General features: G+C 74.3%; 51 protein-coding genes, 1 pseudogene and 1 riboswitch (1 of these 53 cut by a window edge). Of the genes and pseudogenes, 27 read left to right on the top strand and 25 right to left on the bottom strand.

The window, feature by feature from the left end; all coding sequences use genetic code 11:
* On the top strand, positions 1-398 hold the 3' portion of the coding sequence (locus AB0O19_RS11095; RefSeq protein ID WP_363619123.1) for a VOC family protein. 34 nt of this gene lie to the left of the window's left edge; the window shows 398 of its 432 coding nt (coding positions 35-432); its start codon lies beyond the left edge, outside the window; it ends in the stop codon at positions 396-398.
* Between the two features lie 309 nt (positions 399-707).
* Positions 708-1,523 (top strand): MHYT domain-containing protein, encoded by an 816-nt coding sequence (locus AB0O19_RS11090; protein ID WP_363619122.1) that lies wholly within the window; start codon positions 708-710, stop codon positions 1,521-1,523.
* A 143-nt stretch (positions 1,524-1,666) separates the two neighbouring features.
* On the opposite strand, the gene AB0O19_RS11085 is transcribed toward AB0O19_RS11090, so the two are convergent.
* From AB0O19_RS11085 to AB0O19_RS11075, 3 genes are all read right to left on the bottom strand, one after another.
* Positions 1,667-3,379, bottom strand: a complete 1,713-nt coding sequence (locus AB0O19_RS11085; protein WP_363619121.1) for a hydrogenase maturation protein — start codon at positions 3,377-3,379, stop codon at positions 1,667-1,669.
* Positions 3,380-3,640: 261 nt separating this feature from the next.
* Complete coding sequence (locus AB0O19_RS11080) at positions 3,641-4,564, bottom strand: DUF4231 domain-containing protein (protein WP_350877520.1); 924 nt, start codon at positions 4,562-4,564, stop codon at positions 3,641-3,643.
* Between the two features lie 204 nt (positions 4,565-4,768).
* Positions 4,769-6,229, bottom strand: coding sequence for an NCS2 family permease (locus AB0O19_RS11075; RefSeq protein WP_363584950.1), 1,461 nt, complete (start codon positions 6,227-6,229; stop codon positions 4,769-4,771).
* Positions 6,230-6,391: 162 nt separating this feature from the next.
* Here AB0O19_RS11075 and AB0O19_RS11070 point away from each other — a divergent pair, with 162 nt between their 5' ends.
* The 3 genes from AB0O19_RS11070 to AB0O19_RS11060 are packed head-to-tail and all read left to right on the top strand — an operon-like array spanning position 6,392 to position 9,536.
* Positions 6,392-6,694 (top strand): DUF2530 domain-containing protein, encoded by a 303-nt coding sequence (locus AB0O19_RS11070; RefSeq protein ID WP_363619119.1) that lies wholly within the window; start codon positions 6,392-6,394, stop codon positions 6,692-6,694.
* A 52-nt stretch (positions 6,695-6,746) separates the two neighbouring features.
* The gene (locus AB0O19_RS11065) at positions 6,747-9,221 is read left to right on the top strand and encodes an HAD-IC family P-type ATPase (RefSeq protein ID WP_363619118.1); all 2,475 of its coding nucleotides are present in this window, start codon (positions 6,747-6,749) and stop codon (positions 9,219-9,221) included.
* A 57-nt stretch (positions 9,222-9,278) separates the two neighbouring features.
* The gene (locus tag AB0O19_RS11060; RefSeq protein ID WP_363619117.1) at positions 9,279-9,536 is read left to right on the top strand and encodes a hypothetical protein; all 258 of its coding nucleotides are present in this window, start codon (positions 9,279-9,281) and stop codon (positions 9,534-9,536) included.
* Positions 9,537-9,540: 4 nt separating this feature from the next.
* Here AB0O19_RS11060 and AB0O19_RS11055 read toward each other — a convergent pair whose 3' ends face one another.
* Both AB0O19_RS11055 and AB0O19_RS11050 read right to left on the bottom strand, forming a co-directional pair.
* Complete coding sequence (locus AB0O19_RS11055) at positions 9,541-12,837, bottom strand: molecular chaperone Hsp90 (protein WP_363619115.1); 3,297 nt, start codon at positions 12,835-12,837, stop codon at positions 9,541-9,543.
* Positions 12,838-13,006: 169 nt separating this feature from the next.
* Complete coding sequence (locus AB0O19_RS11050) at positions 13,007-13,888, bottom strand: DUF3027 domain-containing protein (RefSeq protein ID WP_363585068.1); 882 nt, start codon at positions 13,886-13,888, stop codon at positions 13,007-13,009.
* Positions 13,889-14,518: 630 nt separating this feature from the next.
* On the opposite strand from AB0O19_RS11050, the gene AB0O19_RS11045 reads away from it, so the two are divergent.
* From AB0O19_RS11045 to AB0O19_RS11030, 4 genes are all read left to right on the top strand, one after another.
* The gene (locus tag AB0O19_RS11045) at positions 14,519-15,832 is read left to right on the top strand and encodes an MFS transporter (RefSeq protein WP_363619240.1); all 1,314 of its coding nucleotides are present in this window, start codon (positions 14,519-14,521) and stop codon (positions 15,830-15,832) included.
* A gap of 72 nt (positions 15,833-15,904) precedes the next feature.
* The gene (locus AB0O19_RS11040; RefSeq protein ID WP_363584940.1) at positions 15,905-16,435 is read left to right on the top strand and encodes a hypothetical protein; all 531 of its coding nucleotides are present in this window, start codon (positions 15,905-15,907) and stop codon (positions 16,433-16,435) included.
* A 10-nt stretch (positions 16,436-16,445) separates the two neighbouring features.
* Complete coding sequence (locus tag AB0O19_RS11035) at positions 16,446-17,210, top strand: futalosine hydrolase (protein WP_363619114.1); 765 nt, start codon at positions 16,446-16,448, stop codon at positions 17,208-17,210.
* Entirely contained in the window at positions 17,203-18,054 is an 852-nt protein-coding gene (locus tag AB0O19_RS11030; RefSeq protein WP_363619113.1) for a 1,4-dihydroxy-6-naphthoate synthase, read from the top strand. Before AB0O19_RS11035 ends, AB0O19_RS11030 begins: the two co-directional genes overlap by 8 nt.
* 8 nt (positions 18,055-18,062) lie before the next feature.
* Here the strand turns inward: AB0O19_RS11030 and AB0O19_RS11025 are convergent, their stop codons facing one another.
* Positions 18,063-18,446, bottom strand: coding sequence for a cold-shock protein (locus tag AB0O19_RS11025; protein ID WP_063348207.1), 384 nt, complete (start codon positions 18,444-18,446; stop codon positions 18,063-18,065).
* A gap of 473 nt (positions 18,447-18,919) precedes the next feature.
* On the opposite strand from AB0O19_RS11025, the gene AB0O19_RS11020 reads away from it, so the two are divergent.
* Complete coding sequence (locus AB0O19_RS11020; RefSeq protein ID WP_350877480.1) at positions 18,920-19,162, top strand: hypothetical protein; 243 nt, start codon at positions 18,920-18,922, stop codon at positions 19,160-19,162.
* Between the two features lie 46 nt (positions 19,163-19,208).
* On the opposite strand, the gene AB0O19_RS11015 is transcribed toward AB0O19_RS11020, so the two are convergent.
* Positions 19,209-19,835, bottom strand: coding sequence for an HAD family hydrolase (locus tag AB0O19_RS11015; protein WP_363619111.1), 627 nt, complete (start codon positions 19,833-19,835; stop codon positions 19,209-19,211).
* A gap of 100 nt (positions 19,836-19,935) precedes the next feature.
* Here AB0O19_RS11015 and AB0O19_RS11010 point away from each other — a divergent pair, with 100 nt between their 5' ends.
* From AB0O19_RS11010 to AB0O19_RS10995, 4 genes are all read left to right on the top strand, one after another.
* The gene (locus AB0O19_RS11010) at positions 19,936-20,967 is read left to right on the top strand and encodes an iron ABC transporter permease (RefSeq protein ID WP_363377332.1); all 1,032 of its coding nucleotides are present in this window, start codon (positions 19,936-19,938) and stop codon (positions 20,965-20,967) included.
* Positions 20,964-22,040 carry an iron ABC transporter permease gene (locus AB0O19_RS11005; protein ID WP_363619110.1) on the top strand — a complete coding sequence of 359 codons (1,077 nt, stop codon included), beginning with the start codon at positions 20,964-20,966 and terminating at the stop codon, positions 22,038-22,040. Before AB0O19_RS11010 ends, AB0O19_RS11005 begins: the two co-directional genes overlap by 4 nt.
* Positions 22,040-22,846 carry an ABC transporter ATP-binding protein gene (locus AB0O19_RS11000; RefSeq protein ID WP_063348212.1) on the top strand — a complete coding sequence of 269 codons (807 nt, stop codon included), beginning with the start codon at positions 22,040-22,042 and terminating at the stop codon, positions 22,844-22,846. The genes AB0O19_RS11005 and AB0O19_RS11000 overlap by 1 nt, the downstream gene beginning before the upstream one ends.
* 67 nt (positions 22,847-22,913) lie before the next feature.
* Positions 22,914-23,885 carry an iron-siderophore ABC transporter substrate-binding protein gene (locus AB0O19_RS10995; RefSeq protein WP_363619109.1) on the top strand — a complete coding sequence of 324 codons (972 nt, stop codon included), beginning with the start codon at positions 22,914-22,916 and terminating at the stop codon, positions 23,883-23,885.
* On the opposite strand, the gene AB0O19_RS10990 is transcribed toward AB0O19_RS10995, so the two are convergent.
* Entirely contained in the window at positions 23,848-24,681 is an 834-nt protein-coding gene (locus AB0O19_RS10990) for a helix-turn-helix domain-containing protein (RefSeq protein ID WP_363619108.1), read from the bottom strand. The genes AB0O19_RS10995 and AB0O19_RS10990 overlap by 38 nt on opposite strands.
* 100 nt (positions 24,682-24,781) lie before the next feature.
* Between AB0O19_RS10990 and AB0O19_RS10985 the strand changes: the two genes are divergently transcribed.
* Complete coding sequence (locus AB0O19_RS10985; RefSeq protein WP_363584920.1) at positions 24,782-25,225, top strand: MarR family transcriptional regulator; 444 nt, start codon at positions 24,782-24,784, stop codon at positions 25,223-25,225.
* Positions 25,226-25,255: 30 nt separating this feature from the next.
* Here the strand turns inward: AB0O19_RS10985 and AB0O19_RS10980 are convergent, their stop codons facing one another.
* Positions 25,256-25,855 carry a short chain dehydrogenase gene (locus AB0O19_RS10980; protein WP_363584918.1) on the bottom strand — a complete coding sequence of 200 codons (600 nt, stop codon included), beginning with the start codon at positions 25,853-25,855 and terminating at the stop codon, positions 25,256-25,258.
* A 122-nt stretch (positions 25,856-25,977) separates the two neighbouring features.
* Between AB0O19_RS10980 and AB0O19_RS10975 the strand changes: the two genes are divergently transcribed.
* Positions 25,978-26,844, top strand: a complete 867-nt coding sequence (locus AB0O19_RS10975; protein WP_363619107.1) for a LysR family transcriptional regulator — start codon at positions 25,978-25,980, stop codon at positions 26,842-26,844.
* A 33-nt stretch (positions 26,845-26,877) separates the two neighbouring features.
* On the opposite strand, the gene AB0O19_RS10970 is transcribed toward AB0O19_RS10975, so the two are convergent.
* Positions 26,878-29,019: an MFS transporter gene (locus AB0O19_RS10970; RefSeq protein ID WP_363619106.1), complete on the bottom strand. Its 2,142-nt coding sequence runs from the start codon at positions 29,017-29,019 to the stop codon at positions 26,878-26,880.
* 235 nt (positions 29,020-29,254) lie between these two features.
* Here AB0O19_RS10970 and AB0O19_RS10965 point away from each other — a divergent pair, with 235 nt between their 5' ends.
* Complete coding sequence (locus AB0O19_RS10965) at positions 29,255-29,860, top strand: TIGR03086 family metal-binding protein (protein ID WP_363619105.1); 606 nt, start codon at positions 29,255-29,257, stop codon at positions 29,858-29,860.
* A 142-nt stretch (positions 29,861-30,002) separates the two neighbouring features.
* A complete protein-coding gene (locus AB0O19_RS10960; RefSeq protein ID WP_363619104.1) occupies positions 30,003-30,458 on the top strand; it encodes a nuclear transport factor 2 family protein in 456 nt (151 codons plus the stop codon).
* Between the two features lie 76 nt (positions 30,459-30,534).
* Here AB0O19_RS10960 and AB0O19_RS10955 read toward each other — a convergent pair whose 3' ends face one another.
* Both AB0O19_RS10955 and AB0O19_RS10950 read right to left on the bottom strand, forming a co-directional pair.
* On the bottom strand, positions 30,535-31,011 hold the full coding sequence (locus AB0O19_RS10955) for a hypothetical protein (RefSeq protein ID WP_363584906.1): 477 nt from the start codon (positions 31,009-31,011) through the stop codon (positions 30,535-30,537).
* 136 nt (positions 31,012-31,147) lie between these two features.
* On the bottom strand, positions 31,148-31,798 hold the full coding sequence (locus tag AB0O19_RS10950) for a hypothetical protein (protein WP_363619103.1): 651 nt from the start codon (positions 31,796-31,798) through the stop codon (positions 31,148-31,150).
* Between the two features lie 102 nt (positions 31,799-31,900).
* Here AB0O19_RS10950 and AB0O19_RS10945 point away from each other — a divergent pair, with 102 nt between their 5' ends.
* Positions 31,901-32,635 (top strand): TetR/AcrR family transcriptional regulator, encoded by a 735-nt coding sequence (locus AB0O19_RS10945; protein ID WP_363619102.1) that lies wholly within the window; start codon positions 31,901-31,903, stop codon positions 32,633-32,635.
* On the opposite strand, the gene AB0O19_RS10940 is transcribed toward AB0O19_RS10945, so the two are convergent.
* Positions 32,532-33,371, bottom strand: a complete 840-nt coding sequence (locus AB0O19_RS10940; RefSeq protein ID WP_363619101.1) for a hypothetical protein — start codon at positions 33,369-33,371, stop codon at positions 32,532-32,534. The genes AB0O19_RS10945 and AB0O19_RS10940 overlap by 104 nt on opposite strands.
* Positions 33,372-33,714: 343 nt before the next feature.
* Between AB0O19_RS10940 and AB0O19_RS10935 the strand changes: the two genes are divergently transcribed.
* On the top strand, positions 33,715-36,216 hold the full coding sequence (locus AB0O19_RS10935; protein ID WP_363619100.1) for a helicase C-terminal domain-containing protein: 2,502 nt from the start codon (positions 33,715-33,717) through the stop codon (positions 36,214-36,216).
* Between the two features lie 20 nt (positions 36,217-36,236).
* On the opposite strand, the gene AB0O19_RS10930 is transcribed toward AB0O19_RS10935, so the two are convergent.
* Positions 36,237-36,488 carry a hypothetical protein gene (locus AB0O19_RS10930; protein WP_280678786.1) on the bottom strand — a complete coding sequence of 84 codons (252 nt, stop codon included), beginning with the start codon at positions 36,486-36,488 and terminating at the stop codon, positions 36,237-36,239.
* 189 nt (positions 36,489-36,677) lie between these two features.
* Between AB0O19_RS10930 and AB0O19_RS10925 the strand changes: the two genes are divergently transcribed.
* Together AB0O19_RS10925 and AB0O19_RS10920 are read left to right on the top strand one after the other, a co-directional pair.
* On the top strand, positions 36,678-38,315 hold the full coding sequence (locus AB0O19_RS10925; RefSeq protein WP_063348223.1) for a DNA repair helicase XPB: 1,638 nt from the start codon (positions 36,678-36,680) through the stop codon (positions 38,313-38,315).
* A gap of 340 nt (positions 38,316-38,655) precedes the next feature.
* Positions 38,656-40,707 carry an AAA family ATPase gene (locus AB0O19_RS10920; RefSeq protein ID WP_363619099.1) on the top strand — a complete coding sequence of 684 codons (2,052 nt, stop codon included), beginning with the start codon at positions 38,656-38,658 and terminating at the stop codon, positions 40,705-40,707.
* A gap of 57 nt (positions 40,708-40,764) precedes the next feature.
* Here the strand turns inward: AB0O19_RS10920 and AB0O19_RS10915 are convergent, their stop codons facing one another.
* The 8 genes from AB0O19_RS10915 to thrC form a co-directional block, all read right to left on the bottom strand.
* The gene (locus AB0O19_RS10915; RefSeq protein ID WP_363619098.1) at positions 40,765-41,451 is read right to left on the bottom strand and encodes a copper homeostasis protein CutC; all 687 of its coding nucleotides are present in this window, start codon (positions 41,449-41,451) and stop codon (positions 40,765-40,767) included.
* A 58-nt stretch (positions 41,452-41,509) separates the two neighbouring features.
* The gene (locus AB0O19_RS10910; RefSeq protein WP_363619097.1) at positions 41,510-42,508 is read right to left on the bottom strand and encodes a hypothetical protein; all 999 of its coding nucleotides are present in this window, start codon (positions 42,506-42,508) and stop codon (positions 41,510-41,512) included.
* On the bottom strand, positions 42,505-42,888 hold the full coding sequence (locus tag AB0O19_RS10905) for a PadR family transcriptional regulator (RefSeq protein WP_363619096.1): 384 nt from the start codon (positions 42,886-42,888) through the stop codon (positions 42,505-42,507). The genes AB0O19_RS10910 and AB0O19_RS10905 overlap by 4 nt, the downstream gene beginning before the upstream one ends.
* 134 nt (positions 42,889-43,022) lie before the next feature.
* The gene (locus AB0O19_RS10900) at positions 43,023-43,379 is read right to left on the bottom strand and encodes a hypothetical protein (RefSeq protein ID WP_363619095.1); all 357 of its coding nucleotides are present in this window, start codon (positions 43,377-43,379) and stop codon (positions 43,023-43,025) included.
* A 95-nt stretch (positions 43,380-43,474) separates the two neighbouring features.
* Positions 43,475-45,097, bottom strand: coding sequence for a chaperonin GroEL (gene groL / locus AB0O19_RS10895; protein WP_063348228.1), 1,623 nt, complete (start codon positions 45,095-45,097; stop codon positions 43,475-43,477).
* Between the two features lie 346 nt (positions 45,098-45,443).
* Positions 45,444-45,647, bottom strand: a complete 204-nt coding sequence (locus AB0O19_RS10890) for a cold-shock protein (RefSeq protein WP_030289665.1) — start codon at positions 45,645-45,647, stop codon at positions 45,444-45,446.
* Positions 45,648-46,236: 589 nt separating this feature from the next.
* Positions 46,237-46,515 carry a MoaD/ThiS family protein gene (locus AB0O19_RS10885; protein ID WP_363584886.1) on the bottom strand — a complete coding sequence of 93 codons (279 nt, stop codon included), beginning with the start codon at positions 46,513-46,515 and terminating at the stop codon, positions 46,237-46,239.
* A gap of 40 nt (positions 46,516-46,555) precedes the next feature.
* On the bottom strand, positions 46,556-47,836 hold the full coding sequence (gene thrC, locus AB0O19_RS10880) for a threonine synthase (RefSeq protein WP_363619094.1): 1,281 nt from the start codon (positions 47,834-47,836) through the stop codon (positions 46,556-46,558).
* 17 nt (positions 47,837-47,853) lie between these two features.
* Positions 47,854-47,990: riboswitch (SAM riboswitch) on the bottom strand.
* 147 nt (positions 47,991-48,137) lie between these two features.
* Between thrC and AB0O19_RS10875 the strand changes: the two genes are divergently transcribed.
* Together AB0O19_RS10875 and AB0O19_RS10870 are read left to right on the top strand one after the other, a co-directional pair.
* The gene (locus AB0O19_RS10875) at positions 48,138-49,139 is read left to right on the top strand and encodes a glucosyl-3-phosphoglycerate synthase (protein ID WP_363619093.1); all 1,002 of its coding nucleotides are present in this window, start codon (positions 48,138-48,140) and stop codon (positions 49,137-49,139) included.
* A 50-nt stretch (positions 49,140-49,189) separates the two neighbouring features.
* On the top strand, positions 49,190-50,656 hold the full coding sequence (locus tag AB0O19_RS10870; RefSeq protein ID WP_363619092.1) for a trehalose-6-phosphate synthase: 1,467 nt from the start codon (positions 49,190-49,192) through the stop codon (positions 50,654-50,656).
* Positions 50,657-50,702: 46 nt separating this feature from the next.
* Here the strand turns inward: AB0O19_RS10870 and otsB are convergent, their stop codons facing one another.
* Both otsB and AB0O19_RS10860 read right to left on the bottom strand, forming a co-directional pair.
* Positions 50,703-51,542: a trehalose-phosphatase gene (gene otsB / locus AB0O19_RS10865; RefSeq protein ID WP_363619091.1), complete on the bottom strand. Its 840-nt coding sequence runs from the start codon at positions 51,540-51,542 to the stop codon at positions 50,703-50,705.
* A 30-nt stretch (positions 51,543-51,572) separates the two neighbouring features.
* A complete protein-coding gene (locus AB0O19_RS10860) occupies positions 51,573-51,833 on the bottom strand; it encodes a DUF3263 domain-containing protein (protein WP_363584876.1) in 261 nt (86 codons plus the stop codon).
* 67 nt (positions 51,834-51,900) lie between these two features.
* Here AB0O19_RS10860 and AB0O19_RS10855 point away from each other — a divergent pair, with 67 nt between their 5' ends.
* Positions 51,901-52,251, top strand: coding sequence for a cupin domain-containing protein (locus AB0O19_RS10855; RefSeq protein WP_363584874.1), 351 nt, complete (start codon positions 51,901-51,903; stop codon positions 52,249-52,251).
* A gap of 49 nt (positions 52,252-52,300) precedes the next feature.
* Here AB0O19_RS10855 and AB0O19_RS10850 read toward each other — a convergent pair whose 3' ends face one another.
* A complete protein-coding gene (locus tag AB0O19_RS10850; RefSeq protein ID WP_363619090.1) occupies positions 52,301-53,581 on the bottom strand; it encodes an extracellular solute-binding protein in 1,281 nt (426 codons plus the stop codon).
* Between the two features lie 293 nt (positions 53,582-53,874).
* On the opposite strand from AB0O19_RS10850, the gene AB0O19_RS10845 reads away from it, so the two are divergent.
* Entirely contained in the window at positions 53,875-54,822 is a 948-nt protein-coding gene (locus tag AB0O19_RS10845) for an ROK family protein (RefSeq protein ID WP_363619089.1), read from the top strand.
* Positions 54,819-54,943, top strand: a pseudogene (locus AB0O19_RS10840) (N-acetylglucosamine-6-phosphate deacetylase); the annotation flags it as partial. The gene AB0O19_RS10845 and the pseudogene AB0O19_RS10840, both read left to right, overlap by 4 nt.

The following is a 54,943-nucleotide window of genomic DNA, read 5'->3' as shown; positions in this document are numbered from 1 at the left end:
TCACCTCCGGCCTCGCCGCCGGGCCGGGCGACACCGGCTTCGCCCGCCTCGCCATGGTCACCATCGACTGCGCCGACCCGATCGCGCTGGCCGGGTTCTACGGCGAGCTGCTGGGCTGGGAGAGCCGCCACCTGGACGAGCAGTTCGCGATCCTGGACAACCCGGAGGGCGGCAGCCCGCTGGGCTTCGGCCGGGTCTCGGGCTACCGGCCGGAGCCGTGGACGGAGCCGGACGGCGGCAAGCACTTCCACCTGGACTTCTACGTGGACGACCTGGACGAGGCGATCGCGAAGGCGCTCGCGCTCGGCGCGACCGAGCCGACGTACCAGCACGGCCGGACGCTCAAGGTGCTGATCGACCCGGCCGGCCACCCGTTCGGGCTAGCCCCGCTGGAGTGACCAACCCGGAGTAACGAACCCGGAGTAACGGACGAACCGCCCGGCGGCCGTGCGCAGGCGGTGTCAGGAGTTGGTGCCAAGATCATGCAGACCGCGTAAAGGTCCATCCTGACCAGGGACTTCACGAAAAGCGCGAACCTTGTGCGACCGTCCGGTAGTGGTTACTGTCCCCCGTTGTCAGGGGCACCACACGCCAGGTCTCCCTTCGGCGGCGCCGTTCCCGCGCCCGTTGCCGCGTCCCCTCCCGACCACCCGTGTCCGCCCGAGGCCTGGCGCCCTTCCTCCCCCGCATCCGTCCTGGGAGCTCTCTTGGGTGAGATCCATCATGCCGACCACGGCTGGGTGACACCGGCGGTCTCGTACTTCGTCGCCTGCCTCGGCGCCTTCGTCGCCCTGCGCAGCGCCCGCTGGGCACTCGTCTCGCAGGGCCGCACCCGGGTGCTCTGGCTGCTCTTCGCCTCGACCTCGCTCGGCGCCGGGATCTGGTCCATGCACTTCATCGCGATGCTCGGCTTCTCCGTCACCGGGGTCGACATCAGCTACCGGCCCGGACTGACCGTGCTCAGCCTGCTGGTCGCCATCGCCGTCGTCGGCATCGGCCTGTTCACCGTCGGGTACAGCCGCCGGCCCGTCCTGTCCCTGCTGGCCGGCGGGCTGACCACCGGCCTCGGGGTCGCGGCGATGCACTACCTCGGAATGGCCGCGATGGTCCTGCCCGGCCACCTCGGCTACGACCGGCTCACGGTCGGACTGTCCGTCGCCATCGCCGTGTTCGCGGCCACGGCCGCGCTGTGGGCCACCCTGAACATCCGCGGCACGCTCGCCGTCCTGGCGGCCGCGCCGGTCATGGGCGTGGCGGTGTGCGCGATGCACTACACCGGCATGGCGGCGCTCTCGGTGCGGCTCGACTTCTCGCACTCCACCCAGGGCGGAGTGATGGCGCTGCAGTTCATCTTCCCGCTCGGGGTCGGGCTCGGCTGCTACGTCTTCTTCGGCTCGCTGGCCTTCGCGGTCTCGCCGAGCCGCGGCACCACGCAGCCGCTCCTGCTCGGCCCGGCGGCCCCACTGGTCCCGCTGGTCCCGCGCCGGCCGCGACGGCGGGACGAGGCCGGCGCCAGGCGCTGAGCCGGGCGGGCCCCACCCCCCAAGCCCCGAGGGCGTCCGACCGGGTCCCCCACCCCGGCCGGGCGCCCTCGGCTCACTTTCGGCGACCGCCCCCGACTCGATCCGGCGGGCGTCGCCGCCTCACTCCGGCCGAAACCGCCCGCTCACTCCGGCCGCCCCAGCAGCCCGGTCAGGTGCGCGGGCGTGGCCACCGGGCAGACCTTGTGCACGAAGTCCCGCCGCAGCGCGTGGTAGGGCTCGCCCGCCCGGTAGAAGTTGGCGTGCATCCGCCGCAGTTCCTCCGCCCGGTACTCGGCCAGCGGCTTCGCCTCCTCGTCGGCGGACCGGCGGCGCTTCTTGTCGACCAGCCGCCCGGTGAGTTCGGGCGAGGCTCCGAGCGCGGCGGCCTCCCGGACCACCCAGCGCCGGAAGGCGGCCGCGTCCCCGCCGCAGGTGCGGTCCACCAGGCCGATCCGGCGGGCGTGTTCGGCGCCGACCGGCAGCGCCTCGGTGGTCAGCCGCGCGGCCTGCTCGTCGCCGACCCGGCGCGGCAGGGTGTACGTCCAGTACTCGGAGCCGTAGAGGCCCATCAGCCGGTAGTGCGGGTTGAGCACCGCCGACTCCCGGCACCACACCTCGTCGGCGGCGAGGGCCGCCATCAGGCCGCCGGCCGCCGCGTTCCCGGCCAGGGCGGCGACGGTGAGCTTGTCGGTCGTGGTGAGGACCGCGTGGACCAGGTCGTCCATCGCGTTGATGTTCTCCCAGGACTCCAGCGCCGGGAACGCCGCACCCTCGATGACGTTGAGGTGGATCCCGTTGGAGTAGAAGTCCCGGGGCGCCCCGAGCACCAGCACCGAGGTGGGCCGGTCGGCGGCCTCGCGGTAGGCGGCGAGCAGCCGGCGGCACTGCCCGGTGCTCATCGCCCCGCCCGCGTAGGCGAATTCGAGGTAGCCGACGTCACCCTCCTCGCGGTAGCGCAGCTCCGACCAGGTGTCGCGGCGGGCCGCCGAGGTCGGCGTCACCGGGACTTCGCGGACCCGGTGCAGCCGGCCGGCGAGCACCGTCGCGGCCGTCTGCTTGAAGGTGGCGGGCCCGCCCGGGGTGCGGCGCGGGCGCAGCTGGGGGATCCAGACCGCGCCGTCCACGGTGGCACGGCAGATCGCGCCGTCGCGGGTGGCGAGCACGGCGCCGGGCACCGGGCCGCGCAGCTCGTCCTCGGGGTGGCCGCCGTGCAGGAAGTACTCGCGTCCGAACAGCTCGTCGAGCACGCCGGGTTGGGAGTCGGCGGCGCGGAGCTTGCGCAGCACGGTGGCGGTGTCGTCGGCGGCCCAGTCGATCCGGCGCGCGTCCTGCCGCAGCAGGGGCCGCAGCCTGCCGTGGACGTCCGGCCGGTCGTAGTCGAGCGGTTCGGGGGTGAACAGCCCGCCCTCGAAGCGCTGGACGGCGAGCAGGACGGCCTCGACGGCGGCGTCGGCGACCTCGCCCCGGTACAGCTCGCTCTTGCCGCAGCCGGTGACGGGGAACTCGACGGACGCCCAGATGTCACCGGCGTCCATCTCCTCGACGGCCTGGAGGACGGTCACGCCCCAGCGGTCCGCCCCCTCGGTGATCGCCCAGTCGAGCGAGGAGGGGCCGCGGTCGCCCTGGGGCCCGGGGTGCACGATCAGGACGGTCCGGGTGGACCAGATGTCCTGCGGGACGGCCTTGGTGAGCATCGGACAGATGATCAGCTCGGGGTCGGTGCGGTCCACCGCCGCCCTCATCGCCTCGTCGCCGAGGGCGAGTTGGACGGCGACCTGGTGGCCGCGCCCGCGCAGCTCGGTGTGGACGCGCTGGGTCAGGCTGTTGAACGCGCTGGCGATCAGGAGAATGCGCAAGAGGGCCTCCGGACAGGGACTGGGGTCGCGCGCAGGCGATGAAACCAGGGCATGGACACGTAATGATTACGTTCTACGCCTTCCCGCCCGACCCTCACGCACTCCGCACACCTGTGCCCTCGGCGTGGCGCCCGCTTCGCCGGATCTCCCCAGCCCGTCCCCGGAGTTGACGGCAGCGGCCGCTCGCCGGCATCGACCGCAGCGGCCGCCCCCCGGCGTTGACGGCCCCGATCGCTCCCCGGCGTTGACGGCCCCCGGCCGCTACCTCGGAAACGCCCGGCGGGCCCGCCAGGTGGTGTGCTCGCGGGACACCGCGTCCTCCGCCTCGGCGGCCATCCGGGCCCAGCGCGCCTCGGCGTCCGGCGTCTTGAGGTCGAGGTCGGAGAGCTGGTTGCCGACGTTCTCCAGTTCGCGCGCGGCCAGCTGGTAGGCGGCGGCCAGCGGGCGCAGCTGCTTGAGCTGGGTCCAGGCGATGACGGCGGCGGCCGCGGCCGAGCTGGCGCCGAAGACGTGCACCTGGAGGGCGCCGGTGGCCTGGGCGACGGCCGCCGCCGCGCCGATGATGATCAGCGCCGCGATGCCGAGCCCCCAGGACACCGCCTGCGTCTCGCACGCCTCGGCCCGGGCGCGGTACCAGGTGCGCTGGCCCTCGACCCGGGTGCGCAGGTAGAGCATGCGGCGGGCGGTCAGGCTGCCGGCCCGCATCCGCCGCATCTCCGGGGTGATCTCGGGGACGGTGCCGGGCGGCACGATCTCCGGGTCCTCGAAGGCCCGCAGCACGTCCTCGACCTGGAGCAGGTAGCCGCGGTCCACGTCCGCGGACTCCGCCTCGCCGTCGAACGGCCGGGCCCGGACGGTGTACTTCCAGGCCAGCGTCTTGACCGACTCGGCCGCCGCCCGGGCCTCGTACCAGCGCCCCTGCGGGTTGCTGCGGCGCAGCCGGGACCAGAAGTAGCCGGCGATCAGGAAGGCGCCCACCGAGTACAGGGGCACGCTGTCGAAGGAGCCGCGGTCCTTCGGCCCGGGGAACGAGCCGATCACGGCGGCGATCACCAGCATGGCGATCAGTCCGCGGTACCAGCGCAGCGTCTCGCGCTGGCCGTCCAGCGAGGCCTTGTCCGCCGTCCAGAACAGCTCCGGCAGCAGCTTCGCCTCGTCTCCCCCGGGCGGATCCTGTTGCACCATCGGTCGAGCCCCCTCCCCGTGTCCGTCCAGGCAGTATTCCCTCCGTCAACTTCGCTACACAGGACCATTCTTGACATTTTCCCGCGCGACGCCAGACCGGCCCCGAGGACAACGGGCTCCGCCTCCACCGGTCCCCCGGGACGGCAGCGGCCCCGCCCTTCCCCCAGGGGGAGAGGACGGGGCCGCCGGTGGAGCGGTACGGCGTCAGAGCAGGCCGAGGGCCGGCATCAGGTAGTAGAAGGCGAACACCGCCGCCACCGCGTACAGCGGGACGGGCACGCTGCGCCCGCGCCCGGCGGCCAGGCGCAGGACGCAGAAGGCGATGAAGCCGAAGCCGATGCCGTTGGTGATGCTGTAGGTGAACGGCATCATCACGATCGTCAGGAAGGCCGGGATCGCGATGGTGTGGTCCGACCAGTCGATCTCCTTGATCGAGCCCGCCAGGATCAGGAAGCCGACGGTGACCAGGGCCGGGGTCGCGGCCTGGGCCGGGACCATGGTGGCGAGCGGCGTGAGGAAGAGCGCGACCACGAAGAGCAGGCCGGTGACGATCGACGCGAAGCCGGTCCGGGCGCCCTCGCCGACACCGGCGGTGGACTCCACGAAGCAGGTGTTCGCGGAGGCGGAGGTGGCGCCGCCGGCCGCGGTGGCGATGCCGTCGACCATCAGGATCTTGTTGATGCCCGGCAGGTCGCCGTTCTCGTCGAGCAGGTGGGCCTCGTCTGCGACGCCGAGGATGGTGCCCATCGCGTCGAAGAAGCAGGACATCAGCACGGTGAAGACGAACAGCACGCCGGTCAGCACGCCGACCTTCTCGAAGCCGCCGAACAGGCTGACCTTGCCGACCAGGCCGAAGTCGGGGGCGGCGACCGGGTTGCCCGGCCAGGCCGGGACGGTCAGGCCCCACTTGAGCGCCGGGACGTCGACGAGCTTGTCGATCACCACGGCGAGCGCGGTGCTGACCACGATGCTGATCAGGATGGCGCCGGGCACCTTGCGGATCAGCAGGACGAGGGTGAGCAGCAGGCCGAACACGAAGATCAGCACCGGCCAGCCGAGCAGGTGCCCGCTGCCGCCGAGCTGCAGCGGGACGGTGGTGTGCGCGGCGTCCGGCATGCGGCTGACGAAGCCGGAGTCGACCAGGCCGACGAGGCTGATGAACAGGCCGATACCGATCGCGATGGCCTTGCGCAGCCCGAGCGGCACGGCGTTCATGACCCGCTCGCGCAGGCCGGTGGCGACCAGCAGCATGATCGCGAAGCCGGCCAGCACGACCATGCCCATGGCGTCCGGCCAGGTCATCTTGGGGGCGAGCTGGAGCGCCACGATGGTGTTGACGCCGAGGCCGGCGGCCAGGCCGATCGGGACGTTGCCGATCACGCCCATCAGCAGGGTGGTGAGACCCGCGGTGAGGGCGGTGGCGGTGACCAGTTGGGCGCTGTCCAGGTGGGCCCCGGTCATGTCCGTGGCGCTGGCCAGGATGATCGGGTTGAGCACCAGGATGTACGCCATGGTGAAGAAGGTGGCGACGCCGCCGCGGATCTCGCGCGGCAGGGTGGAGCCGCGCTCGCTGATCCGGAAGTAGCGGTCCAGGGCGCCGGCGGGGGGCTTGGGGGCGCTGGAGGCGGGTTCGGGCGACTCGGTGGTCGGCTGGACCACAGGCATGCGTGCGTCCTCTGTGGGGGAGCTGAGGAGGGGGGACGCCCGGGGCGACGGTGGCCGGGCGGGGAACTTTCAGTATGGTTTCCCGATCGCACACGCGCTATCTTCGCGCGTAGAAGCCCGAGGGCCCCTGAGGGCCTGCCGCCGCACACTACGCTAGGCCCCATGCCCAAGAAGCCGCTGCATCCCTCGCCCCCTCCGCTGGAGGCCAACGACGTCGCCATCGTCGGCGGCGGCACGGTGCTGTGGTTCGTCGCCTTCCTGGCGCTGCTCCCCTTCCAGGGCACCCTCTCCGACCACGGCCACGGCACCTGGCCGTGGATCTGCCTCTCCGGCGGCCTGCTCGGCCTGATCGGCCTCTGGTACTGCCGCGCCCGACGGGACGCCATCGCCCGCGACCGCGCCGCCGAGGCCGCGAACCGGGCGGCCGGAACCGACGGCCAGGACCCGGCCACCCGGTCGGACTGAATAGTCCTTTAGTAGCACGCACCGGACATAAGGCACCCGTAGAGTCGGTGCCATGACGCAGCCTGCCCACCCCGCGGAAGAGCAGCCCGGCGACGCCGACCGCCCCGACGGTGCGCACCCCCTCGGGCTGCTGCCCGGCCGGCGCGGCGGACTGACCTCCGCCGAGGTGGCCGAACGCGTCGCGCGCGGACAGGTCAACGACGTCCCCGTACGGTCCAGCCGCTCCGCCAAGGAGATCGTCCGGGCCAACGTCTTCACCCGCTTCAACGCGATCATCGGCGTGATGTTCGGGATCATCCTGATCGTCGGTCCGATCCAGGACGGCCTGTTCGGCCTGGTCATCGTCGCCAACACGGCGATCGGCATCATCCAGGAGCTGCGCGCCAAGAAGACCCTGGACAGCCTGGCCCTGATCGGCGAGGCCCGCCCCGAGGTCCGCCGAGACGGCACTGTCGAACAGATCGCCGTCGCCGAGATCGTGCTCGACGACACGGTGCTGCTCGGCATCGGCGACAAGGTGATCGTGGACGGCGAGGTCACCGAGGCGGACGGCCTGGAGATCGACGAGTCGCTGCTCACCGGCGAGCCCGACCCCGTCCTCAAGCAGCCCGGCGACCAGGTCATGTCCGGCAGCTTCGTGGTGGCCGGCGCGGGCGCGTTCACCGCCACCAGGGTCGGCCGCGAGGCGTACGCGGCGCAGCTCGCCGAGGAGGCCAGCCGGTTCACCCTGGTGAAGTCGGAGCTGCGCAGCGGCATCAACAGCATCCTGCGCTTCATCACCTACCTGCTGATCCCCACGGCCATCGGCCTGATCATCAGCCAGCTGGCCGTCGAGGGCCGCGACTGGCGCGAGGCCGTGCGCCGGATGGTGGCCGGGATCGTACCGATGGTCCCCGAGGGGCTGGTCCTGCTGACCTCGGTCGCCTTCGCGATCGGTGTGATCCGGCTGGGCCGCAAGCAGTGCCTGGTCCAGGAGCTCCCGGCGATCGAGGGCCTGGCCCGGGTCGACACCGTCTGCCTGGACAAGACCGGCACCCTCACCGAGGGCGGCATGGACGTCGTCGACCTGCGGGTCCTCTCCGACGGCGAGCCCGGCGCCCTCGACCCGGACACCATCAAGCACGCGCTCGGCGTGATGGCCGGCGCCGACGCCCGCCCCAACCCCTCCATGCAGGCGGTCATCGACGCCTACGGGCGCGGCGACGGCGGCGCCCCGGGGGCCGGCGGCGCCCGGGGCGCCGACGGCTGGCGGGTGATCGAGGCGATGCCGTTCTCCTCCGCCCGCAAGTGGAGCGGCGTGCAGCTGCTGGAGCCGCAGGGCGGCGAGGCCAGCTGGCTGCTCGGCGCCCCCGACGTGCTGCTGCCCGCCGGGCACCCGGCGCTCACCGAGGTCGACGAGCTGGGCGCCAAGGGCCTGCGGGTGCTGCTGCTCGGCCGCACCCCCACCCCGCTGGACTCCCCCGACCCGGCCGCCGGGCTCGCCCCGCTCGCCCTGGTGGTGCTCCAGCAGCGGCTGCGCCACGACGCCGCCGAGACCCTGCGCTACTTCGAGGGCCAGCAGGTGCAGGCCAAGGTCATCTCCGGCGACGCCGCGGTCTCGGTCGGCGCGGTCGCCGGCCACCTCGGCCTGCCCGGCGCCGACCACCCGCTGGACGCCCGGACGCTGCCCGCCGAACCGGACGCCCTCGCCGACACGGCCGAACGGACCACGGTCTTCGGCCGGGTCACCCCGCAGCAGAAGCGCCAGCTGGTCGCCGCGCTGCAGTCCCGCGGACACACCGTGGCGATGACCGGCGACGGCGTCAACGACGTGCTCGCACTCAAGGACGCCGACATCGGCGTGGCGATGGGCACCGGCAGCGACGCCACCAAGGCGGTCGCCCAGATCGTGCTGCTCAACGACTCGTTCGCCACCCTGCCCTCGGTGGTCGCCGAGGGCCGCCGGGTGATCGGCAACATCGAGCGGGTCGCGGGCCTGTTCCTGGTGAAGACGGTCTACTCGGTCCTGCTGGCCCTGCTGGTGATCTTCACCCACTCGCCGTACCCGTTCCTGCCCCGGCACTCCACCGTGCTCTCCACCCTCACCATCGGCGTGCCGGCCTTCTTCCTCGCCCTCGCCCCCAACAACGAGCGGGCCCGCACCGGCTTCGTGAAGCGCGTCCTGCGGCTCGCCGTGCCGGGCGGCGTCATCGCCGGCACCGGCACCTTCGTCGCCTACGCGCTGGCCCGCGCCGACCACGCGACCGACCTCAAGGCCGACACCAGCGTGGCCACCCTGACGCTCTTCCTGATCGCCATCTGGGTGCTCGCCATCGTCGCCCGCCCCTACAGCTGGTGGCGCCTGCTGCTGATCGGCACCATGGGCGGCGCCTTCGCCCTGGTCCTGCTGGTGCCCTGGCTGGCGGAGTTCTTCCAGCTCTCGCTGGTCGGCACCCGCGACCCCCTGGTCGGCGTCGGCATCGCGGTGGTCTGCGGCCTGGCCCTGGAGATCGCCTGGCGCTTCATGAAGCGCCGCGGGATGGAGTGAGGCCCTGGCACCCCCAGCCCGCAGCCTGGATGATGGATCGCGGAAGGGGGTGCCGACATGGCCCGCACAGGTGGGGAAACCGAGCGCGAGACCGGGCAGGTGGAGGCGTTCGCCGCCTTCCTGGCCGGCCTGCTGGCCGCCGGACTGACGGTCCTGGCCCTGATGGGCGGCCGCTGGCTGACGAACGCCGGCGAGGTGACCGCCCCGGCGCTGCCGGGGGTGCCGACGGCCGTGAAGGCCCTGGTGGCGGCCGTCTGGCTGGCCACCACCACCGCCGTCTACCTGCGGTTCAAGCGCCGCGGGCGGGCCCGCTGAACTCTCAGCCCTCGAAGTCCCGCGCCGCGGACAGCTCGTACGCCCGGTCCGGATCGGTGAGCGCGGCCAGCACCTCGAACCGCCGGTGCCACTGCCCGACCGACCAGGCGAGCCCGGCCGCCAGGCCCTCCGGGGTGGCCGCGTGCAGCAGCCCGGGCACCGGCGGGAGCTCGAACTCGTCGTCCTCGTCGGCGGCCTCGGCCGCGTCCGGGTCGTAGGGCGCCTCCGGGGCGTCCGCCTCGACGTCCCAACGCCAGTCCACGGCGGCGTCGTTGCCGTCCGGGCCGACCACCAGCAGCTCCTCGTGCTCCTCGTAGGCGACCGGGCAGCCGGGCAGCAGCTCCCGCACCACGGCGGGGACCCGGTGCAGCACGCCCTCGGAGAGCACGCGCCCGCCCGCCACCTCGCTGGCGAGCGAGACGTGCAGCCGCTCGGCGAGGTCGGCGGCGAGCGCCGGGGCGACCGGCACCAGCGGGTACGGGTGCAGGAGCTGGACGAGGTCGGGCGCGTCGGCGACGACCGCCCTGGAGGCGTCGACGATCACCGTGTGGGCCGGCCGGCGGCCGGTGTCCGGGTCGAGCGGCGGCAGCGCCCGCACCACGTCGACCGGTTCGATCCGCTCGATCTCGACCCGCGCCAACGCGCTGTGCAAGCCGTGCAGTTGGCGGTGGCCGACATCGGAGGCCTGATCGGTGAGCCGGTCCAGCACCTCGTCCGGGCCGTGCGGTTCGGCGAGCAGCGCGGCCAGCGTGGTGCGCACCCCGAGCGCGTGCAGGAACTGCTCGTCCAGGGTCGTCCGGGCCTCGTCGTAGAGGCCGCGCAGCAGCGGGTCGGCACCGGCCGCGCGCAGCCCGGCGGGCTCCCGGCCGTCCAGCACCGGGTGGTCGCGCAGCCACCAGGCGGTGTACGGCGGCAGGTCGGTGTAGGAGCCGTCCGGCAGCAGGGTGCGGACGGGGTTGACCACGGCGTCCCGGTACGGCGGGCGGGAGAGCGCGGCGAGCGCCTCGGGCCAGGCGTCGTCGTCGACCAGGTCGAGGTCACGGACGGCCAGCAGTTCGGCGGCCACCGGCGGGACGCCCACGACGTCGTCGGCCTGCAAGGCTTCGAGGGCGTCCTCGGCCCAGTCGGCGAGGCCGTCGGGCGCCTCGTCGAGCAGCCCGGTGGGGTGGCCGCCGGCCGCGCGGTCGGCGGGCGCGGTGGGGTCGAGCCGTTCCAGGTCGTCCGGGTCGAGCACCACGTCCTCGGCGCGGACGAGGACGAAGTCGGCGAGCACGCCGACGGCGGTGAGCACCTCCGGGCCCCAGCGCTCCAGCAGCTCGTCGTCCACCCAGCCGGCGTCCTCCTCGCGGGCGAGGGCCGCGAACGGGCTGCCGGGCAGGACGAGTTCACCGGCGCGGGCGGGCTCGCCCTCGTCGTCGAGCAGGGCCAGCCGGGCCAGCCAGGGGTGCTCGCCGGCGGTCGGGCCGGCGACCTTGACCAGCGCCAGGACGGCGTCGGCCAGTTCGAGCGCGGCCTCGACGTCGTCCTCGGCCACCTGGTAGGAGCGGGCGACGGCGGCCCGCACCTCGGGGGTGTCGAGCACCCCGGCCGGGGTGGCGGTGCCGGCGCCGAGCTTGGCGAGCAGCGGGTGGGCGGCCTCGGGGTGGGCGAGCCGCAGGTCGAGGGCGGCGAGCGCGTCGGCCAGCGACTCGGGGTAGCCGGGGAAGGCCGCCCAGTCGGCGTCCTCGGAGGGCAGCAGGACGCGCCGGGGCCCGGTGACGGTCCGGCCGTCGGCGAGCGGGACGGGCAGCGCGCCGAGCGCCTCCGGGTCGGCGGCGCCGAGCGCCGCGTACAGGTTGCGCCACCAGGCGGGCTCGCGGTCCAGACCGCCGAGCTGGTCGACCACGTCGGCCAGCGGCACCCGGCGCACGTTCAGCACCCGCAGCTCGGTGCGGCGCTCCAGCCCGGCCGGCAGCAGCCCGGGGAAGATCGGCGCCAACGCCTCGACCACCGAGCCGTCCGCACCCTCCAGCAGGGTGGCGTCCCGGGGGCGCAGCGCGGGCGTGCCCGCCTCGACCGGCGCCGGGTGCGGCAGGAACGGCGTGCCGGGCAGCCGGGAGAGGACGGCCCCGCGGAGCGCGTTGTCGAGCGCGCCCTGGCCGAGCGGCCCGGGGACGAGACCGAGCGAGCCGAGGTCGGCGCCGCGGGCGCGCAGCAGGTCGGCGTAGCTGTCGGCGGCGCGCTCGGTGAGGAAGTCGGCGAGCGCGCCGGGGGCGACGTGCCGGCGGGTGGAGTCCAGCGGGTAGGAGGCGATGAGCAGCGCGGGCAGGCCGATCGGCTCGTCGCTGGGCGTGGGCGCGTGCAGCACCGGCGCGATGCCGGGCGCCTGCGGGGTCCCGTCGGCGGCGACCGGGACGGCCCAGGTGACCGTCCAGTACGGGCGGGCGCGCTCCTCGGTGGGGCGGTCGGCGAGCAGCTCGGCGGCCAGGGTGCCGGTGGCACCGGCGGTCTGCCAGCGGGTCCGCCGCGGCCGGCCGTCCGCGTCGTCGGTCACGGTGACCTCGGTGACGCCGTCCGGGCGGGGCTCGGCGGCGGCACGGGTGAGCGTCCGGGTGCCCTCCGGGGTCTCCACCACGACCTCGGCGAGGCCGGGCAGGGTGAGCAGCAGCGCGTCGTCGATGCCGGCGAGCAGACGGCGGGTCAGGTCCTCGGCGGCGGCGTCCCGCAGCGGCAGCACCACCACCGTGTCGTAGCCCTCGGGGGCCGGGCCCTCGGCGGCGAACGGCAGCCGCAGCAGCGGCACGTGGCCGTCCCGGCGGCGCAGTTCCTCGGCCAGCGCGGGCTGCGCCTGGGCCAGCGAGCGGGCCTCGCCGAGCGACCAGCGCACCCCGCCGGCGGCGCCGAGCACGGCGGGCTCGTCGGTGACGGCGAGCACGGCGGCGAAACCGACGCCGAACCGGCCGACGGCAGGCGTCTCACCGCGCTTGGAGGAGGCGCGCAGGGTGGACAGCGACTCGACGGCGGCCGCGTCCAGCGGGGCTCCGGTGTTGGCGGCGGCGAGCACGCCGTCGGCGAGGGTGAGCCTCAGCCGGCCGGGCCCGTGCCCGGCCCGGACCGCCGCGTCGGCCGCGTTCTGCGCCAACTCGACGACCAGGCGGTCGCGGTAGCCGCCGAGCGCGAGTTCCTCCTCGGCGTTGGCGTCCTCCCGGAACCGGGCCGGCGAGGCGGCCCAGGCGTCCAGCACCCGCCGGCGCAGCGCGGCGCTCCCGAAGGGGTCCGCGAGGTGCTCGTCCGTGCCGCTGCCGATGATCCGAGGTTCCACTGGACCTGCCGCCTTCCGCCGCCCTGTACTTCGTACGGGGGGCATTCTCCCCCGCCCCGGCCGCTGCTCCGGACCGCGCCCCCGCCGCCGGGCGCCCGCAGGGCCCCCACCCGCACGAACGCCGCGGCCCGCCCCACCGGTTCGGTGGAGCGGGCCGGAGCACACGTCGTCAGGAGTGCCCGAGCTCCTCAGCCGGGGCGTCCGGCTCGACCGAGCCGGAGGTGCGGTCCGGGTGCAGCTGCATCGGCTCGACCACCAGCTCGTCCAGGATCAGCTCGGACGGCGCCGGCGGGGCCGGGATGACGGCCGCCTCGGAGTGCCCGCCGCAGCCGTACGCGAAGGAGACGATCTGCCCGTCCGCCGGCCCGAACTCGTTGCCGCACACGCCGAAGGCCTGTCCGAGCGAGCCGCCGATCGGGATCAGGAAGCCGCAGCTGCCGCACGCGGCGGGCGCGGCCTGCGCCATCGGCGTCTGCGCGCCGTGCGCCTTCTCCCAGCGGTCGGCGGCCAGGTGCAGGCCGAGCCGGGAGAGCACCCGGCTGCGGCCCATGCCGAGCTCCTCGGCGACGGCGTTGATCCGGGCCCGGGCCGGGGCGGGCTGGATGCCCGGGTCGGTGACGACCACGTCCTCCTCGGCCGCGAGGGCGACCGCGGAGTTCGGGGCGGGCTCGTCCTCGCCGCTCCAGCCGGGTTCCAGGCGCGCGTCGTCGGCGCCGGTGGGCAGCAGGTCGCCCGGGCCCATGTCGCCGGGGCGCAGTCGCTCGCTCCACGGCACCCACTGGGGGGCGAGGACGGCGTCGGCGCCGGGCAGCAGGACGACCTCGTCGAGGGTGACGTTCTTGGCGCGCGGGGCACGGGCGACGGTGACCGCCCAGTGCCAGCCACGGTAGGCGGCGTCCAGGCACTCGAAGGTGTGGGTGACGACGCGGTCGGCGTCCGCCTGGGCGCCGAGATGTGGTCCGACGGTCTCCGGGCCGACGGCCTCCTCGGCCGCCTTCCGGGCGAGTTCGACGGCCTCGGCACAGAGCCGATCGGGGGTACGGCTTCGCATCGCAGCACTCACGGCGTCGATTCTCTCCCAGTTCTTCTGTCGCCCACGGCGTGTTGCCTGTTCCGTCGCGGCTCGATAGTCCCTTGTCCATTCTGCGCGACCAGGGGCCGCCGCGGATACCGGCCGCGCCGCTCGTCCGGGCCTGCCGGCGCCCCGGCGCTCGGCGCGCGGCCCTTGGGCAGGCTACCCGCCGGTCGGCGCCCCGGCACAGTCCGGGGCGGTGGCGGCCGTTCCGGGGCCGCGCCGAGGGGGGTGGATTCCCGCGTCACTGCGGCGATTCTGGGGCAGGATGGGCATGTGGCGGACGAGGACCCGTCGCAGCACGCACTGCACGCCTCGCAGGCCGGCAGCCCCGACCAGGCGGACGCCGTGCCGCGACAGCAGTCTCCGGCCCCCGCTGCGGGCGAACCGCAGCCGGGGGGCGATTTCGAGTCGCCCGCCGCCCCCGTGAGCCTCGTCAAGACCGGCGCCGCGATCGCCACCCTGACCGACACCGACACCGGCGCCGACCCGGCCGTCCACGCCCGGCAGCTCGCCGCGCCGGACGGGGACCCTGGCGAAGAGGACTCCGAGCCGAGCCGCAACCTCCTGGTCCGGACCGCCTCCGCCGCCGGCGCCCGCACCGGCCGGGTGGTGCACGGCACCGGCCGCCGGATCCGCAAGGCCACTTCCGCGGAGGGCGCGGGCGAATCCGGCCTGGCGAAGCTGATCGAACTGCACGCGCTGAACTCCTTCGGCGACATGCTGATCACCGTCGCGCTGGCCTCGACCATCTTCTTCTCCGTACCCACCGGCGAGGCCCGCGGCCGGGTGTCGCTGTACCTGCTGATCACGATGGCCCCGTTCGCCCTGCTGGCCCCGGTGATCGGCCCGCTGCTGGACCGGCTGCCGCACGGCCGCCGGGCGGCGATGGCGATGTCGATGCTGGCCCGGGCGGTGCTGGCCTGGACGATGGCCGGGGTGGTCACCGGCGGCGGCCTGGCGCTGTACCCGGAGGCGCTGGGCGTGCTGGTGGCGTCCAAGGCGTACGGGGTGGTGCGCAGCGTGGTGGTGCCGCGGCTGCTGCCGAGCCGGCTGTCGCTGGTGAAGGCGAACTCCCGGGTCACCCTGGCCGGGCTGCTGGCCACCGGGGTGGCGGCCGGGGTGGGCGGCCTGCTGCACCTGATCGGGCCGGGCTGGCCGCTGCGCGGCGCGTTCCTGGTCTTCGTGATCGGCACCCTGATGGCCTTCCACCTGCCGCACGCGGTGGACTCCGCCAAGGGCGAGCAGCGCGCGCTCCTGCACGCCGAGATGCACGGCGGTGTGCACGGCGAGCGGGCGCCGGAGGACGCCCGGGCCCCGAAGGCCTCGCTGCGCACCGTCGGCCCGTCGGTGATCCTGGCGCTGCGGGCGATGTCGGCGCTGCGCTGGCTGGTCGGCTTCCTGGTGATGTTCCTGGCGTTCCTGCTGCGCGACGAGCCGATCGGGGGCCTGCGGCCGACGCTGGCGCTGGGCCTGGTGGCGCTGGCGGCGGGGACGGGCAACGCGCTGGGTTCGGTGCTGGGCTCCTGGCTGCGCACCCGGGGCCCGGAGGCGACGGTCACCGCGATGCTGCTGCTGGCGACCGGCGCGACGGCGGCGGCCGCGCTCTGGTACGGCGTGGTGACGGTGGTCCTGGTCGCCGGCGTGGCCGGGGTGGCGGCCTCGCTGGGCAAGCTGTCGCTGGACGCGCTGATCCAGCGGGACGTCCCGGAGGCGGTGCGGACCTCGGCGTTCGCGCGGTCGGAGACGCTGCTCCAGCTGTCCTGGGTGGCCGGCGGCGCGGTCGGCATCCTGCTGCCGCTGAACGGCGTGCTGGGTCTGTCGGTGGCCGCCGGGGTGGTGGGTCTGATGCTGCTATGGACGGTCCGCACGCTGTTCCGGGTGGGCCTGCGGCGGCGCCCGACGGCGCCCAGGGTGGCCTGAACCGGCCACGGGCAACACGCGGCGGCCGACCCCCGCGTAGCGTGATCGGCGAAGCCCGGTAGATTCTGACGCATGAGCCTCAATACCCGTGCCATCGCCGCCCTCGGCGCCGTCGTCGTGGTCGGTGCTGCCACGGTCGGCACGTCCGTCGCCATCGCGAGCGGCCAGACCGAGCACAGCTCCCACCGCGCGACCCTCACGGTCGGCAACTCCTCGATCGTCGCGGACCCGCTGTGCTTCAACGGCGGCAGCCCGATCACGGAGGACCTGCAGCAGGAGTGCCAGCAGAAGGCCACCCAGGCCCTCGCGGAGGGCACCCTCCCGACCTCCGACGTCGTGGTGAGCGACCGGGTCGGCGTCGGCGTCTCCCCGAACGTGGCCGACAAGGGCTGGTGGGCCTTCAGCAACGGCGGCTCGCAGGGCCAGGGCGGGCGCTACAGCCTGTTCTCCTACGCCAAGGGCCCGACCTTCTCCGGCTCCCAGCCGGCGAGCCAGGTGCTGAACGCCTCCGGCAAGACCCTGGTCACCGTGGTCGAGGGAGACAAGAACTCGGACAACCCGGTCGCCGTCTGGTACTTCCAGCTGAACACCCAGGACAGCTGACGCTCCCGCGATGACCGCACACGCCGTCACGGACGAGCGCGACGAGCAGCCGGGCCCCGACCGGGCCCGGCTGCTCGTCGTCGTCGCGGTGCCCGCCGAGGCCGAGGCCGTCCTGCGCGGCCTGCCCGGCCCGGCCGCCGTGCTGCCGTTGCCCGGCGGTGCGCTGCACCGGGCCGCGGGCGCCCCGGTGGACGTCCTGGCGGGCGGGGTCGGCCCGGCCGCCGCCGCGGCCGCCGCCTCCGCCGCGCTGGGGGCGCGGGCGGCCTCGGGGGGCCGCTACGGCCTGGTCGTCTCGGCCGGGATCGCCGGCGGGTTCGCCCCGCACGCCCCGGTCGGCACCACCGTGCTGGCCGACGCGATCGTCACCGCCGACCTCGGCGCCGAGACCCCCGAGGGCTTCGCCGACGTCACCGAACTGGGCTTCGGCACCGTCCGGCACACCCCTCCCCCGGCCGCCGTCGCACTGGCCGCCCGGGCCCTGGGCGCCGCCACCGGCCCGGTGCTGACCGTCTCCACCGTCACCGGCAGCGCCGAGCGGGCCGCCGCGCTGGCCGCCCGCCACCCGGGCGCCCTGGCCGAGGCGATGGAGGGCTTCGGCGTGGCCGAGGCCGCCGCCCGGTACGGCGTGCCGGTGCTCGAACTGCGGACCGTCTCCAACCCGGTCGGCCCGCGCGACCGGGCCGCCTGGCGGATCGGCGAGGCGCTGGCCGCCCTGGAGCGGGCCTTCGCCGCACTGCCCGTCCACGAACTGATCGAGGAGGCCGGCCGTGGCTGAACGGCTGAGCATCGCGTACTCGCCCTGCCCGAACGACACCTTCGTCTTCCACGCCTGGGCGCACGGCCTGGTGCCCGGGGCGGACGCCCCCGAGGTGACCTTCGCGGACATCGACGTCACCAACGGCCTGGCCGAGCGCGGCGAACTGGACGTCCTGAAGATCAGCTACGGCGCGCTGCCCTGGGTCCTGGACGAGTACACCCTGCTGCCCTGCGGCGGCGCGCTCGGGCGCGGCTGCGGCCCGCTGGTGCTCACCCGGCCGGGCACGGACGCCCCCGCGGACCTCACCGGGAAGACGGTGGCGGTGCCGTCCGAACGCTCCACCGCCTACCTGCTGTTCCGGCTCTGGGCCGCGAAGGCGGTGCCCGGCGGCTTCGGCGAGATCGTCGTCCTGCCGTTCCACGAGATCATGCCCGCCGTCCGGGACGGCCGGGTGGACGCCGGCCTGGTGATCCACGAGGCCCGGTTCACGTACCGGCAGTACGGCCTGCACAGCCTGGCCGACATGGGCGAGGCCTGGGAGCAGGAGACCGGCCTGCCGATCCCGCTCGGCGCGATCGTCGCCCGGCGCTCGCTCGGCGCCGAACGGCTGCGCGCGCTCGCCGACGCCGTCCGTGCCTCCGTCCGGCAGGCCTGGGCGAACCCGGGCGCCAGCCGGGAGTACGTGCTGGCGCACGCCCAGGAGATGGACCCGGCCGTCGCCGACCAGCACATCGCCCTGTACGTGAACGAGTTCACCGCGGACCTCGGCGAGGAGGGCTACGCGGCCGTCCGCGCGCTGCTCACCCGGGCCGCCGCGGAGGGGCTGGTGCCGCCGCTCGACCCGGGTGCGCTGGCGTTCTGACCCCCCGGTCAGACGTCGAACTGGTCGGCCACCGCGCGCAGCAGGCCGGCCAGCTTCTGGCCGGTCGCCTTGGCCGGGTAGCGGCCGTGCTGGAGGCCCGGCAGCACCGCGTCCAGCGTGGTGATCAGGTCCTGGACGATCGGCGCCATGTCGTCGGCGCTCTTGCGCTGGGCGGCGGCCACCGACGGCAGTGCGTCCAGCAGCTGCACGGCCATCGCCTGGTCGCCGCGGTGGCCGGCGACCACGCCGAACTCGACCCGCTGGCCCGGCTTCAGCACGGTGACACCGGCGGGCAGCGCCTTGGTGTGGACGAAGACGTCGCCGCCGTCGTCGCGCGACAGGAAGCCGAAGCCCTTCGTCTCGTTGAACCACTTGACCTGGCCGGTGGGCATCTCGACAGTCCTCGAATGGGTGTGAGGGATCCCGGCCCTGGCCGGGGATCACTGGGTGGTGGGGAAGGCAGCCGACCTCGGCTCGGCGCCCGCGGGCGCTCATGGTCAGCACGCTGTCAGGAGCAGACTAACGGTCCGTCACTGCCTCATCCGCGTTCCGCGAAAGATCCGCGTTCCAAGGCCCGTTGGGGGCGGTACGGGCGCGGCGGTCTCGCGATCACGGGCGACCCGGTACTGGCACGGCCGGGGCGCGGCTCAGCACGGTCCATCGGCTCACACCCCCGGGTCTGAGGAAACGGGGCGCACCTGTCGCACCCCTCGGCACCCCCTGCATACCCCCGCCCAGCAGGGATCAAAACGTTCAGCTTCCGAGAAACTGCGCAACGTGACCGGGTCGCTCCGGTGGCGGGGGGCCGGCGGCCGCTCTGCCAGACTGGACCGACCGCCCGACCAGCCCCGAGGAGCGAGCAGACGTGAGCAGCCAGAGCGCCGACCCCGGCGACGTGTACGTCAAGGCCGGAACGATCGTCTTCGGTCTGGGCGCGCTCGCCACCCTGGTCACCTTCGTCCCGCTGTTCCTGCACCTGACGCCGCTGCCGACGGCCGCGTACTGGCTGAGCATGCTGATGCCGGCGGGCTTCCTGGCCGCGCTGACCGGGCTGTTCCTGAACGCGCGGGCCCAACGGCGCCGGGTGGAGTCCGCGGGCGCGTCCTAGGACCCGGCCCCGGGGCGTGGCTCCGGGCGTGCCCCGGGGCCGGGGCTCAGCCGGCCAGGTGGGCGTCGAGCCAGGCCGGGAAGCCGGTGAGGTCCGCCAGCACCACGTCCGCCCCGGCCGCGCGCAGTTCGTCCGCGCTGTACGGGCCGGTGGCCACGCACACCGCGACGGCGTCCGCGTGCCGGGCGCCCCGGATGTCGCCGAGGTGGTCGCCGACGTAGACGCTCGCGCCGTGCTCGCGCAGCGCCTCGCCCTTGGTCTCCGCCCAGAGGTCGCCGACCAGCGCGTCCGCGTGCAGCCCGGCGTGCTCCAGGTGGAGGCGGGCGTTCGGCTCGTACTTGCCGGTGATCACCGCGACCCGGCCGCCGTGGTCGCGGACCGCCTCGACGGCGGCGTGCGCGCCGGGGAGGGCGACGGTCGGGGCGAAGGCGAGGTCGCGGTAGAGCTCGCGGTAGCGGGTGACGGCGTGCTCCACCTCGTCCTCCGGGAACCAGTTGCGGATCTCGTCCAGCAGCGGCGGGCCGAGCCGGGTGACCACCAGGTCGGCGTCGATGCGGGCGCCGGTCTCGGCCGCGAGCGCCAGGTAGGTGGCGTGGATCCCCGGCCGGGTGTCCAGCAGCGTCATGTCGAGGTCGAAGCCGACGGTGAGCGGGGCGGTGCGGGTCTCGGGCATGCCGCCAGGCTATCCAACGGGCGGTTCGGGGGGACGGGGCAATTTGCCCCGGCTTCCGACGGGAACTTAGGTTTACCTGAGTTGTCTGCGGAGAGGGCCCATGACCGACACCACCGCGCCACCCGGCGCGCGACGGACAGCGCGCCGCCGAATACTGTGGCTCGCCGCCGCGCTGGCCGTCCTGGCCGCCGCGGTGCTGCTGAGCCTGGCGGTCGGCAGCCGCACCATCCCCTTCGGTGACACCCTCGACGCCCTGCTGCACGGCGGCGACACGGCCAACGCCGTCGTCGTCCGCGAGCTGCGGGTGCCGCGCACCGTCGTCGGGCTGGCCGTCGGCGCGGCGCTCGGCCTCGCCGGGGCCGTCATGCAGGGCCTCACCCGCAACCCGATCGCCGACCCCGGCATCCTCGGTGTCTCCCAGGGCGCGGCGGCCGGCGTGGTCCTCGCCATCTCCGGCTTCGGCGTCTCCACCCTCACCGGCTACGTCTGGTTCGGCTTCGCGGGCGCCGTGATCGCCACCGTGCTCGTGTACGGCCTGGCCGGGCGCGGCCGGGGCGGGGCCACGCCGATCAAGCTGGCGCTGGCCGGCTCGGCGATGTCCGCGTTCATCGCCTCGCTCAACACCATGGTGCTGACGACCGACGCGGCCACCATGGACCAGTTCCGCTTCTGGCACGTCGGCTCGCTCTCCGGGCGGACCTCGGACGTGGCCTGGCAGCTGCTGCCGTTCCTCGCCGTCGGCACGGTGCTGGTGGTCGCGGTGGCCCGCGGCCTGGACGCGCTCGCGCTCGGCGAGGACACCGCCAAGGGCCTCGGCGCCAAGACCGGCCTGGTCCGGGCGGTCGGCGCGCTCGGCGCGACGGTGCTGACCGGCTCGGCCGTCGCGGCCGCCGGGCCGATCGCCTTCGTCGGCCTCGCCGTCCCGCACGCGGCGCGGGCCGTCGCCGGCGCGGACCACCGCTGGGTGCTCGCCTTCTCCGCCGTCCTCGGCCCGGCCCTGCTGCTGCTCGCCGACACCCTGGGGCGGGTCCTCTTCCCGCCGTCGGAGGTCCCGGCGGGCGTGATGACGGCGCTCGTCGGCGTCCCGGTCCTGGTCGCGCTGGTGCGCCGCCGGAAGGTGGTCGCGTCATGAGCGCGCAGGGCGTGCGAACCGCCGGGCGCGGCGCCGTCTCCCCGCGCGGGTACGCCGTGCTGCGGGCCGGGCGGGCGTCCGTGCTGCTGCACCGCCGGTCGGCGGTGGTGGCGCTGGGCCTGCTGGTCGCGCTGGCCGGGACGGTCGTCGCCTCGCTCTGCCTGGGCGAGTCGGCCGTGTCCCCGGTCGAGGTGGTGAAGGTGGTGCTCGGGCAGCCGAGCCCGCACGAGCTGGTGGTCGGCGAGTTCCGGCTGCCCCGGGTGGTCGTGGGCCTGCTGGTCGGCACCGCTCTGGGGCTGGCCGGGGCGCTGATCCAGACCGTCGCCCGCAATCCGCTGGCCAGCCCCGACGTGGTGGGCGTGACCTGGGGCGCGACCGCCACCGTCGTCGGGCTGATGGCGTACGGCGTGGTCGGCTCGACCGGTCAGGCCCCGTACGCGGCGGTGGCGGGCGGGCTGGTGGCCGGGCTGCTGGTGTACGCGCTGGCGTGGCGGCGCGGCCTGCACGCGCAGCGCTTCGTGCTGATCGGGATCGGGATCAGCGTGGCCCTGTCCTCGCTGACCTCCGTGTTCCTGACCAAGGGCGACGGCTTCCAGGCGCAGGCCGCGAAGGTCTGGATGACGGGCAGCCTGAACGGCGCCGGCTACGACCAGGCCGGCTGGCTGGCCTGGGTGCTGCTCGCCGCCGTGCCCGTCGTCCTGTGGGCGGCGCGGGCGCAGCGCTCGATCTCCTTCGACGACGCGACGGCCGTCGGTCTGGGCCTGCGGCTGGACCGGATCCGCCTCGGCATGGCGCTGCTGGGCATCGTGCTGGCCTCGTGCGCGGCGGGCGCCGCCGGGCCGGTGGACTTCGTGGCGCTGATGGCCCCGCAGATCGCGCTGCGGCTGGTCCGGTCCGCGCAGGTCCCGCTGTTCTGCTCGGCGCTGACGGGCGCGCTGGTGGTCGTGCTGGCCGATCTGATCGCCCGGCGGCTGATGGCGCCGACCGAGCTGCCGGTGGGCGTGGTGACCGGCATGGTCGGCGCGCCGTACTTGATGTGGCTGCTGATTCGTTCCCGTCGTGGAGGTTCCTGATGTCCGCTCACCGTCTGGAGGCCCGGGGCCTCACCCTGGCCTACGAGGCGCGCACGGTCGTCGAGGGCCTGGACGTCGGCATCCCGGACGGGCGGGTGACGGTGATCGTCGGCCCGAACGCCTGCGGCAAGTCGACGCTGCTGCGGGCCCTGGGGCGCCTGCTGAAGCCGGTCCGGGGCGCGGTGCTGCTGGACGGCGAGGAGCTGGCGCGGATCCCGACGAAGCGGATCGCCCAGCGGCTGGGCCTGCTGCCGCAGTCGCCGACGGCGCCGGAGGGCATCTCGGTGGCGGACCTGGTCTCGCGGGGCCGCCAGCCGCACCAGAGCTGGTGGCAGCAGTGGTCGCCGGAGGACGAGGCGGCGGTGACGGAGGCGCTGGAGCGGACGTCCACGGCGGAGCTGGCCGAGCGCAGCATGGACGAGCTGTCCGGTGGCCAGCGGCAGCGGGCGTGGATCGCGATGGCGCTGGCGCAGGGCACGGACATCCTGCTGCTGGACGAGCCGACCACCTACCTGGACATCGCGCACCAGGTGGAGGTGCTGGACCTGGTCCGCCGGCTGAACGTCGAGCGCGGCCGGACGGTGGTGGCGGTGCTGCACGACCTCAACCAGGCGGCCCGGTACGCGGACCACCTGGTGGCGATGCGGGACGGCCGGGTGGTGGCGCAGGGCGCGCCGACCGAGGTGGTGACGGCCGAGCTGGTGCGGGAGGTGTTCGGGCTGGAGTCGGTGGTGGTGCCGGACCCGGTGACGGGCACGCCGTTGGTCGTTCCGGGGGCCCCGTGGGCGGCGGCCGTGGACGCCTGACGGCAATTCCACGCCAAACCGGACATAATCGGCGCGCCCCCGAAGCCTCACCGCCCGAGGACCGCCGATGCACCGGATCGCCCGCCGTTCGTTCCTCGCCGGTCTCGGCGGGGCCGCGCTCGCGGCCTGCACGACCGGGCGGTCGGCGCCGCCGACCGCCGACGGCCTGGGCGCGTCCGCCTCGCCCACCCCGGTGCCGCCGGTCACGGTGGACGCGGCCACCGGGCCGGTGCTGGTGCCGGGCGAGCCGCTGCGGGTGGTCGTCCTCGACACGGACGTGCTGGACTCCGCGCTGACCCTCGGCATCACCCCGGTGGGCGCCGCGCTGCCGGCCGCCGACATCCGGTTCCCCGCCTACTGGCCGGCCTCCCGGGTCGCCGGGATCCACCGGGTCGGCCTGGCCGGCGCCCCGGACCTGGTCGCGATCCGGGCGCTGCGGCCTGACCTGATCCTCTCCAACCAGGCGCGCGACGGCGACCACTACGACCAGCTGCGGGAGATCGCGCCGACCGTGCTCACCCAGACCACCGGCGCGCCGTGGAAGGCCGACTTCCAGGTGCACGCCCAGGCGTTGAGCCGGGAGGCCGCGGCGGCGGCCTTCGTCTCCTCGTACCAGCGGCACGCCAACCAGGTGGTGCAGGCCCTGTCGGCGGCGAAGGCGTCCGGCCGGAAGGTGAGCCTGGTGCGGTTCGTGGAGGGCGGCGGGATCCGGCTGTTCGGGAAGCTGAGCTTCCCCGGGATCGTGCTGTCGGACGCCCAGGTGGGGCGGCCGGACGCGCAGAACGTCGACCAGTCCGACGTCGAGATCCCGCTGGACCAGATCGCGAAGGCGGACGGCGACCTGCTGCTGTACGCCACCTCCGGCGATCCGGCCGTCGCCGGCACCGACGCCGCGCTGGAGAGCCCGGGTTGGCAGGCGCTGGGGGCGGTCAAGGCGCACCGGGCGTTCCCGGTGGACGACCAGCTGTGGTTCCAGGGGATCGGGTACACCGGCGCCAACTTCATGCTGGCCGAGCTGCAGCGCTTCCTGGAGGCATGACCCGCCGCGCGGCGTCGGCGTAGCGGGCCGGGGAGGTGCCGACGGCGGCCGTGAAGTCGCGGGTGAGATGGGCCTGGTCGGCGTAGCCGAGTTCGGCCGCGAGCGCCGCCAGGTCCAACGTGCCGCCCGCGTCGGCGCGTTCGGCGGCCTCGTGGAGGCGGGCGCGGCGCAGCACCCACTTCGGGGAGGCGCCGACGTACTCGGCGAACAGCCGCTGGAGCCGGCGGACGGTGAGGCCCAACTCCCGCGCCAGGTCGTCGACCCGGCACAGGTCGGGGGTGCCGGTGATCCGCTCCACCATGGCGGCGACCTCCTGCGCGACCGGGTCGGGCGCGGGCAGCCGGGGCAGCAGGAAGGCGTCCACGAGGGCGGCCTGGTCCCGCATCCGTTCGCCGAGGACGTCCTCGTTGAGCCGGTCCGCCTCGGGGCCGAAGTAGGCGGCCGCGGGCACCGACCGGTCCGCGAGCCCGGCCACCGGGTGCCCGGCGAACGAACGGAACGCGCCCGGCCGGAACTTCACTCCCAGCACGTGCCCGGCGCCCTCCAGGCGGCGGACGAAGAGCGACCGGTCGACCCCGTAGACGCGGGCCCGCGGGGCCTCGAAGACCAGGTGCACGTTCGGGTGGGCGAGCACCTTCTGCTCGTACGGGGGCCGGCCACGCCGGTCCCAGCGGACCAGCCAGTAGAACTCGACGAAGCGCGCCACGGCGGGGGCGGGCACGCGCCGCTCCACCCTGACCGCCTCCGCCGCGCGGGCGGGGTGGAGCACGCCGCGTCCGAGGTCGGGAGAGTCCATACCGGCCAGGCTAGATCCCGTCCGGCCGGTCTTTCCGGGCACGCGACGCCGGGGTTCCGGCGCCGGTCGGGGCGGCTGCGCCCTGCCATAAGCTGGCACGGTGAGTAGCGAACCGGCCCCGCCCGAGGACACCGCCGTCGAGCTGATGCGCGCGATGACGCGGCTGCGGGCGCGGCTGCGCACCGAGGCCCCGATCGACGACCTGCCGTGGAACTGGTCGCACCTGACCACCCTGCACCGCGTCGTGCAGGAGGGCCCGGCGACCGTGACCGAACTCGCCCAGGCCGAGCACGTGCGCCGCCAGTCCATGGCGGAGACCGTGGCCGCGCTGCGGGCCGGCGGCCTGGTCAGCGCCGCCAAGGACCCGAACGACGGGCGCAAGTCCCTCTTCAGCGCGACCCCGGCCGGAGCCGACCTGTGCGAGCGGATCCCGGCGGCGCGGGAGGCGTGGCTGGCCGAGGTGATCGGATCCACCCTCCGGGCCGGCGAGCGCAAGACGCTCGACCGGGCGGCGGAGATCATGAACCGCCTGGCGGACAGCTAGGGCCCGTCCTTCGCGCCGGCTCGGTTGCTTCTAGCGGACCCGGTAGATCTGGCCGGTCTGCGCGCCCTCGATCGAGCGGACGTACGCCGTCGCCACGCGGGCGGCGGGTACCGCCTCCATGCCGGGGAAGAAGGGCCCGTAGGCGGGCAGGGACTCCTCGACCACGGTCGGGCTCACCGCGTTGATCCGCTGGGGCGGGAGTTCGATCGCGGCGGCTCGTACGAACGCCTCGACGGCACCGTTCGCCGCGGATGCGGCAGCCCCGGCCACGATCGGCTCCTCGGTGAGGATCCCGCTGACCAGAGTGAACGAGCCGGTCCCGGCAACATGGGAGGCGCCCTGGCGGACCAGCTCCAACTGGCTCAGCGCCTTGCCGCGGAACGTCGCCGCGACATCGCCGGCGGTCAGCTCGCCGAGCGGCTTGAACACGGCGGCGCCCGCCGCGACCGCGACCGCGTCCAGCGGGCCTGCCTGCGCGTACAGCCTGGCCACCGCTTCCGGGTCGGTGACATCGGCCACCAGGTCCCCACCCGTGCGGCCCGCGCCGATCACCTCGTGGCCGCGCTCCGCGAGCGCCCGGCGCACCGCGCTGCCCAGCGTTCCACTCGCACCGACCAGAAGAATCCTCATGACCCACACCGTCCATCACGTCTCGGGACCGAACCCCGGGAACCGCCCCGGGTACCTGTGACGCTACGGATCACGCCCCGTCCCCGGAAATGCCGTTTGGGCAGGGACTATGCTCCACAGGCATGGATGATGTGGAACTGCGTCACCTCAGGGCCCTGGACGCGCTGGCCGAGGCGGGCACCGTCACCGCCGCCGCGGCCCGGCTACACATGACGCAGCCCGCCCTCTCCCGCACGCTCGCCCAGCTGGAGACCCGCGTCGGCGTCCGGCTCGTCGACCGCTCCTCCCGGCACCTGGCCCTCACCCAGGCCGGCACCACCCTCCTCGGACACGCCCGGGCGATCCTCGCCCACCTGGATGCGGCCCTCGCGGACGCCCGGACGATCTCCCGCCCCCTGCGGCTGGGCTACACCTGCGCGGTGCTCGGACAGCAGACCGTCCCGCTGCTCCGGTCGTGGCGCCGCACGCACCCGCACGCCCCGCTCGAGGTGGTCCGACGGGACAACAGCACCGCGGGCCTCGCCACCGGGGACACCGACGTGGCGGTGCTCCGCACCGCCCCCGCCGATCCGCGTATCCGCACCGAGGCCCTCTACACGGAGGGCCAGGTCGCGGCCCTGTCCGACGACCACCCCCTTGCGGACCGGGACGGGGTGCTGCTGGCCGAACTCACCGTCGGCCAGGACCTCCCGCTGGCCCTGTGGCCGGGTGTCGGTACCGCCTCACCGGACCTGTGGCCCCCGGAGCAGCGCCCGGTCGGGACGGTCGAGGTGGGCAACGTGGACGAGTGGCTGAACCTCATCGCCACCGGCGGTGCGTTCGGCCTCGGCGCGGCAGGTACCGCGGAGAGCCACAGCCATCCGGGCGTCCGCTTCCTCCCGGTCTCGGACGCCCCTGGCGCCACCGTCTACCTCGCCCACCCCGCTCACCCCACCCATCCCCGGACGGCGGACTTCCTCACGGCGGTCCGGGAAGTGGTGAGCGGCTAGTCTGGCTCGACCGTCGCACGTCTCCGCCGCGCCTCACCGGCTCCCGGGCACGCTCAGGGCGGTCAGGTCCGCGGTGGCGACGATCCAGGCCTGGCGCGGGAAGACCTTCTCCATGAGCACCCGGTGCACCTCCGGGTCGGGGTCGGCGGTGGCGTCGGCCAGGACGAACAGGCGGTAGTCCTCGTCGGCCGCCTGCCGGAGGGTGGTCAGCACCACCCCACTGGTGGAGAGCCCGGCGAGGACGAGGGTGTCCACGTCCCGCCCGCGCAGTTCGGCGCGCAGATCGGTGTCACCGGCGAAGACGCCGAAGCGCGTCTTGCGCACGGCCACGTCGTCCTCGCGGATCTCCAGGGACTCGTGCACGGCCGTCGCGGGGTGGCCGTCGGCGAGGTGGCCGGCCTCGGCGACCCGGGCGAAGGCCTTGTTGCGGTCGGGGACGGCGGCGAGGTCCGCCTCGGCGAACGCGACGCGGACGAAGACGACGTGCGTGCCGTGGGCGCGGGCCCAGGCCAGTGCCTCGCCCGCGCGGGCCAGCAGACCCTCCGGGTCGGGGACGGCGCCGAGGGCGGCGGGCTGGAAGTCCATCAACAGCAGCGCGGTGCGGGCGGGGTCGATCGCGGGCGCGGTCTCGGTCACGGTGGTCATGGTGGTCACGGTGGTCATGTCGTGGATCGGCTCTCTGCGGGTTGAGGTGGGCCCGGGCCGGGTGGGCCCGGGCCGGGTGGGCCCGGGCCGGGTGGGCCCGGGCCGGTTCGCCTGCGGCGGCCAGGACTCGGCGAGTCGGCGGTCGCAGACGGTCAGGACGAGGAGGAGGGCGGAGATCGCGACCAGCACCCAGGCGATGGAGTGCAGGCCGGCGTCGCCCACCCGGCCGTGGAAGGCGGCGCCGGTGATCGCCGCCGAGGCGATGGAGCCGAGGTAACCGAAGGTGCGCAGCAGTCCGGAGGCGGTGCCGACCGTCGCGGCGGGGGCCTCCTGGTAGAGGACCGTCTGGTTGGCGACCGTCCCGGCGCCGGAGGTCAGGCCGAACACCGCGCTGACGGCGACGACCGCCGCCATCGGGGTGCCGACGCCCACGAACAGCACGGCCACCGCGCCGAGCAGCAGCAGCACCGCGCAGGCGATCAACGGCAGCCGCACGCCCGTCCGTCGTGCCACCACCCGGGCGGTCACGGCGCTCAGGACGCCCATCGGCATCAGCGCCAGGCCGGCCTGGTAGGCGGACAGTCCGCGGGCCGCCACCAGCCACTGGGTGAGCCCGTAGAGGATCACGTACGTCCCCATCAGCGTCAGGCCGTTGCGCACGTAGGTGCGGGTCAGGGCCCCGTTGGAGGCGAGCAGCCGGACGTCGAGGAACGGGTGGGCGGCGCGCAGTTCCCAGCCGACCAGCACGGCGGCGAGGACGAGGGCGGCGGCGAGCGCGGGCCAGTCCGGGCGCGGCAGGGCGGCGAGGAAGACCATCAGGGCGGTCAGCGAGCCGCCGAAGCCCAGCATGCCGGGCAGGTCGAGGCGGGAGACGAGGGCGCGGGGTGAACCGAGGCGCAGCGGATCGGGGTCCGGCGCGATCCCGACCACGGCCAGGACCAGGGCGACGGCGGCGACCGGGATGTTGATCCAGAAGGCGGTCTGCCAGCCGAACCAGCCCACCAGCAGTCCGCCGAGGGCGGGGCCGACGGCGACGGTGGCGGCGCCGGTGATCGCCAGGCCGCCGAGCACCCCGCGCGGCGGGGCCTGGTACCCGGCCTGTTCGGCGCGGCGGCGGATCAGCAGCATCGCGGCCGGGTAGCCGGTCGAGGTGCCCGCGCCGATCAGCACCCGGGCCGCGATCAGGGCGGCCATCGAGTGGGCCAGCGTGCCGACGATCCCGGCCGCGAAGACGAGCACGATGCCGGCGACGAAGATCCGCCGGGGCCCGAACTCCTCGGCGAGCCGCCCGGCGGCGGGCTGGGCCAGCGCGCTGGTGAGGTACAGGCAGGAGATCAGGACCGCGGTGTCCCCGACGGGGAGGTGCAGGGCGGCCGCGATGGCCACCAGCGCGGTCGCGATGATCGAGCTGTTGACCGGGTTGAGCGAGGCCCCCAGGTACAGCGGGGCCACGAAGCGCGGGCCGAAGGCGTTGCCGGCGGGCGCCGGGGTCGCCTGCCGCGGGGTGCGGGTGTCGCCGGGGAGAGGCATGCCGGGTTCCTTCCGCTTCCTCCGGGACCTCTGCGACGGGGCGGGGCCTGCTGGGGAGATCCCGGTGGAGATAGGCAGGCTGCCTGCCGAATATTAGCAGCCTACCTGCCTATTTTGAACCGTTCGGGGCGTTCGGGGCGGGCCGCCGCGAGCCCCGGCCCGATGCTCCTGGTCAGGGCGCCGACTGTCGCGTTTCTTCAAGACCCGGCGGCCCCGACCGGCGCAGGATCGGGGCATGAACGATCACCCGACCCCGGACGCCCACCCCCTGCACCCCCTACTGGCCCGCGCCGCCGCGGCCGCCGCCCGCGTCGCCGACGGCGTCCCGGCGAACCACCCGCTGGACGGCCCGACACCCTGCACGGACTTCGACGCCCGCGCGCTCGTCAACCACTGGGTGCTCTACACCTCGCACGGCCTGGAGCACCGGGCCCGCCGCACCGAACTGCCCGAGGCGCTGGTCGACCACGACTTCACCGCCGACCCCGGCTGGCCCGCCGCCTACGCGGCCCAGCTGGACCGCGCCGTCGCGGCCTGGGCCGACCCGGCCGCCTGGACGGGGGACGTCGACCTCGGCGGCTCCCCGGCACCGGCGGAGGGCATCGCCCGGATGCTGATCGCGGAGCTCGTCCTGCACGGCTGGGACGTCGCCCGGGCGACCGGCGGTCCGATCGGGATCGACGAGGAGCTCGCGCGGCTGGTGCTGGAGGTCGTCGAGGAGAACGCCGAGCTGTACCGCCAGTACGGCGGCTTCGCCGCCCCGGTGGCGGTGCCGGAGGGCGCCCCGGCGCTGGACCGCGCGCTGGCCGCCTCCGGGCGCGATCCGCGCTGGAACGGCTGAGCGCCTGGCTGCCCAAGCGCCCGACCGCCCGACCGCCCGACCGCCCGACCGCCTGACCACCTGACCGCCTGACCGCCTGGCTGCCCGAGCGCTCAGCCGGCCGCGCTCAGTCCGCCGCCCGCAGGGACGCACGGAGCCGGGCGTGCAGCAGGCGCACGGCCGGCGAGTGCTGGTCGGGTCGGGCGACCAGGCCGAGGCGGGCCCGGACCGGTGCGTCGACGACGAGGATGGAGGCATGACGACGACGAAGACTGCACGTGGGATTTCCGAGACCTACTTCGCGGCCTGGCAGGCGGGCGACTTCGAGACGCTGCGGGGGCTACTGGCGGAGGACGTCGACTTTGTGGGCCCGCTGGCCACGGTGTCGGGGGTGGAGGAGGCCCTGGCCGGACTGAAGGGGCTCGGGCAGGTGCTGGAGAAGATCGAGGTGCACGCCCGGGTCGCCGAGGGGGACGACGTGATCACCTGGTTCGACCTGCACACGAGCATCGCGCCACCGGCGCCGACGGCGAACTGGAGCCACGTGGAGAACGGGAGGATCACCCGGATCCGGGTGACCTTCGACCCGCGGGGGCTGCTGGCGGGCTTCGCGCGCTGAGCGGAGGTCGCACCGGCCGCCGGGCTGAGCGATCGGCCCGACAGGGCGGGCGATCCGGGCCCGGCGGGGCGATGCCCTACTCGTCGTCGCCGTCCTGGATCTCCTCGGGCGGCGGCGCGAGGATGATCGGCCAGTCGTCCTCGGAGGCGAGGAGGTCTTCGAGCGGGGTGCCGGGGCCGGCGGTGAAGACGGCCAGCCCCTCGTCGAACCAGGCGGGCAGCACCGGATCGACGGTCGTCCCGGCGCGCAGGACCAGGTGGGCGCGCGGGTCGACGGTCGAGCGGTCGGGGAAGTCGGCGGGGTCGACGCCCACCTGCTCCAGCGCCACCGGGTAGACGGCCACCGAGATCGCCAGCCGGTCCCCCTCCAGGGAGGGCTCGAACCAACCGTCCGTCTGCACCAGGTAGAACACCCCGTCGCCCTCGTAGCAGTACGAGCCGAGCCGGTCCAGGGCGCGCTCACCGGGGGTGCCGTCGGGGTCGACGACCAGGACCGCGGCGGGCGCGTCCGGTTCGTCGGGATTCGGGCCGGGCCGTACGTACAGGCGGGCCATCGGGCACCTCCGGGTCGTGGCGGGTCGGGCGGGGCTCAGCGGGTCGGGCGGGGCTCAGCGGGTCGGGCGGGGCTCAGCGGGTCGGGCGGGGCTCAGCGGGTCGGGCCCAAGCTACCGTCGCGCCAGGCGGTCGCAGCTACCGTCGCGCCAGGCGACCGCGAACCGCCCAGGCCACCGCACCGAGGGCGAAGCCGTAGACCGCCACCAGGCCGTGTCCGTTGTCCTGGGCGAGCCACATGGCGAGGCCCAGCACCGGGACGCCGACCGCCAGGGCGCGCTCCTTGGGGAGGCGGGTGCGGGTGAGGAAGGCGAGGGCCAGGGTGGCGCCGAGGAAGTAGGTGGCGCCGGAGCTGCCGGCGAAGTTGCGGGGGTCGGTGCTGGGGCCGTCGCCGAAGCCGAGCAGGTCGTCGATCCGGCCGGGCAGCAGGATGCCCGCGAGGAAGAAGGCGAGGGTGAGCGGGCCGCCCCAGTACCACTGGGCGAGCGCGGCGACGGCGGCGAGGGTGGCGAGGTTCCACAGGCCGCCTCCGAGGCCGCCGTTCTGCATGAAGACCGAGGTGAACTCGCGCCACCAGCCGGACTTGGCGGGGTCGGCGTCGAGCGCGTCCATGGCGCCGGACCAGAGCAGTTGGAGCAGCACGCCGCCTACGGCGAGCGCGGTCAGGGCGACCGCCGCCCACGGGATCGGCCGCCCCCGCAGCGTGTCCCGGCCGACCACGCCGAGCCCGCAGTTGACCATCATGACCATCAGCGCGGCCGTGGTCACGTTGAACAGGATCGCCCCCATGACTGCCCCTCCCCCATCACATTCCAACGCCGTTCGAAAACCGGGCAGGGCAAAGCTAGCACAGTTTTCGAACAGTGTTGGAAAGCGTTGTACGGTGGAGCCATGAAGCTCACCAAGGAGCGCATCGTCGATGCGGGCATGGCCGTCTTCGCGGAGGTCGGCTACCACAACCTGTCCATGCGCCAGGTCGCCGACCGCCTCGACGCCCACGCCGGCAGCCTCTACTACCACGTGCGCGGCAAGGACGAGTTGCTCACCCTGATGGCCGACCGCGTCTGCCGACAGGCCTACGACACCGGCACCGCGGCCCTCGCCGCCCTCCCCCCCGACGCCACCTGGTGGGACCGGGTCGAGGCCCAGGCCGCCACCCTGCGCCGCAGCATCCAGCAACACCCCGGCGGCGCACTGCTCCTCGCCGAGAGCCCCGGCGTCCTCAGCTCCGGCGGCCTCTCCCTGATGGAACGCCTGCTGCGCACCCTCCTCGACGCCGGCCTGCCCACCGTCCACTGCGGCATCGCCGCCGACATCCTGCTCAGCCACGTCACCGGCTTCGTCCTCCAGGAACAGAACCAGCCTCCGGCCCCACCACCCGTCAGCGCCGAGCTCTACGCCGACCTGTGCGCGGAGTTTCCGCTGATCATGGGCGAGTTGATCCCCCGAATCGGCCAGGACGAGAAGTTCACCCAGAGCATCCGGCTGCTCTGCACCGGCTTCGCCGCCCTCGTCCCGGGCGTCAGCCCTGCTGCGGCGGACGACGGCGCAGGCTCAACAGCAGCAGCACCACCGCCGACAGCACCGCCGACAGGCGCAGCACGCCCGGGGCCGCCGACCAGCTGATCTGACTGAACTGCGCACCGGCCTGCACGCCCGCGCCGCCCTGGGCGCCCGGCTTGGCCTGCATGGCGTGCAGGGTGGCCGCGCTCATCGTGATCAGCGGGATCCCGAGGATGACGAACTTGCGCATCAGATCGGAGAGTTGGCGGGACAGGTAGCCGAGGGCCCAGCCGACCAGCATGGCCGGGAAGAAGCTCATGGCGGCGCCGCCGATCAGCAGCCCGCAGGAGAGCAGGACCAGCAGGGACGGCCGACGGGCCCCGACGCCCGCGCCCGCACCTGCGCCCGCACCGGCAGTTGCGCCCGCACCGGCACCGGCCTGGCCGGCGGGGGCGGTCGGCTGCGCCTTCGCCTTCCCCGCGGCGGCCGCCCTCCACCTGGCCTTGCGCTGCTTCTTCCCCTTCGCCGAGGCCGCCGCAGCCGCCCCAGCCGCAGCCCCCGCCGGATCGGCGGCCTGCGCACCCGCCGCTCCCGCCCCGTCCCCGGCACGCTGCTCGGGGATCGGCTTCGGCGGAGCCTGCGGCGCGTCCGAGAAGTTGAGCAGCACCAGATCCCAGCCGTTCGCGCCGGAGCTGTACACCTGGGGCGGCGGGATGGAGCCCGGATCGTCCTCGGGCCCGTCGAAGCGCGGCTTGTCCAGCTGGACGGGCGGCGCCCCGGCCCCCGGGGTGCGCGGCGTCCGGGGCGGGTCCAGCGGCACCGACGGGGTCCCGCCGCCCGGCGCCGCCGTGTCGTACACGCTGTCCCCGTCGGAGGCACCGGACGGACCGGACGGACCGGAGGCGCCGGATGCACCCGAACCGCCCGAACCACCCTTGTCACCGGCAGCACCGGACCCGGCAGACCCGCCGGAGGCCCCGGCCCCGCCCCCCGAACGGCCGCTCCACGGCCCGCTCCTGCGCCACCACTCGCCGTCCGTCATCACCGACACCCCGCCTCGCGCCCGAACCCCGGCCCACCGGACCACCCTCGGCCGTGACGCTACCCACCCCGCCCCCGCCCGCGCGAGTCCTGAGGACCGGTCCACCACGGGCCGCCGCACGGACACCCCGCCGTCCGCCCGCCCGACTAACCTAGGTCGAATGACCACACAGCAGGGCCCTCAACGCCAGGGCAGGTCCGCCGCCGGCCCCCGCACCCTCGCCGAGGAGTTGCGCGCCCGCCCCGACGACGCGCTCGCCGCCCTGCTCCGCTCCCGCCCCGACCTGCTCAACCCCGTCCCCGGCGACCTCACCCAGCTGTCCGCCCGGCTCTCCTCCCGCGCCTCGGCGCTGCGCGCCCTGGAGCGCCTGGACCGCTTCACCCTGCAAGTCGCCGAGGCCCTGGCCACCGCCCCGGACGGCACCGGCCTGGCCACCGTCCGCACCCTGCTGACCGGCCCGGCCAAGGTCAAGCCGCACCCCGGCGCGACCCCGCTGACGCCCGCCGACCGGTCCGCCGTCGCCGCCGCCCTCCCCCGGGCGATCGCCACCCTGCGCGACCGGGCGCTGCTCTGGGGCCCGGACAACGGCCTGCGGCTGGTCCTCGCCGTCCGCGAGGCACTCGCCCCGACGGCCGCCAACCCCGGCCGCACCGGCCTCGGCCCGACCCTCTCCGACGCGACCGTCGGCATGTCCCCGGCCCGGCTGCAACAGCTGCTCGCCTCCGCCGGGCAGCCCGCCACCCCGGACCCGGTCACCGCCGTCGACGCGCTCACCTCCCTGCTGAACGACCGCGCCCGCTGCGCGGCGCTGCTCGACACCGCCCCCGAGGCCGCGCTGCGGCTGCTGGAACGGCTGGTCTGGGGGCCGCCGACCGGCACCGTCCCGGACGCCACCCGCCCGGTCACCGCCGAGGACGCGCAGAGCCCCGTCGAGTGGCTGCTCGCCCGCGGGCTGCTGCTGCCCAGCGGGCCGGGCAGCGTCGTCCTGCCGCGCGAACTGGCCCTGCACCTGCGCGGCGGCCGCACCCACCGCGCCGTCGAGCCGGTCCAGCCCGAGCCCGCCCCGGCCGCCGCCCCGCGCGATCCACAGGCTGTGGACGGCGCGGCGGCCGGCCAGGCCCACACCGCCGTCAAGACCGTCGAGGAACTCCTCGACACCTGGGGCCTCACCCCGCCGCCCACGCTGCGCGCCGGCGGCCTCGGCGTCCGCGACCTCAAGCGCACCGCACAGGCCCTGGAGACCACCGAGCAGCAGGCCGCCTTCTGGCTCGAACTCGCCTACGCCGCCGGACTGCTGGCCCCCGACGGCGAGGCCGACGAACGCTGGGCCCCGACCCCGGCCTACGACGGCTGGCTCCAGCGGGACACCGCCGAACGCTGGTCCGTCCTCGCCGCCGCCTGGCTCGCCGCCACCCGCGTCCCCGCCCTCACCGGCACCCCGGACGGCAAGGGCAAGCCGCGCGCCGCCCTCGGGCCCGAACTCGACCGCACCCTCGCCCCGTCCGTCCGCCGCGCCACCCTCGCGCTGCTCGCCGAGCTCCCGCCCGGCACCCCCGCCACCGCCGCCGAACTCCTGCCCACCCTGCGCTGGCAGCGCCCGCTGCGCGGCGGCCCGACCGGCCCGGACGGCCACGAGCTGCGCGACGACCTCACCGCCTGGACCCTCGCCGAGGCCGAACTCCTCGGCGTCACCGGCCGCGGCGCCCTCGCCGCCCCCGCCCGCGCCCTGCTCACCGCCGAATCCGACCCGGCCGAGGTGCTCGCCCCGCTGCTGCCGCAGCCGCTCGACCACGTGATCCTGCAACCGGACCTCACCGCGATCGCCCCCGGCCCGCTGCTCACCCCGCTCGCCCAGGCCCTCGCGCTGTGCGCCGACATCGAGTCCAAGGGCGGCGCCACCGTCTACCGCTTCACCCCGGTGTCCGTCCGCCGCGCCCTCGACGCCGGACGCACCGCCGCCGACCTGCGGGCCTTCCTGGAGCAGCACTCCCGGACGCCCGTCCCGCAGCCGCTCGCCTACCTGATCGACGACGTCGCCCGCCGGCACGGCGTCCTGCGGGTCGGCGCCGCCTCCTCCTACCTGCGCTGCGACGACCCGTCCCTGCTGAACGAGGTCCTCGCCGACCGCCGCTCCGCCGACCTGCGGCTGCGGCTGCTCGCCCCCACCGTCCTCGCCGCCCAGGCCGCCCCGGACGCCCTGCTCGCCGCCCTGCGCGCGATGGGCTACGCCCCGGCCGCCGAGTCCGCCGAGGGCGACGTCCTGATCACCCGCCAGGACAGCCACCGCACCCCGCCCCGCACCGCCCCCGCGCCCGTCCCGGACGGCCCGCCGACCCCGGACGACACCCTGCTCGCCGCCGCGATCAAGGCCATCCGGGCCGGCGACCGCGCCGCCACCGTCAACCGCCGGGACTCCACCCCCGACCCGCGCCAGCTGCCCCGCACCGCCGCCGCCGAGACCCTCGCGGCCCTGCAGACCGCCGTCCTGCTCGGCGAACGGATGTGGATCGGCTACCTCAACGCCGAGGGCATCGCCAGCCAGCGGATCATCGACCCGGTCAAGGTCGAAGGCGGCTTCGTCACCGCCTTCGACCACCACGCCGACGAGCTCCGCACCTTCGCCCTGCACCGCATCACCGGCGTCGCGGAGCTCGACGAGTAACCCCGGCGGCAGGGCCGGGCTCAGTGCCCCTGCGACTCCTTCATCTTCTCCTTGACGGCCTTGTCCGCCAGGCTGCCGATCTCCCCCTGCCCGACCGGCAGCGAGCCGCCGCCGACCTGGTCGGCGATCAGGAATCCGGGCGCGGCGAGCAGCCCGCCGGGCCCCTCCCCGATCCCCGCGAGGGCGTGCGCGGAGCCTGCGGACGAGGCGGTGGCCGCGAAGGCCGTGCCCATCAGGGCGAGAGCGGTGAGAACGCGCTTCGACTTCTTCATGACCGGCTCAACGAGCGATGCGCACCGCGGTCACCCGGCGCCGTCGCCCGGAGCGCGGGCTCGGTCGCCCGTACGAACGGAAGGAGCCCGTTCCCGTTCGGAAGGAGCCCGACCACGTTCGCCGCGGAATGCGCGACACTGGAGGGTCTGCGTCAATCCAGCCTGTCAGCCAGTGGAGGGCTTCCCCGCGTGAACGACGGACCGCTCATCGTCCAGAGCGACAAAACTCTTCTCCTGGAGATCGATCACCCCAAGGCCGCCGAGTGCCGCCGCGTCATCGCGCCGTTCGCCGAGTTGGAACGCGCCCCCGAGCACGTGCACACGTACCGGGTGACGCCGCTCGGGCTGTGGAACGCGCGGGCGGCGGGGCACGACGCCGAGCAGGTGGTCGACGCCCTGGTGACGTACTCGCGCTACCCGGTGCCGCACGCGCTGCTGGTGGACGTGGCGGACACCATGGGCCGCTACGGGCGGCTCCAGCTGCTCAAGCACCCGACGCACGGGCTGGTGCTCGCCACCACCGACCGGCCGGTGCTGGAGGAGGTGCTGCGCTCCAAGAAGATCGCGCCGCTGGTCGGCGCCCGGGTCGACCCGGACACGGTGGTGGTGCACCCCTCCGAGCGCGGCCAGATCAAGCAGGTGCTGCTCAAGCTCGGCTGGCCGGCCGAGGACTTCGCCGGGTACGTGGACGGCGAGGCGCACCCGATCGAGCTGGACGAGGACGGCTGGCGGCTGCGCCCGTACCAGGCGCAGGCCGTCGAGGGCTTCTGGCACGGCGGCTCGGGCGTCGTGGTGCTGCCCTGCGGCGCCGGCAAGACGCTGGTCGGCGCGGCCGCGATGGCGCACGCCAAGTCGACGACGCTGATCCTGGTCACCAACACCGTCTCGGCCCGCCAGTGGAAGCACGAGCTGGTCAAGCGCACCTCGCTCACCGAGGAGGAGATCGGCGAGTACAGCGGGACGCGCAAGGAGATCCGCCCGGTCACCATCGCCACCTACCAGGTGATGACCACCAAGCGGAAGGGCGCCTACGCGCACCTGGAGCTGTTCGACGCCCGCAACTGGGGCCTGGTGGTCTACGACGAGGTGCACCTGCTGCCGGCGCCGGTGTTCAAGTTCACCGCCGACCTCCAGGCCCGCCGCCGCCTGGGCCTGACCGCGACGCTGGTGCGCGAGGACGGCCGCGAGGGCGACGTGTTCAGCCTGATCGGGCCCAAGCGCTTCGACGCGCCGTGGAAGGAGATCGAGGCACAGGGCTACATCGCGCCCGCCGACTGCTGCGAGGTGCGGGTCACCCTGACCGACTCGGAGCGCCTGGCGTACGCCACCGCCGAGCCCGAGGAGCGCTACCGCTTCTGCGCCACCACGGCGACCAAGCGGCGGGTGGTGGAGGCGCTGGTGAAGAAGCACGAGAAGGACCAGACGCTGGTCATCGGCCAGTACATCGACCAGCTGGACGAGCTCGGCGAGGTGCTGGACGCGCCCGTGATCAAGGGCGAGACCAGCAACGCCCAGCGCGAGAAGCTGTTCGAGGCGTTCCGCAACAAGGAGATCGGCGTCCTGGTGGTCTCCAAGGTCGCGAACTTCTCGATCGACCTGCCCGAGGCCACCGTGGCCATCCAGGTCTCCGGGACGTTCGGCTCCCGCCAGGAGGAGGCCCAGCGCCTGGGCCGCGTCCTGCGTCCGAAGGCGGACGGCCACTCGGCGCACTTCTACTCGGTGGTCGCCCGGGACACCGTGGACCAGGACTTCGCCGCCCACCGGCAGCGATTCCTGGCCGAGCAGGGCTACGCGTACCGCATCATCGACGCGGACGACGTGCTGTAGGGCGTGCGGCCGGGCGTGCGGCAGGACACGCCCCGGTACCGGACACCGTCGCGCCCGAGGAGGACCACGCGCGCGGCGGTGCCCGGGGCGGCGCCGCCGTCGCGCACGTCCTCCGGGCCGTACGGGGGCCGGGACCCGCGGGCCCGGGACCTGCGGGGCTGGAACCCCGGGGCGCACGGGTCTAGGATCGTCCGTCTGCCCCCTCCCGAACCGTGGTACCCGCTGAAGTCGCGCGGGCAGCCGGGGGAGGCGCCGACCGCACGGCAACCGGTCGGCCGTACCCACCGTGAGCTCCATCGATCCGCTGCGCCCGCTTCCGGCGCAGCCGGGAAGGTTCGCTGTGCCCGCCACCCCCACCACCGACCCCCTCCAGCGCGAACGCGACCACCTGGCCGCGTCCCGGTCCGCGCTGCGAGCGATGCGCGAGGACGTCCAGTCGCTGGACCTGCGCGACGTGACCGGCACCTGGGTGTCCGCCGCCGTCCTCCAGAACCAGATCGAGGCCCGGATCGCCGCCCTCGCCGACCTCTCGCACACCCCGCTGTTCTTCGGCCGCCTGGACTACCTGCACACGATCAGCGAGGAGCTGAGCGAAGGAGGCGGCGGGGAGAGCTTCTACATCGGGCGCCGGCACGTCCACGACGCCGACGGCGACCCGATGGTGATCGACTGGCGCGCGCCGGTCTCCCAGCCGTTCTACCGGGCCAGCCGCACCGAGCCGCTGGACGTCGAACGCCGCCGCCGCTTCGGCTACACCGGCGGCGAGCTCACCGCCTACGAGGACGAGCACCTGAGCGACCCGGCGGAGGCGGACACCGCCTCCGCCCTGCTCGCCGCCGAGATCGAGAAGCCCCGCGTCGGCCCGATGCGCGACATCGTCGCCACCATCCAGCCCGAGCAGGACGAGATCGTCCGCTCCGACGTGACGGGCACCATCTGCGTCCAGGGCGCCCCCGGCACCGGGAAGACGGCCGTGGGCCTGCACCGCGTCGCGTACCTGCTCTACGCGCACCGCGAGCGCCTCGCCCGGACGGGCACGCTGGTGATCGGGCCGAACAACGCCTTCCTCTCCTACATCGAGCAGGTGCTCCCGGCCCTGGGCGAGCTGGACGTCAACCAGGCGACCGTGCAGCAGCTGGTCGGGCACGTCGAGGTGCGCGGCGAGGACGACCCGCGGGCGGCCCGGCTGAAGGGCGACGCCCGGATGGCCGAGGTGCTGCGCCGGGCGGTGCGCGCGGGCATCACGCTGCCCACCGAGCCCTGCGTGGTGGTCCGCGGCTCCCGCCGCTGGCGCGTCCAGGTGCACGAACTCACCGCGATCATCGAGGAGTTGAAGAGCCGCGAGGTGCGCTACGGCGCCGCCAGGGACGCCCTGCCGCAGCGGATCGCGCACACCGTGCTGCTGAAGATGGAACAGTCCGGCGAGGCCCCCGACGACCGGGTGCAGGACGCGGTGGCCCGCAACGCCGCGGTCAAGGCGGTGGCCAAGGAGTGCTGGCCGGCGGTCGACCCGGCGAAGCTGGTGCTGCGGCTGCTCTCCGACCCGGAGTTCCTGGCCGCCTGCGCGGAGGGCGTGCTGACCCCGGAGGAGCAGCAGGCGGTGCTGTGGCCCAAGCCGGGCCGCTCGGTGAAGACGGCCCGCTGGACGCAGGCCGACGCCGTCCTGGTCGACGAGGCGACGGACCTGGTGCAGCGCACCCCCTCGCTCGGGCACGTGGTGCTGGACGAGGCGCAGGACCTCTCCCCGATGCAGTACAGAGCGGTCGGCCGCCGCTGCACGACCGGCTCGGCGACCGTCCTCGGCGACCTCGCCCAGGGCACCACCCCGTGGGCGACGGCGAGCTGGCCGGACGCGCTGCGCCACCTGGGCAAGCCGGACGCCCACGTCGAGGAGCTGACCAAGGGCTTCCGGGTGCCGGAGGAGGTCATCGCGTACGCCTCCCGGCTGCTCCCGGCGATCGCCCCGGGCCTGGCCCCGGCGACCTCCGTCCGCGACGCCCCCGGCTCGCTGACGATCCGCCGCCTCCCGGACGCGGAGGCCGTGCCCGCCGTCGTGGCGGCCTGCCGCGAGGCGCTGGAGCACGAGGGCTCGACCGGACTGATCGCCGCCGACGCCCGGATCCCGCTGCTCGCCGAGGCGCTGACCGCGGCCGGCCTGCCGTACCTGTCCCCCGGCGCCGAGACCAGCGCCGAGGCCCGGCTGACGCTCGTGCCGGCCTCGCTGGCCAAGGGTCTGGAGTACGACTACGTGGTGCTGGACGAGCCGGCCGCGGTGATCGCGGGCGAGCCGGACGAGCGGACCGGCCTGCGGCGGCTGTACGTGGCGCTCACCCGTGCCGTCTCCGGCCTGACGGTGCTGCACGGCGAACCGCTGCCCGCGCAGCTGCGCTGAGGAACCGAGCGGCGGGGGCCGGCCCCACCGGGACCGGCCCCCGCCCTCCTCGCGCGCTCAGGCGTCGATCTGGGCCCGCCACTCGGCGACCTTCGCCGCGTCCACCGGCGTCCGCCAGCCGTCGACCCGCACCGCGCCGCCGACGTGGAAGCCGTCGAAGCCCTCGGCCCGCAGCCCCTTCAGGTGTTCGGCCCGCAGGCCGCCGCCGATCAGGATCCGCTGCCCGTACCCGGGCTCGCCCGCGCGGGCCAGCTCCGCCAGGAGCACCTCGTACCCGGCGTCGACGCCGGCGGGCGCGCCCGAGGTGAGGAAGGTGTCCAGCCCGGGCAGCGCGCCGACGGCGGACCGCAGGGCGGCCCGGTCGGTGCTGTGGTCGATCGCCCGGTGGAAGGTCCAGCGGCAGCCGGCCACCGCCTCGGCGACGGCGGCGGTGGCGGCCAGGTCGACGGCGCCGTCGGCGTGGAGGAAGCCGAAGACGAACTCCTCGGCGCCCTCGGCCCGCAACGCGGCGGCCCGGGCGGCCAGTTCGTCCAGGTCGCCGGGCGCGAAGCCGTCCCGGATCCGGAGCATGACGCGCAGCGGGATGTCGACGGCGGCCCGGATCCGGGCGAAGTCCTCGACGGACGGGGTGAGCCCGTCCGCGGCCATGTCGGTGACCAGTTCGAGCCGGTCGGCGCCGCCCGACTCGGCAGCCTGGGCGTCCTGGGGCGTCAGCGCGATGACTTCGAAAATTGGTCTAGACATATCAGTAGGTTGCCACATCCGGCCGGGCCCGGCGAGCACTTCGCCCCGCCCCCCCGGGTCACGCCAGGCTGCGCCCCTTCCCGGAGTCCCCGCCGAACCATCCGCCGAACCGTCCGCCGGGCCCGTCGCCGGCCCCGATCCGGCGCATCGCCACCGCGGCCGCCACCAGGAGCAGCAGCACCGGCGCCGCCATCGGCAGCACGTGCCAGAACCCGCGGCCCTCGCGCCAGATGTTGAACAGGCCCGCGAACATCGTCAGCGACAGCACCGCGACCCCGACGGCCGCCGGCAGCACCCGGCCGCGCAGCGCGGTGAAGGTCAGCAGCAGCGGCCCGATCAGCAGCGCCGCGAACCACTGCATGTCCAGCGGGAAGGTGGAGTCGCCCCAGTGCTGGAGCGCCACCAGCAGCCCGCCCCCGAGGACCGAGGCCAGCGCCAGCCCGCCGGAACGCCAGGAGGCCCTGGGCAGCAACTCCGTCGGCGCCGCGGCCAGCAGCAGCGCCCCCAGCACGAACGGCATGGTGGCCACGCTGCTGTCCCCCACCCCCCAGAGGTCGAATTCCGGCGGCAGCACGACGGCCTGCGCCAGCACGAACAGCGCGGAGACGGCCTGGAGCAGCGAGATGACCCGCACCGCCGTCCAGCGCCCCGTCACGACGGCCACCGCGAGCAGCAGCGCGATCACCGGCGGCGCGATGGTCAGCGCGTACGTGGTGTACGAGGGGTCCCAGGTCAGCCGGCGGGCGGCCCGCTCCGCATCGCTCACCCACGGCACCAGCGCCGCACCGGCCAGCGCCCCGGCGACCATCGGCGCGGCCAGCGCGAGCACCCGCCCGGCCAGCGAGGAGCCGGTCAGCCCGAGCCGCACCCGCAGCCCGTACGCGGCCAGGTCGAACGCCTCACGGGCGACGGCCGAGCGGCCCGCCTCCGCCGTGGTGTCGGCGAACACCGCGGCCAGTTCCTCGCCGCGCTCCCGACGGTAGCGGGGCGGGTAGAACTGCAACGCCGCCCGCAGCGCGGCCGAAGGCGCCCCCATCGTCGGTGTGGTCATCGTCATGCGAAGAACCCCCTCATCGTCGACTTCCCCTCCGGCTCCGGCTTGCCCTGGAGCGCCGACCAGACGTTCGCGAGACGGCGCTCCGCCTCGGTGGCGACGGCCCGCAGCCGCTCCGCCTCGGAGGCCAGCGCCTCCCGGCCGACGCTGGTCAGCGCGTAGCTGCGCCGCGCCCGCCCGTCCACGACCTCCTCCGCGGCGACCTCGATCAGCCCCTGCTGGAGCAGCCGGTCGAGGGCGCCGTACAGGGTGCCGGTGCGCATCTTGACCCGGCCCTCGGAGATGGCGGCGATCTCCTGGATGAGGGCGTAGCCGTGTCTCGGGGCGTCCGCCAGAGCGGTGAGCAGCAGCAGCGTCGGCTCCTGCATCGAGCGTTCAGTCATACGACTACATATATCGTCAACCTACCTATAGGTCCAGTACTCCCGCCGCCCGGTCCACGACGCGGACCACGAGCGGGCTGGGAACGGCCCAGGAGCGGGACAGGAGCAGGCTGGGAACGGACCACGAGCGGGCTTTAGGAGAGCTCCCCCACCGGTGCGACCACCGCGCCCTGCTTGCCGCACACCCAGTGCGGCTCCGGCCCCAGCTCCGGCTCCACGCCGAGCGCGTGCGGGTCCCCGTCGGCGGCGCAGGCGGTGCACAGCGGCCAGCGCCCGTACGCCTCCAGCAGCGCGTCCTGGACGTCCTGGGCGACCAGCCCGAGCACGTACCCGGTGCCGTCCGGCCACTGCTCCAGCCACCAGCGGCGGTGCGTCACGGCCTGCTCCACCAGGGAGACGACGGCGGCGTCCGCCACGTCCCGCGCGGTGAGGTCGGCCAGGATCAGCGCCCGCGCGTTGTGCAGCGCGGTCTCGATGTCGTCGGAAGCCATCTGTCCATTCTCCGGTAGAACGCCGTGTGGGCGGCCCCCCGAAGGGGACCGCCCACACGATCGGGAACCAGCCGATCCGATCGGTGCGATCAGGATCAGAAGTCCATGTCACCGCCCGGCATGCCGCCGCCGGCGGCCGCAGCGGCCTTCTCCGGCTTGTCGGCGATGACGGCCTCGGTGGTGAGGAACAGCGCCGCGATGGAGGCGGCGTTCTGCAGCGCGGAGCGGGTCACCTTGGCCGGGTCGATGATGCCCTCGGCGATCAGGTCGACGTAGGTGTTGGTGGCCGCGTTCAGGCCGTGACCGGCGGGGAGGTTGCGCACCTTCTCCACCACGACGCCACCCTCCAGGCCGGCGTTGGTCGCGATCTGCTTGATCGGGGCCTCCAGCGCGACCTTGACGATGTTGGCACCGGTGGCCTCGTCGCCCTCCAGCTCCAGCTTGTCGAAGGCGACCGAGGCCTGGAGCAGCGCGACGCCGCCACCGGCGACGATGCCCTCCTCGACGGCGGCCTTCGCGTTGCGGACGGCGTCCTCGATGCGGTGCTTGCGCTCCTTGAGCTCCACCTCGGTGGCCGCGCCGGCCTTGATGACGGCCACGCCGCCGGCCAGCTTGGCGAGGCGCTCCTGGAGCTTCTCGCGGTCGTAGTCCGAGTCGCTGTTCTCGATCTCGGCGCGGATCTGGTTCACGCGGCCGGCGACCTGCTCGCTGTCACCGCCACCGTCGACGATGGTGGTCTCGTCCTTGGTGATGACCACCTTGCGGGCGGTGCCCAGCAGGTCGATGCCGGCGTTCTCCAGCTTGAGGCCGACCTCCTCGGAGATCACGGTGCCACCGGTGAGGATGGCGATGTCGCCGAGCATGGCCTTGCGGCGGTCGCCGAAGCCCGGGGCCTTGACGGCGACGGACTTGAAGGTGCCGCGGATCTTGTTCACGACCAGGGTCGACAGGGCCTCGCCCTCGACGTCCTCGGCGATGATGACGAGCGGCTTGCCGCTCTGCATGACCTTCTCCAGCAGCGGCAGCAGGTCCTTGACCGAGCCGATCTTGGAGTTGGCGATGAGGATGTAGGGGTCCTCGAAGGTCGCCTCCATGCGCTCCAGGTCGGTCGCGAAGTAGGCGGAGATGTAGCCCTTGTCGAAGCGCATGCCCTCGGTGAGCTCGAGCTCCAGACCGAAGGTGTTGCTCTCCTCGACGGTGATGACGCCTTCCTTGCCGACCTTGTCCATGGCCTCGGCGATGAGCTCGCCGATCTGGGTGTCGGCGGCCGAGATGGAGGCGGTGGAGGCGATCTGCTCCTTGGTCTCCACGTCCTTGGCCTGGGCCAGCAGCTGGTCGGAGACGGCGGCGACGGCCTTCTCGATGCCGCGCTTCAGGGCCATCGGGTTGGCGCCGGCGGCGACGTTGCGCAGACCCTCGCGAACCAGGGCCTGGGCGAGCACGGTGGCGGTGGTGGTGCCGTCACCCGCGACGTCGTCGGTCTTCTTGGCGACCTCCTTGACGAGCTCCGCGCCGATCTTCTCGTAGGGGTCCTCGAGCTCGATCTCCTTGGCGATGGAGACACCGTCGTTGGTGATCGTGGGGGCGCCCCACTTCTTCTCCAGCACGACGTTGCGACCCTTGGGGCCGAGCGTGACCTTCACTGCGTCGGCGAGCTGGTTCATGCCACGCTCAAGGCCGCGGCGAGCTTCCTCATCAAAGGCGATGATCTTGGCCATCAGAAGTGGTCCTCCGGGACACGGTCGACTGCTCGGACCAAGGGGTGCCCGCGACGGACGGCCCTGGTGTGCGGGGGTCCTTTCCCCTACCGCTCCCGGGGGCCTCACCGACCCGGTCCGCTGTCACTCTCACGCTGTGAGTGCTAACGCCAATAATTAGCACTCGGGGTGGTCGAGTGCAAGCCCAATCGCGATCCCGCGAGCCGCCCGGGGCGCTCCCGCCGACCCGCGCAACTCCCCGCCGGGGAACGCCGACGGGCCCGTACGACGCGTGTCGCACGGGCCCGTCGAGAAGCGAGTGGTCACCAGCCGTGGGCCGCGCCGAGCTCCTGGGGTCGGAAGGGGGTCACACCGCGGCGCGGACCATGTCCGCCTGCGGGCCCTTCTGTCCCTGGGAGATCTCGAACTCGACCCGCTGGCCCTCCTCGAGGGTGCGGTAGCCGTCCATCTGGATCGCGCTGTAGTGGACGAAGACGTCCGCACCACCGTCGACCGCGATGAAGCCGTAGCCCTTCTCCGCGTTGAACCACTTGACGGTGCCCTGAGCCATTCCGAACTCCCCTAGTGCTGTGCTGGCCCTTCACGCGCCCGCAGGTCGCGGGCCCGGGTCTGGTTTGAAGGCCGGCCCGGGGAACCCCCCCTGGGCGCAGCCGTGCACGCCGCAACCCTCCGCCGGGGGTGCCTGACGGCGCCCTGTGAGCGGGTGATTACGTCGACCGCGGCTGAATGTATCCGGATCGACGCCCTCTGCAACAGGGTCAGCTGCGGGGAATTCCGGCACCGCGCCAAGGGGCAGGACGGGCCAAAGCGGGAGGAATTCGGCATTTCACGCCGGACATAGCGGACGGATTACTACAAATCCCCGCAGGAATTCTGACATCTGCCTGACATGTTTCACGGCCCAGGCACCCGACCGGTCTCAGCGGCCGGACGACCGTCCGGCGATTCGCGGGTGATTCGCGGGTGAGGATGAGGGGAAGCCCTGTTCCCAACCGAGCCACACTCTACTCCGACTTGACCCCGCCATATTCCCGCCGAAATGCGGCCGGCCGCCCGTGCGTACGGAGAACGGAATTCCGTACGCGCGGACGGCCGGTCGGACGAGCGGCTCGGGCGGGGTGCCCGGATCGGGGCGCGGCTCAGCAGCCGCCGGCCACCGCCGGGATGATCGAGACGCTGGCGCCGTCCGCGATCCCGGTCGCCAGGCCCTCGGCGAAGCGCACGTCGTCGTCGTTCACGTAGACGTTGACGAAGCGGCGCAGCTTGCCGGCGTCGTCCAGGATGCGGGCGGCGATCCCCGCGTGGTTCTTCTCCAGGTCGGCGATGACCTCGCCCAGGGTGGCGCCCTCGGCGGCCACCTCGGCGGCGCCGCCGGTGTAGGTGCGCAGGATGGTGGGGATACGGACGTTGGCGCTCATGGTTCTCCTAGCGGACAGGGCCCAGCGGGGTGGGGGGTGTTCAGGCGGACGCGAGGCCGGCGTCGTGGAAGGACGCCAGGGTCGGGCGGATGACGGCGGTCATCCCGGCCCCGGCGACGGCGTCCAGGGTCTTCAGGCCGTCGCCGGTGTTGATCGCGACGGTCTCCTTGGCCGGGTCCAGCTGGCCGGTCTCCACCAGCTTCTTCAGCACGCCGACGGTCACCCCGCCCGCGGTCTCGGCGAAGACGCCCTCGGTCCGGGCCAGCAACCGGATCGCGTCCACCACCTCGGCGTCGGTGACGTCCTCGACCGCGCCGCCGGTGCGCCGGGCGATGTCCAGCACGTACGGGCCGTCCGCCGGGTTGCCGATCGCCAGCGACTTGGCGATGGTGTCCGGCTTGACCGGGCGGATCACGTCCTGGCCGGCCTTGAACGCCGCCGACACCGGGGAGCAGCCCGCCGCCTGGGCGCCGAAGACCTTGTACGGCCGGTCCTCGACCAGGCCGAGCCTGATCAGCTCCTGCAGCCCCTTGTCGATCTTGGTCAGCTGGGAGCCGGAGGCGATCGGGATGACGATCTGCTCCGGCAGCCGCCAGCCGAGCTGCTCGCAGATCTCGTACGCCAGCGTCTTGGAGCCCTCGCCGTAGTACGGGCGCAGGTTGACGTTGACGAAGCCCCAGCCCTCGCCGGCCGGGTCGCCGATCAGCTCCGAGCAGAAGCGGTTCACGTCGTCGTAGTTGCCCTCGATGCCGACCAGCTCGCCGCCGTACACCCCGGCCATGACGACCTTGCCCTGCTCCAGGTCGTGCGGGATGAACACGCAGGACTTGAAGCCGGCCCGGGCGGCCGCCGCGCCCACCGCGCCGGCCAGGTTGCCGGTGGAGGAGCAGGAGAGCGTCGTGAAGCCGAAGGCCCGCGCGGCCTCGATGGCGCAGGCCACCACGCGGTCCTTGAACGAGTGGGTCGGGTTGCCCGAGTCGTCCTTGATGTGCAGCTGCGCGGTGAAGCCCAGCTCGCGGCCCAGGTTGTCCGCCTTGACCAGCGGGGTCCAGCCGGGGTTCAGGTTGGGCTTGGTGGCGACGTCGGCCGGGACGGGCAGCAGCGGCGCGTAGCGCCAGATCGAGCTCGGGCCGGCCTCGATCCGGCGGCGCAGCGCCTCGGCGTCCTCGCTGCCGAAGTCGTACGCGATCTCCAGCGGGCCGAAGCACTCCAGGCAGGCGAAGCTCGGACCGAGCGGGAAGCGGGTGCCGCACTCCCGACAGGACAGCGCGGTGGCGGGGCCGAGGTCCACGGATGCGGGTGCGACAGTGTCGATAGCCATGATGGCGGAGGCCTCTCTCCTCATCTTCCCCGTGGCACGGTCGCGCCACAGGCCGGAATTGGCACCTGTCCCGCCGGGGCCTGTCGACAGACAGCCGCGCGAGAAGGTTGCCGGGACGTCAACGGGCCGTTCCCTCAGTCCCTCTGGATGAGCTTGTGAAATTGTGGTGGTGCTCAACGGCGACCCCGGCGTGCAAAGGTCCGGCCGCTGTACGAAGACTGTATCCGAAGGCGTCAACCCCGAACGGGATCGTCCGCCACGCGAGATGGCGCGTCCCACCGACCCCGCCGAGGAGAGTCCCGTGCCCGCCGAACCGACCCCCGCGCTGCTCCCGCAGGCGGCGTCCTGGCTGCGCCGCCGCTCGTGGAGCGCGGTCGACCGGCCGGTGCACTCCCTGCTGGAGGCCAAGCGCCGGACCGGCCACACGGTCAGCGTGGTGCTGCCCGCGCTGGACGAGGAGGCCACCGTCGGCGACATCGTCCGCACCATCCGCCGCGAGCTGATGGAGCGCCTCCCGCTGGTCGACGAACTCGTCGTGGTCGACTCCGGCTCGGCCGACGCCACCGCCGCCGTCGCCGCCCGGGCCGGCGCCCGGGTGGAGTACCGCGACGCGATCCTGCCCCGGCTGCCCGCCGTCCCCGGCAAGGGCGAGGTGCTCTGGCGCTCGCTGCTGGTCACCCGCGGCGACATCATCTGCTTCGTCGACGCCGACCTGCGCGAGTTCGACCCGGCCTTCGTCTCCGGCATCCTCGGCCCGCTGCTGACCGAACCGGACATCCAGCTGGTCAAGGCCATGTACGACCGGCCGCTGGAGACCGAGGGCGCGGTGGTCCCGGCCGGCGGCGGCCGGGTCACCGAACTGGTCGCCCGCCCGCTGCTCAACCTGCACTGGCCGGAACTCGCCGGTTTCGTCCAGCCGCTCGGCGGCGAGTACGCGGCCCGCCGCGCGCTGCTCGAACGGCTCCCCTTCCCCACCGGCTACGGCGTCGAACTCGGCCTGCTGGTCGACGCGCTGGAGACGGTCGGGCTGGACGCCCTGGCCCAGGTGGACGTCGGCGTCCGGCACCACCGGCACCAGGACGGCCAGGCCCTCGGCCGGATGGCCGCCACCATCTACCGCACCGCCCTCGAACGCCTCGACCGCACCCACCGGCTGAAGGCCTCGGCCGACCTGGTCCACCCGCTGCTGACCCAGTTCACCCGCGACCCGCAGAGCCGGGAGTTCACCGCCCACACCCACCCGGTGACCGCCCTGGAACGCCCGCCCATGCACACCGTGCCCGAGTACGCGACCCGACACTGAACACCCACCGAAAGGGTTTGCCGCTCCGGAGCCCCGGCAACGTACCAACCATGGGCGATCTCACGACCGAACGTTCGAGTGCGACCGGCACCGCCCCCGTCCTGGTGGCCTCCAATCGGGGACCGGTGTCGTTCAGCACCGCGGACGACGGCACGCTGACCCTCCGCCGCGGCGGCGGAGGCCTGGTCTCCGGCCTCTCCGCCATCGACGACCCCGACGCCGTCTGGGTCTGCGCCGCCCTCGGCGCGGCCGACCGGCAGGCCGCCAGAGGGGCCCCGGACGGCCGCCTCGACCTCGCCGGGCACGACGTGGGCGGCCAGGCCGTCCGCATGCTGGACATCGATCCCGACACCTTCGCCCGCGCCTACAACGGCGTCGCCAACTCCACCCTCTGGTTCGTCCACCACCTGCTCTACGCCACCCCCACCGCCCCCGCCTTCGACGCCGGGTTCCGCACCGAGTGGGCCGCCTACCGCGCCTACAACGCCGCCTTCGCCGAGGCGCTGGCCGCCGAGGCCGCCCCCGGGGCCGCCGTGCTGGTCCAGGACTACCACCTCTCGCTGACCCCTGCCCTGCTCCGCGCCGCCCGCCCCGACCTGCGGATCGGCCACTTCTCGCACACCCCGTGGGCCCCGCCCGAGTACTTCCGGCTGCTGCCCGACGACGTCGCCGAGGCCGTCCTCACCGGCATCCTGGGCGCCGACCGGGCCGGCTTCCTGACCCGCCGCTGGGCGCTGGCCTTCGCCGACTGCTGCGCCGACCTGCTCGGTGCCGAGGTCGACCGGGACGCCATGACCGTCACCCACGCCGGCCGCACCACCCGGCTCGGCGTGCACGCGCTCGGCGCCGACGCCGACTTCCTGCGCGAGCGCTCCCACCGCCCGGACGTCGACGAACGCCTCGCCGCCCTCCGCGAGGCCGTCGGCGGGCGGCGCACCATCGTCCGGGTCGACCGCACCGAGCTGAGCAAGAACATCGTCCGCGGCCTCCAGGCCTACCGGCACCTGCTGCGCACCCGCCCCGAATGGCACGACCGGGTGGTGCACATCGCCTTCGCCTACCCCTCGCGCACCGACCTCGCCGAGTACCGCGCCTACACCGCGCAGGTCCAACGGCTCGCCGAGGACATCAACGCCGAGTTCGCCACCCCCGCCTGGCAGCCGCTGATCCTGCACGTCGACGACGACTTCCCGCGTTCCCTGGCCGCCTACCGGCTCGCCGACGTGGCCCTGGTCAACCCGATCCGGGACGGCATGAACCTGGTCGCCAAGGAGGTTCCGGTGGTGTCCGACCACGGCTGCGCCCTGGTGCTCTCCCGCGAGGCCGGCGCGCACGCCGAACTCGCCGAGGACGCGCTCACCGTCAACCCGTACGACGTCATCGCCACCGCCGACGCCCTGCACGCCGGCCTCACCATGCCCGATGGGGAGCGCGCCGACCGCACCAAGCGCCTCGCGGCGGCGGCCACCGCGCTGCCCCCGCAGCAGTGGTTCCTCGACCAGCTCAGCGCGCTGTGAACCGGCTCAACGCGCTCTGAGCCCGCTCAACGCGCTGCCGTCCGGCTCAGACCGCGCCGACGGCCGCGCCCAGCGCCGCGAGCAGTTCCACCACGCCGGCCGGGCCCGGGACCACCAGGTCGGCCCGGTCGGCGAGTTCGCGCACCGGCGCGTCCCCCACCGCGCCGCTGCACACCAGCAGCCCCGCCACCCCCTCGCCGCGCAGCTTCTCCACCGCCGCGAAGGCCGCCACGTCCCCCAGGTCGTCCCCCGCGTACAGCACCGAACCTGCCCCGCGCTCGCGCAGGAAACCGGTCAGCGCCGCGCCCTTGTCCACCCCCGGCGGCCGCAGCTCCAGCACCAGCCGCCCGGGCTCCACCACCAGCCCGTGCCCGGCCGCCAGCTCGCCGACCGGCGACCGCAGCAGCTCCAGCGCCTCCTCGGGCGCCGCCGTGCGCCGGGTGTGCACCGCCAGCGAGCGACCCTTGTCCTCCAGCCACGTCCCCTCGGGCGCCCCCGCCGCCGCCAGCAGGCCAGGCAGCGCCGCCCGCGCCCCGGCCACCCCGGGGTGCACCGGCGGCGCGGTCACCTCGCCGCCCTCCCAGCGCTCGGCGCCGTAGTGCCCCAGCACCACGACCCCGGGCAGCCCGTCCAGGCCGCCGTACTCCGCCGCCAGCGCGGCCGGCCGACCCGTCACCACCACCACGGCCCGCACCGCCGGCACCAGCGCCCGCAGCGCGGCCGCCGCCCCCGGATGTGCCCGCGCCCGATCGGGATCCGCCACGATCGGCGCCAGCGTCCCGTCGAAGTCCAGCGCGATCACCGCCTCGCCCGGCGCCGCCAGGATCGCCCGCAGCCCGTCCCGACCGGCAGCCGTGACCGGCGCCCACTTCTCGTCAAAGCCCATGCCCGAGCCCTACCCCGCGGCCCCGTCCCGCTACCGTGCCGCCCGCCGGGCCTCCCGGATCCGGCGCAGCCGGTTCACCAGGACCGGGGCGTGCGCCAGGGCCTCCGGCCGGTCCAGCAGCGCGTTCAGCAGCTGGTAGTACCGGGTGGAGGAGAGCCCCAGCTCCTCCCGGATCGCCCGCTCCTTGGCCCCGGCCGTCCGCCACTGCCGCCCCTCCAGGGCCAGCACCGCCACGTCCCGCTCACTCAGCTCGCCCACCAGGACACCTCCGCCATCACTACGGAGTGTCATTCTCCCGCGTGAGCCGGACACACTGTGCGCCCTCCGGCACCCGGCCGCCCCGGCTAGCGTCGGCGGTATGACCACGCCCAGCTTCGCCGTGCACATCCCCACCGCCGACCTCGAACCCGATCCGCTCGACCCGGCCCAGATCGTCTCCGGCACCCCGGAGGTCTCCGGACTGGTCCTCGCCGAGTCCCCCGACGGCCGCCAGCTGCGCGGCATCTGGCAGATCACCCCCGGCGTGGTCACCGACGTGGAGGCCGACGAGCTGTTCGTGGTGCTCAGCGGCCGGGCCACCATCGAGGTCGAGGGCGGCCCGACCCTGGAGGTCGGCCCGGGCGACTGCGCCGTGCTGCGCGAGGGCGACCGGACCACCTGGACGGTCCACGAGACGCTCCGCAAGGCCTACGCCATCACGCTCCCCTGACGAGCCCGCCCCTGACGACCCCGCCCCTGGAGGGCGCCCCGGCCCGGGTTCACTTGCGGACCCGGGCCGCCTCCTTGACCGCCGCGTCCTGCAGCCCGGCGAGCGCCTGCTTCGGGTCCCCGGTGACGGCCTGCCCGATCCCGGCCTTGATCCGGTTGCTGACGTCGCCCCAGGCCGGGTCCCCGAACGGGTAGAAGCTGGCGTTGGTCAGCCCGACCGCGAACTGCTTGAGGTCCTCGTGCTTCGGGTCGGACGTCATCTGGTTGAACGCGTCCTGGGTGACCGGCAGCAGGTTGTACTGCTCGTCGAACTTCAGCTGGAACTCGCGGGAGTAGGCGAAGGACAGGAACTTCTTGATCTCGTTCTTGTGCCCGTTGGCCTTGAACGCCATCATCCAGTCCGCGACGCCGAGGCTGCCGGTCTTGCCCACGCCGTCCTTCTTGGGGATCGGCGCCGTCCCGAAGTCGATCTTCCCGGCGGTGGCCATCCGCAGCAGCGTCGGGTGCCCGTTCAGCATCGCGACCTTCCCGGCCGCGAAGTCCTGGAAGACCGGGGTGCGGTTCATCTTGCCCGGGTCCGGATAGGTCAGCCCGGTGGCCACCAGGTTGTTCTTCAGCCAGCTGAAGGTGGCCTGGTTCTGGGCGCTGTCGATGGTGTAGTTGCCGACGTCGTCGGAGAGGCTGCCGCCGCCGCTCAGCGTCCACAGCATGGACTCGGCCGGCGCCTCCTCCGGCCCGAGCGGCAGCCCGTACGGGGTCACGCCCGGCACCTTGGCCTTGATCTTCTCGGCGTCCTGGCGCAGTTCGTTCCAGGTGGCCGGCGGCTGGGTGATGCCGGCCTGGCGGAAGACCGCCTTGTTGTAGAAGAGCACCCGGGAGGAGGAGACGAACGGGATGCCGTACTGGGTGCCGAGCACCTGCCCGGCGTGCGCGAAGGTGTCCAGGAAATTGGCCTGGGTGTCCATCGAGAGCACGTCGGCGGCCGGGTACAGCCGGTCCGCCGCGACCTGGTCGGCGAAGCCGCCGGTCTGCAGCAGGTCGGGGGACTTGCCGGCCGCGATCATGTCGTCGACCTTCTTGCCGATGTCGGTCCAGCTGTCCACCTCGACGTCGACCTTGATGCCGGGGTTGGCGGCCTCGAAGCCGCGCGCGATCTCGTCCCAGTACAGCTTGGAGCTGGTGTCGGCGCTCTCCCCGTAGTCGGCGGCGACCAGCTTGAGGGTGACCGGTCCGTCCTCCTGCCCGCCGCAGGCGCTGACGGCGGTGAGTACCAGTGCTCCGGCCAGCGCGGTGCCGAGGACGCGGGTGGGAACGTGGGCGCGCCTGTTCAACGCGGGTACCGCCTTCAGGGGAGAACTGCGACCGGACGGGGGAATCCGGGAGGGGGGAGGCGCAACACTGCCAAACCCACCCGGCAGTGGTCCACACCACTGCGCCGAGCCCGCCGAGTAGTTATCGAAGTGCGGACGTCATTGCACGATGCGCAACAGAAGGTGAACGGAAGGCGCCTGGCGCAAAGCCGCTCACACTGCCCCCATCTGCGACAAAGCTCACCTACTTTGGACCAGACCAATCCGACAACTGGACTAGACCTCTTCTACCCGACCAAGGGAAACTGTCCTCCGTGAAGCACGTCATCGCACTCGATGTAGGCGGCACCGGCATGAAGGCCGCGCTGCTCGCCCAGGACGGCTCCGTGCTGTTCGAAGCACGCCGACCGACCGGGCGGGAGCACGGCACGGACGCCGTGGTCGCCGCCATCCTCGACTTCGCCGCCGACCTGGCGGACGAGGGCCGGGGCCGCTTCGGCGTCGCCCCGCTCGCGGCCGGCGTCGCCGTCCCCGGCACGATCGACGAGAGGAACGGCATCGCGGTCTACTCGGCCAACCTCGGCTGGCGGGACCTCCCGCTGCGCAAGCTCCTGGGCGAGCGCCTGGCCGGGCCCGACCGCGCCGCCATCCCCGTCGCGCTCGGCCACGACGTGCGCTCGGGCGGCCTGGCCGAGGGCCGGCTCGGCGCCGGCCGGGGCGTCGACCGCTTCCTGTTCATCGCGCTGGGCACCGGCATCGCCGGTGCCATCGGCATCGGCGGCCGGATCGAGGCCGGCGCGCACGGCTACGGCGGCGAGATCGGCCACGTCGTGGTCCGCCCGGGCGGACCGCAGTGCGGCTGCGGCGCCCGCGGCTGCCTGGAGACGCTCGCCTCCGCCTCCGCCGTGTCCCGTGCCTGGGCCGCGGCCAGCGGCGACCCCGACGCCGACGCGGCATCCTGCGCCGCCGCGGTGGACGCCGGGGACGACCGCGCGCTCGCGGTCTGGCAGGGCGCCGTCGACGCCCTCGCCGACGGGATCGTGCTCGCCCAGAGCCTGCTCGACCCGTCCACGGTGATCGTCGGCGGCGGGCTGGCCGAGGCCGGTGACACGCTCTTCGGCCCGCTGCGCACGGCGGTCACCGAGCGCCTGACCTTCCAGATGCCCCCGAAGGTCGTACCCGCCATGCTCAAAGACACCGCCGCGTCCCTGGGCGCGGGCCTGCTCGCCTGGGATCTGCTCTCCATGGAGGTGACCGCGTGACCACCGCGGACCGTGACCGTACCGCACTGGCCGGCGCCCGGCTGGTCCTGCCCGGCGGCGTCGTCGAGGGCGGCCGCCTGGCCGTCGGGGGCGACCGGATCGCCGGCCTCGGAGGCGAGAG

Source organism: Kitasatospora sp. NPDC091276 (assembly GCF_040684355.1).
Lineage (GTDB): Bacteria > Actinomycetota > Actinomycetes > Streptomycetales > Streptomycetaceae > Kitasatospora.
The sequence above is the reverse complement of the archived record's forward strand: the minus strand, read 5'-3'. Positions and strand labels throughout refer to the sequence as shown.

Coding starts and splice junctions, on each gene's coding strand:
- AB0O19_RS11080 (WP_350877520.1), bottom strand. CDS start 4,564: ATGGTGCAACAGGATCCGCCCGGGGGAGACGAGGCGAAGCTGCTGCCG.
- AB0O19_RS10990 (WP_363619108.1), bottom strand. CDS start 24,681: ATGGACTCTCCCGACCTCGGACGCGGCGTGCTCCACCCCGCCCGCGCG.
- AB0O19_RS10890 (WP_030289665.1), bottom strand. CDS start 45,647: ATGGCTCAGGGCACCGTCAAGTGGTTCAACGCGGAGAAGGGCTACGGC.
- AB0O19_RS10915 (WP_363619098.1), bottom strand. CDS start 41,451: ATGTCTAGACCAATTTTCGAAGTCATCGCGCTGACGCCCCAGGACGCC.
- AB0O19_RS10955 (WP_363584906.1), bottom strand. CDS start 31,011: ATGGCCCGCCTGTACGTACGGCCCGGCCCGAATCCCGACGAACCGGAC.
- otsB (WP_363619091.1), bottom strand. CDS start 51,542: ATGGGCTTTGACGAGAAGTGGGCGCCGGTCACGGCTGCCGGTCGGGAC.
- AB0O19_RS11075 (WP_363584950.1), bottom strand. CDS start 6,229: ATGCCTGTGGTCCAGCCGACCACCGAGTCGCCCGAACCCGCCTCCAGC.
- AB0O19_RS11050 (WP_363585068.1), bottom strand. CDS start 13,888: ATGCGAAGCCGTACCCCCGATCGGCTCTGTGCCGAGGCCGTCGAACTC.
- AB0O19_RS11060 (WP_363619117.1), top strand. CDS start 9,279: ATGGCCCGCACAGGTGGGGAAACCGAGCGCGAGACCGGGCAGGTGGAG.
- AB0O19_RS10980 (WP_363584918.1), bottom strand. CDS start 25,855: ATGAGGATTCTTCTGGTCGGTGCGAGTGGAACGCTGGGCAGCGCGGTG.
- AB0O19_RS11070 (WP_363619119.1), top strand. CDS start 6,392: ATGCCCAAGAAGCCGCTGCATCCCTCGCCCCCTCCGCTGGAGGCCAAC.
- AB0O19_RS10965 (WP_363619105.1), top strand. CDS start 29,255: ATGAACGATCACCCGACCCCGGACGCCCACCCCCTGCACCCCCTACTG.
- AB0O19_RS10945 (WP_363619102.1), top strand. CDS start 31,901: ATGAAGCTCACCAAGGAGCGCATCGTCGATGCGGGCATGGCCGTCTTC.
- AB0O19_RS11015 (WP_363619111.1), bottom strand. CDS start 19,835: ATGCCCGAGACCCGCACCGCCCCGCTCACCGTCGGCTTCGACCTCGAC.
- AB0O19_RS10900 (WP_363619095.1), bottom strand. CDS start 43,379: ATGGCTTCCGACGACATCGAGACCGCGCTGCACAACGCGCGGGCGCTG.
- AB0O19_RS11000 (WP_063348212.1), top strand. CDS start 22,040: ATGTCCGCTCACCGTCTGGAGGCCCGGGGCCTCACCCTGGCCTACGAG.
- AB0O19_RS11025 (WP_063348207.1), bottom strand. CDS start 18,446: ATGCCCACCGGCCAGGTCAAGTGGTTCAACGAGACGAAGGGCTTCGGC.
- AB0O19_RS10950 (WP_363619103.1), bottom strand. CDS start 31,798: ATGGGGGCGATCCTGTTCAACGTGACCACGGCCGCGCTGATGGTCATG.
- AB0O19_RS10905 (WP_363619096.1), bottom strand. CDS start 42,888: ATGACTGAACGCTCGATGCAGGAGCCGACGCTGCTGCTGCTCACCGCT.
- AB0O19_RS10930 (WP_280678786.1), bottom strand. CDS start 36,488: ATGAAGAAGTCGAAGCGCGTTCTCACCGCTCTCGCCCTGATGGGCACG.
- AB0O19_RS11005 (WP_363619110.1), top strand. CDS start 20,964: ATGAGCGCGCAGGGCGTGCGAACCGCCGGGCGCGGCGCCGTCTCCCCG.
- AB0O19_RS10885 (WP_363584886.1), bottom strand. CDS start 46,515: ATGAGCGCCAACGTCCGTATCCCCACCATCCTGCGCACCTACACCGGC.
- AB0O19_RS10855 (WP_363584874.1), top strand. CDS start 51,901: ATGACCACGCCCAGCTTCGCCGTGCACATCCCCACCGCCGACCTCGAA.
- AB0O19_RS10910 (WP_363619097.1), bottom strand. CDS start 42,508: ATGACGATGACCACACCGACGATGGGGGCGCCTTCGGCCGCGCTGCGG.
- thrC (WP_363619094.1), bottom strand. CDS start 47,836: ATGGCTATCGACACTGTCGCACCCGCATCCGTGGACCTCGGCCCCGCC.
- AB0O19_RS10870 (WP_363619092.1), top strand. CDS start 49,190: ATGGGCGATCTCACGACCGAACGTTCGAGTGCGACCGGCACCGCCCCC.
- AB0O19_RS11040 (WP_363584940.1), top strand. CDS start 15,905: ATGAGCCTCAATACCCGTGCCATCGCCGCCCTCGGCGCCGTCGTCGTG.
- AB0O19_RS11010 (WP_363377332.1), top strand. CDS start 19,936: ATGACCGACACCACCGCGCCACCCGGCGCGCGACGGACAGCGCGCCGC.
- AB0O19_RS10935 (WP_363619100.1), top strand. CDS start 33,715: ATGACCACACAGCAGGGCCCTCAACGCCAGGGCAGGTCCGCCGCCGGC.
- AB0O19_RS11035 (WP_363619114.1), top strand. CDS start 16,446: ATGACCGCACACGCCGTCACGGACGAGCGCGACGAGCAGCCGGGCCCC.
- AB0O19_RS11065 (WP_363619118.1), top strand. CDS start 6,747: ATGACGCAGCCTGCCCACCCCGCGGAAGAGCAGCCCGGCGACGCCGAC.
- AB0O19_RS10970 (WP_363619106.1), bottom strand. CDS start 29,019: ATGCCTCTCCCCGGCGACACCCGCACCCCGCGGCAGGCGACCCCGGCG.
- AB0O19_RS10860 (WP_363584876.1), bottom strand. CDS start 51,833: ATGACACTCCGTAGTGATGGCGGAGGTGTCCTGGTGGGCGAGCTGAGT.
- AB0O19_RS10995 (WP_363619109.1), top strand. CDS start 22,914: ATGCACCGGATCGCCCGCCGTTCGTTCCTCGCCGGTCTCGGCGGGGCC.
- AB0O19_RS10975 (WP_363619107.1), top strand. CDS start 25,978: ATGGATGATGTGGAACTGCGTCACCTCAGGGCCCTGGACGCGCTGGCC.
- groL (WP_063348228.1), bottom strand. CDS start 45,097: ATGGCCAAGATCATCGCCTTTGATGAGGAAGCTCGCCGCGGCCTTGAG.